42 protein-coding genes (1 of these 42 running past the window's edge) are annotated in these 57,671 nt (G+C 42.2%); 21 read left to right on the plus strand and 21 right to left on the minus strand.

Annotated features, from left to right (window positions below; genetic code table 11):
- Window positions 1-181 precede the first annotated feature (181 nt).
- A complete protein-coding gene (locus CDG79_RS42430) occupies window positions 182-349 on the minus strand; it encodes a hypothetical protein (RefSeq protein WP_012412073.1) in 168 nt (55 codons plus the stop codon).
- Window positions 350-745: 396 nt separating this feature from the next.
- Complete coding sequence (locus CDG79_RS16855; protein ID WP_094343141.1) at window positions 746-1,237, minus strand: PEP-CTERM sorting domain-containing protein; 492 nt, start codon at window positions 1,235-1,237, stop codon at window positions 746-748.
- 425 nt (window positions 1,238-1,662) lie between these two features.
- Here CDG79_RS16855 and CDG79_RS16860 point away from each other — a divergent pair, with 425 nt between their 5' ends.
- Window positions 1,663-2,157 carry an NUDIX hydrolase gene (locus tag CDG79_RS16860; RefSeq protein WP_094343142.1) on the plus strand — a complete coding sequence of 165 codons (495 nt, stop codon included), beginning with the start codon at window positions 1,663-1,665 and terminating at the stop codon, window positions 2,155-2,157.
- Window positions 2,158-2,448: 291 nt separating this feature from the next.
- Window positions 2,449-3,267, plus strand: coding sequence for an alpha/beta fold hydrolase (locus tag CDG79_RS16865; protein WP_094343143.1), 819 nt, complete (start codon window positions 2,449-2,451; stop codon window positions 3,265-3,267).
- 79 nt (window positions 3,268-3,346) lie between these two features.
- On the opposite strand, the gene CDG79_RS16870 is transcribed toward CDG79_RS16865, so the two are convergent.
- Window positions 3,347-4,162 carry a pantothenate kinase gene (locus tag CDG79_RS16870; protein ID WP_094343144.1) on the minus strand — a complete coding sequence of 272 codons (816 nt, stop codon included), beginning with the start codon at window positions 4,160-4,162 and terminating at the stop codon, window positions 3,347-3,349.
- 109 nt (window positions 4,163-4,271) lie between these two features.
- Between CDG79_RS16870 and CDG79_RS16875 the strand changes: the two genes are divergently transcribed.
- From CDG79_RS16875 to CDG79_RS16885, 3 genes are all read left to right on the plus strand, one after another.
- A complete protein-coding gene (locus CDG79_RS16875; protein WP_094343145.1) occupies window positions 4,272-5,996 on the plus strand; it encodes a diflavin flavoprotein in 1,725 nt (574 codons plus the stop codon).
- A 135-nt stretch (window positions 5,997-6,131) separates the two neighbouring features.
- On the plus strand, window positions 6,132-7,844 hold the full coding sequence (locus CDG79_RS16880) for a diflavin flavoprotein (protein ID WP_094343146.1): 1,713 nt from the start codon (window positions 6,132-6,134) through the stop codon (window positions 7,842-7,844).
- A gap of 211 nt (window positions 7,845-8,055) precedes the next feature.
- Window positions 8,056-8,349, plus strand: a complete 294-nt coding sequence (locus CDG79_RS16885) for a nuclear transport factor 2 family protein (protein ID WP_094343147.1) — start codon at window positions 8,056-8,058, stop codon at window positions 8,347-8,349.
- Between the two features lie 90 nt (window positions 8,350-8,439).
- Here CDG79_RS16885 and tnpA read toward each other — a convergent pair whose 3' ends face one another.
- Window positions 8,440-8,850 (minus strand): IS200/IS605 family transposase, encoded by a 411-nt coding sequence (gene tnpA / locus CDG79_RS16890; protein ID WP_094343148.1) that lies wholly within the window; start codon window positions 8,848-8,850, stop codon window positions 8,440-8,442.
- A gap of 67 nt (window positions 8,851-8,917) precedes the next feature.
- Between tnpA and CDG79_RS16895 the strand changes: the two genes are divergently transcribed.
- Entirely contained in the window at window positions 8,918-10,318 is a 1,401-nt protein-coding gene (locus CDG79_RS16895) for an RNA-guided endonuclease InsQ/TnpB family protein (RefSeq protein WP_094343177.1), read from the plus strand.
- Window positions 10,319-10,546: 228 nt separating this feature from the next.
- Here CDG79_RS16895 and CDG79_RS16900 read toward each other — a convergent pair whose 3' ends face one another.
- The gene (locus CDG79_RS16900; RefSeq protein WP_094343149.1) at window positions 10,547-10,885 is read right to left on the minus strand and encodes an RNA recognition motif domain-containing protein; all 339 of its coding nucleotides are present in this window, start codon (window positions 10,883-10,885) and stop codon (window positions 10,547-10,549) included.
- A gap of 267 nt (window positions 10,886-11,152) precedes the next feature.
- On the minus strand, window positions 11,153-11,695 hold the full coding sequence (locus CDG79_RS16905; protein ID WP_094343150.1) for a phycobiliprotein lyase: 543 nt from the start codon (window positions 11,693-11,695) through the stop codon (window positions 11,153-11,155).
- Window positions 11,696-12,265: 570 nt separating this feature from the next.
- Here CDG79_RS16905 and CDG79_RS16910 point away from each other — a divergent pair.
- The 3 genes from CDG79_RS16910 to CDG79_RS16920 all read left to right on the plus strand — a co-directional run bounded on the left by CDG79_RS16910 (window position 12,266) and on the right by CDG79_RS16920 (window position 18,154).
- Window positions 12,266-13,777 carry an efflux RND transporter periplasmic adaptor subunit gene (locus CDG79_RS16910; protein WP_223278187.1) on the plus strand — a complete coding sequence of 504 codons (1,512 nt, stop codon included), beginning with the start codon at window positions 12,266-12,268 and terminating at the stop codon, window positions 13,775-13,777.
- A 75-nt stretch (window positions 13,778-13,852) separates the two neighbouring features.
- A complete protein-coding gene (locus tag CDG79_RS16915) occupies window positions 13,853-17,119 on the plus strand; it encodes an efflux RND transporter permease subunit (RefSeq protein WP_094343151.1) in 3,267 nt (1,088 codons plus the stop codon).
- Between the two features lie 369 nt (window positions 17,120-17,488).
- Window positions 17,489-18,154, plus strand: a complete 666-nt coding sequence (locus tag CDG79_RS16920; RefSeq protein WP_094343152.1) for a hypothetical protein — start codon at window positions 17,489-17,491, stop codon at window positions 18,152-18,154.
- A 78-nt stretch (window positions 18,155-18,232) separates the two neighbouring features.
- On the opposite strand, the gene CDG79_RS16925 is transcribed toward CDG79_RS16920, so the two are convergent.
- Window positions 18,233-19,291, minus strand: coding sequence for a glycosyltransferase family 4 protein (locus CDG79_RS16925; protein ID WP_094343153.1), 1,059 nt, complete (start codon window positions 19,289-19,291; stop codon window positions 18,233-18,235).
- A gap of 640 nt (window positions 19,292-19,931) precedes the next feature.
- Between CDG79_RS16925 and CDG79_RS16930 the strand changes: the two genes are divergently transcribed.
- The 11 genes from CDG79_RS16930 (at window position 19,932) to CDG79_RS16980 (ending at window position 32,083) form a co-directional block, all read left to right on the plus strand.
- On the plus strand, window positions 19,932-20,786 hold the full coding sequence (locus tag CDG79_RS16930) for an FAD-binding domain-containing protein (RefSeq protein ID WP_094343154.1): 855 nt from the start codon (window positions 19,932-19,934) through the stop codon (window positions 20,784-20,786).
- On the plus strand, window positions 20,783-21,199 hold the full coding sequence (locus CDG79_RS16935) for a hypothetical protein (protein WP_094343155.1): 417 nt from the start codon (window positions 20,783-20,785) through the stop codon (window positions 21,197-21,199). Before CDG79_RS16930 ends, CDG79_RS16935 begins: the two co-directional genes overlap by 4 nt.
- Window positions 21,200-21,440: 241 nt before the next feature.
- The gene (gene dps / locus CDG79_RS16940) at window positions 21,441-22,019 is read left to right on the plus strand and encodes a DNA starvation/stationary phase protection protein Dps (RefSeq protein ID WP_094343156.1); all 579 of its coding nucleotides are present in this window, start codon (window positions 21,441-21,443) and stop codon (window positions 22,017-22,019) included.
- Between the two features lie 474 nt (window positions 22,020-22,493).
- A complete protein-coding gene (locus tag CDG79_RS16945; protein WP_094343157.1) occupies window positions 22,494-23,210 on the plus strand; it encodes a pirin family protein in 717 nt (238 codons plus the stop codon).
- A gap of 363 nt (window positions 23,211-23,573) precedes the next feature.
- The gene (locus CDG79_RS16950) at window positions 23,574-24,278 is read left to right on the plus strand and encodes a mobilization protein (RefSeq protein ID WP_094343158.1); all 705 of its coding nucleotides are present in this window, start codon (window positions 23,574-23,576) and stop codon (window positions 24,276-24,278) included.
- Window positions 24,279-24,500: 222 nt separating this feature from the next.
- Window positions 24,501-25,916: a nicotinate phosphoribosyltransferase gene (locus tag CDG79_RS16955; protein WP_094343159.1), complete on the plus strand. Its 1,416-nt coding sequence runs from the start codon at window positions 24,501-24,503 to the stop codon at window positions 25,914-25,916.
- A gap of 65 nt (window positions 25,917-25,981) precedes the next feature.
- Window positions 25,982-26,581 carry a nicotinate-nucleotide adenylyltransferase gene (locus CDG79_RS16960; protein WP_094343160.1) on the plus strand — a complete coding sequence of 200 codons (600 nt, stop codon included), beginning with the start codon at window positions 25,982-25,984 and terminating at the stop codon, window positions 26,579-26,581.
- Window positions 26,542-27,288 carry an NUDIX hydrolase gene (locus CDG79_RS16965; protein ID WP_094332339.1) on the plus strand — a complete coding sequence of 249 codons (747 nt, stop codon included), beginning with the start codon at window positions 26,542-26,544 and terminating at the stop codon, window positions 27,286-27,288. Before CDG79_RS16960 ends, CDG79_RS16965 begins: the two co-directional genes overlap by 40 nt.
- Window positions 27,289-27,516: 228 nt before the next feature.
- Entirely contained in the window at window positions 27,517-29,235 is a 1,719-nt protein-coding gene (locus tag CDG79_RS16970) for an NAD+ synthase (protein ID WP_094343161.1), read from the plus strand.
- Between the two features lie 410 nt (window positions 29,236-29,645).
- Window positions 29,646-30,389, plus strand: coding sequence for a toll/interleukin-1 receptor domain-containing protein (locus tag CDG79_RS16975; RefSeq protein WP_094343162.1), 744 nt, complete (start codon window positions 29,646-29,648; stop codon window positions 30,387-30,389).
- Between the two features lie 38 nt (window positions 30,390-30,427).
- A complete protein-coding gene (locus CDG79_RS16980) occupies window positions 30,428-32,083 on the plus strand; it encodes a tetratricopeptide repeat protein (RefSeq protein WP_094343163.1) in 1,656 nt (551 codons plus the stop codon).
- Between the two features lie 209 nt (window positions 32,084-32,292).
- On the opposite strand, the gene CDG79_RS16985 is transcribed toward CDG79_RS16980, so the two are convergent.
- Together CDG79_RS16985 and CDG79_RS16990 are read right to left on the minus strand one after the other, a co-directional pair.
- Window positions 32,293-32,565 (minus strand): hypothetical protein, encoded by a 273-nt coding sequence (locus CDG79_RS16985; protein ID WP_094343164.1) that lies wholly within the window; start codon window positions 32,563-32,565, stop codon window positions 32,293-32,295.
- A 116-nt stretch (window positions 32,566-32,681) separates the two neighbouring features.
- Window positions 32,682-35,753: a leucine-rich repeat domain-containing protein gene (locus tag CDG79_RS16990; protein ID WP_094343165.1), complete on the minus strand. Its 3,072-nt coding sequence runs from the start codon at window positions 35,751-35,753 to the stop codon at window positions 32,682-32,684.
- 378 nt (window positions 35,754-36,131) lie between these two features.
- On the opposite strand from CDG79_RS16990, the gene CDG79_RS16995 reads away from it, so the two are divergent.
- The gene (locus CDG79_RS16995; protein ID WP_094343166.1) at window positions 36,132-37,040 is read left to right on the plus strand and encodes a peptidoglycan-binding protein; all 909 of its coding nucleotides are present in this window, start codon (window positions 36,132-36,134) and stop codon (window positions 37,038-37,040) included.
- Between the two features lie 55 nt (window positions 37,041-37,095).
- Here the strand turns inward: CDG79_RS16995 and CDG79_RS17000 are convergent, their stop codons facing one another.
- From CDG79_RS17000 to CDG79_RS17050, 12 genes are all read right to left on the minus strand, one after another.
- On the minus strand, window positions 37,096-38,010 hold the full coding sequence (locus CDG79_RS17000; protein WP_094343167.1) for a TauD/TfdA dioxygenase family protein: 915 nt from the start codon (window positions 38,008-38,010) through the stop codon (window positions 37,096-37,098).
- A gap of 75 nt (window positions 38,011-38,085) precedes the next feature.
- On the minus strand, window positions 38,086-38,886 hold the full coding sequence (locus CDG79_RS17005) for an SDR family oxidoreductase (RefSeq protein ID WP_094343168.1): 801 nt from the start codon (window positions 38,884-38,886) through the stop codon (window positions 38,086-38,088).
- Between the two features lie 26 nt (window positions 38,887-38,912).
- On the minus strand, window positions 38,913-39,266 hold the full coding sequence (locus CDG79_RS17010; RefSeq protein ID WP_223278188.1) for a hypothetical protein: 354 nt from the start codon (window positions 39,264-39,266) through the stop codon (window positions 38,913-38,915).
- Between the two features lie 101 nt (window positions 39,267-39,367).
- Window positions 39,368-40,315, minus strand: a complete 948-nt coding sequence (locus tag CDG79_RS17015; protein WP_094343169.1) for a zinc-binding dehydrogenase — start codon at window positions 40,313-40,315, stop codon at window positions 39,368-39,370.
- Window positions 40,316-40,685: 370 nt separating this feature from the next.
- Window positions 40,686-40,838 (minus strand): pentapeptide repeat-containing protein, encoded by a 153-nt coding sequence (locus CDG79_RS45500; RefSeq protein WP_143855502.1) that lies wholly within the window; start codon window positions 40,836-40,838, stop codon window positions 40,686-40,688.
- Complete coding sequence (locus CDG79_RS17020; RefSeq protein ID WP_094343170.1) at window positions 40,816-42,096, minus strand: dihydroorotase; 1,281 nt, start codon at window positions 42,094-42,096, stop codon at window positions 40,816-40,818. The genes CDG79_RS45500 and CDG79_RS17020 overlap by 23 nt, the downstream gene beginning before the upstream one ends.
- Window positions 42,097-42,268: 172 nt before the next feature.
- Window positions 42,269-43,621: a histidine phosphatase family protein gene (locus CDG79_RS17025; protein WP_094343171.1), complete on the minus strand. Its 1,353-nt coding sequence runs from the start codon at window positions 43,619-43,621 to the stop codon at window positions 42,269-42,271.
- 246 nt (window positions 43,622-43,867) lie between these two features.
- Window positions 43,868-45,877 (minus strand): ABC transporter ATP-binding protein/permease, encoded by a 2,010-nt coding sequence (locus CDG79_RS17030; protein WP_094343172.1) that lies wholly within the window; start codon window positions 45,875-45,877, stop codon window positions 43,868-43,870.
- Between the two features lie 101 nt (window positions 45,878-45,978).
- Window positions 45,979-46,800: a pyrroline-5-carboxylate reductase gene (proC, locus tag CDG79_RS17035; protein ID WP_094343173.1), complete on the minus strand. Its 822-nt coding sequence runs from the start codon at window positions 46,798-46,800 to the stop codon at window positions 45,979-45,981.
- 42 nt (window positions 46,801-46,842) lie between these two features.
- Entirely contained in the window at window positions 46,843-47,949 is a 1,107-nt protein-coding gene (locus CDG79_RS17040) for a zinc-binding dehydrogenase (protein ID WP_094343174.1), read from the minus strand.
- Window positions 47,950-48,004: 55 nt separating this feature from the next.
- The gene (locus CDG79_RS17045) at window positions 48,005-48,802 is read right to left on the minus strand and encodes a 2OG-Fe(II)-dependent halogenase WelO5 family protein (protein WP_094343175.1); all 798 of its coding nucleotides are present in this window, start codon (window positions 48,800-48,802) and stop codon (window positions 48,005-48,007) included.
- Window positions 48,803-48,915: 113 nt separating this feature from the next.
- On the minus strand, window positions 48,916-57,671 hold the 3' portion of the coding sequence (locus tag CDG79_RS17050; protein WP_094343176.1) for a non-ribosomal peptide synthetase. Its footprint extends 1,678 nt past the window's final position; 8,756 of the gene's 10,434 nt are visible here — the last part of the coding sequence; the start codon falls outside the window, past its right edge; its stop codon occupies window positions 48,916-48,918.

Raw genomic sequence — 57,671 nt, forward strand, 5'->3', positions numbered from 1 at the left:
ATGGAGAATGGGGAATGGGGAATGGGGAAGAAGCAAGGGAGCAGGGAAATTAGTTTTCCCCTCCGCCTCTTTTCAATTCCCAATTCCCAATTCCCAATAATAAATAATAAATAAGGGCGCACATTTATTTGTACGCCCTAAAAGATAAATAATCTAAATAAAAAGGCTTTAAGCAGAGAGCTTAGTCAGTGTCAGCTGCTGTTGCTGCGCCTTCTTCTTCTTCACTCTTCGGTGGTCTTTGTTGGAACCTTCTCTGCATTCTTCCTGTCGTAGTTCGTTTACGAAACTTTCTGGCATACGCCTGGTTCCGTAGCGCCTTTTCTTTTTTCGGGTTACGGCGCTTGGCCATGTTCACCTCATTAAATAAACAACAAAAGAGTAGCAACTAGGCATCACGTAGGCAATATTAGCTACCAATATTATTGATATACTTGTAGCCTAGTGCAGCAATCAATACACTTTAAACAGTGTACTAGTCTACCGCATTCTACCTTACTTTGTCAATAAAAATTTTAAATAGTCCCCACCAGCTAGACGAAAAAACCTTTTTTTAGATTCAAATATGTTAAAGATATCTAAATTAGCTAACTAGTTATTGTTCCTAGAACAAACCAATAATTCGTCAAACGGTTTGAAATTTTGTCCTTGCTACTTTATTCGCTATAGGACTAGTATTTGATTTTTGAAATCCACGTAGGGTGCGTTAGCGTAGCGTAACGCACCATCAGCTAGGGATAGAGGTGTGTTAAGGGGTGATTATGGTTGCAGAAAAACTAATAGGTAACTCACTATCTTCGGTGCCAAAATTTTCAGAACCTGGTGTCAGTGGTGGCGCAGAAAAAACTTCTAAATAACTTGGTGTTGGTAAGAAACTAGCGAAAAGCGGACTAGAATAGTTTCCCCCCGATGTAGAATACCCAAAACCATCACGCGTTAACTGCTGAGTATTAAGACTAATTAAATTGTCAACGTCAAAAGGTTCGTTTCCTGGGATTGGAGTCTCTACAGGTTGGAGACCAGTAATTGTTTCACCATTTCGTGTACCAGTAATTTCCAAAATCTGATAAAAACCCAAATCGTTAGGAGTGTTATTAGTGGTAAAAGTACCAATTGCCTCTATACTAGTACCAGAATAATTCCACTTCCAAGTTAAAGCAGAGGCCGCTTCCATTGTACCGAAAACCAATCCAGATGTGATGGTGAGGACTATGGCAGATAGTAGAGCTAGATTTTTCATAGAGATTGTTTGGGCGATCGCAGTTTTTGTAAAGGATTTTCGTATATTAAACTTAATTATCAAGAATTTGGTGGCAATCTCAAGTGCGGCTTAATTACCTCTTCAGAATTCAGAATTTAGACTTAACTTATTCAGATTAATTTTTTGAAAGTTTGCTGAAAAAATATTAATTATAGCTGGTTTTAGCAAGGCTAATGTTATTTATAAACTGAAAAGTTTTTTGACTCAACAAATATCATGTATATATAAATACAGTGCTTCTATTGAAACTTGATGTTAAGATTAATAATATTCTACGTAAATCGTCAGAATAAAATCTCAACCCACAAACATTTTTGTATAAAACAAAACTCAACGAAAATTTTATGAGTTGAGTTGATGTAAGTGGTAGAGAAATATAGAATACAACATATAAATTTTGAAGATTGAACGTTATTGCTTTTTTTCCGGCAGCAGTCCAGTCCACACGTAGCTTATGGCGTATTGGACAAACAGTATTGGGTATTATATTTCGTCATCCCATTACTAGCACTAGTATCATCCCAATTTTACCCGATGGTCGAATAGTACTGATCCGACGGCGTGATGATGGTTTTTGGGCATTGCCTGGAGGCATAGTGGATTGGGGAGAAGATATTCCCAACACAGTCCGCCGGGAATTGGTGGAGGAAACCGGGCTAGAATTGCTGAAAATAAACCGTTTGGTAGGAGTTTACTCCGCACCAGACCGCGATCCCAGAATCCACTCAATTTGTATTGTGGTTGAAGCCGAGGTACATGGGACAATGGAAATTCAGGATACTTTAGAAGTCATGGAAATCCAAGCTTTCTCTCCCAATTTGTTACCTTCAGGACAGATGTCTCATGACCATACTCGGCAGTTGCAAGACTACTTGAATGGCTTGACAACATTGGCATAATAATATTTTGTCATTAGTTATTTGTCATTTGTCATTTGTCATTTGCCGCCAAAGTTCCGATCTAAGGAAGCCTCTCTTCTCTACGAGAGGCTGCGCCAACAAGACGTTACGCGAATGACTCAGACTTCTCTGTTTATAATTTGTCCAAAACTAATGACTAATGACCAATGACCAATGACAAATGACAAATGACTAATGACTAATGACCAATGACCAATGACCAATGACCAATGACAAATGACAAATGACAAATGACCAATAACCAATGACCAATGACTAATCTAAATTAAAATGGATACACTATTCCGTAACTCCCGGATAAAGCTCTCTCAAGGGCTAATATTCTGGCGTGAAGTCGGTGAAAAAACTCCTATAATTTTTCTACATGGTGCTTGGAATGAGAGCAGTCAATGGTTGTCTGTGATGGAGTCCCTTGCACAAGATTTTCATTGCTTCGCACCTGATTTGTTAGGGTTTGGTGAGTCTGAGAATCCAAATATCCATCATTCGATAGATTTACAAGTGGAGTGTTTGGCAGAATTTTTGCAAGCGGTCAAGCTAGAAAAAGTATATTTAGTAGGGCATTCTCTTGGGGGTTGGATTGCTGCTAGCTATGCTTTAAAGTATCCAGAGAGAGTTGCTGGTTTGGTGCTGGTTGCACCAGAGGGTGTAGAGATAGCTGGACTTGAAGAGTATTGCCGAAAGATGCGGCGACTATTGAATTATCCACCACTAATAGTTAAATTGTTGCGATCGCTAATTCCTTTAACTAAAATGCTGGGTTGGCATGAAAAAATTGCCCAAGACTTGCAATTACGTCAGGAATTGTTGCGTTACCCCATAGCTTGCCAGTTACTTTTCAAACGCCGACAAGTAGAAATTGATGCAGAATTAGTGCAAAAGCGGCTTTACATGATAGATGTGCCAGTTTTTATTCTACAAGGTGGCCAAGATACACCAGATGCTTTAGCCAAGAGCCGTGTTTATGCTCAACTGATGCCAAAAGTGGAATTGAAAATGATTTCCCATGCCGGAAATGATTTACCAGAATCTTGTGCTGGGGTTGTAGCGGTTGAGATTGGGGAGTTTATTAAAGGAAATTGGGCATAGCTTATTTAGGGGTAAACTTCTCTTTTAATTTTATGCTATCTGAGCTTTGGCTTGTCTCTTGTCCGTAAAATTCGGATTCCTATTTTTTATTCTCCATTACTATTTCCCGCATTCCCCAAAAAATTAAATTTTGTTCCACAATTAAATGTGCTGCAATTTCAGGATATAAGGCTTGTAAATAGTTTAGTAATAAAGTGCGATCGCCCCCTTTAATCGCAATTTTGCCATCAGGAAATAAATGCCACCACGCCTCAATAAAATCTTTGATTCCAGCTATTAAAGTGTAAATCACTCCACTTTGAATTGCGTCTGTAGTATTAAGTGCAAAACGTGGTGGTAAGAACGGAAAATTTTCTATTTTTACTAATGGTAATTGTCCTGTTTGTTGACCCAAACTTGCAAATTGCAAACCTAATCCCGGCAAAATTGCCCCTCCAACTAGACACTCATTAGCATCCGCAGCTGTAAAAGTTAGCGCTGTCCCCGCATCAATTACCAACATGGGAAAACCCCACATTTTGCCTGCACCCCACAAAGCTAAAGCGCGGTCAATTCCTAGTGTGGGATAAACACCTTTTAGTGATACTTGGTCTAATGTAATAACATGAGTATTTGGGTAAGTTTGCCAAATAGCAGTTTGGCTGGGAACTACGGAGGCGACGAAGAGACGGCAAAGGGGCAGAGTGTTTGTGAAAAATTCACCTTGTGGAAAAATTTTTTTTAGTAAATCATTCAGGGTTTGAGATTCAGCCAACTGTTGTATAACAGATTCAGGAAGATAGTCAGTATCCCAAGCTGAGTAAAGCGTCTCACCAACAAACAACGCCCAATGCAGTCGGGAATTACCAATTTCCAACCCTAGCCAAATTTCCTCTATGTCCCTCTGCGGTTTCACACTTTTAACTTTTTTAAGTCAGCTATAGGTTTTTTAATAAAAATTAACATTCAAGCCGTGTAACAATAAAAGAAGAGGAAGAAATACTCATTGTGTCAAGGAGGGAGTTATGGTAGCGCTCACCGAAAAAACTGAAAAACGGCTCACCATACAGACTGTAGAAATCGGTCAAGAGACGACGGCTATTCGCTCTTTGGACTGGGATCGCGATCGCTTCGATATTGAGTTTGGGTTGCAAAACGGTACTACTTATAACTCGTTTCTCATCCGTGGAGAGCAGACTGCCTTAGTTGATACCTCTCACGAAAAGTTTCGTCAACTATATTTTGATACGCTCACTGGACTAATCAAGCCAACAGATATTGATTATTTAATTATCAGCCATACCGAGCCTGACCATAGCGGTTTAGTTAAAGATTTGCTGCAAATAGCTCCAGAAATTACCGTTGTCGGCTCTAAGGTGGCGATTCAGTTTCTTGAGGATTTCGTACATCAACCATTTAAGCGGCGGATTGTGAAAAATGGCGATCGCTTAGATTTGGGCAATGGTCATGAATTTGAATTTGTGATTGCCCCAAATTTACATTGGCCGGATACCATTTTCAGCTTCGACCACAAAACTAAAACTCTCTACACCTGCGACGCTTTTGGGTTGCACTATTGCTCAGATAGCACCTTTGATGAAGACTTAGCAGCGATCGAAGAAGATTTCCATTACTACTACGATTGCTTGATGGGGCCAAATGCCCGATCGGTTTTGTCTGCCCTTAAACGCATGGCGGAACTGAAAACCATCAGTATGATTGCCACAGGACACGGCCCATTATTGTCTCACAATGTTGAGGAATTAGTTGGACGTTACCGCAGTTGGAGCCAAACCCAAACCAAACCAGAGACAGTGATTGGCATCTTTTACGTTTCCGAATACGGATATAGCGATCGCCTCGCGCAAGCAATTGCTAATGGTATCGGTAAAACCGGTGTCGCTGTGGAAATTGTCGATTTGGGATCGGAAGTCGATTTACAAGAACTACGGGAACTAGTAAGCCGATGTGCAGGGCTAATTGTTGGCTTACCTCCGGCTTCTGGGGCTGCGAGCATCCAATCTGCACTCAGCACAGTTTTAGGATCTGCCAGAGAAAAGCAAGCTATCGGCGTGTTTGAAAGTGGTGGTGGCGATGATGAGCCGATAGATCCTTTGGTGAGTAAATTCCGTAATTTGGGTTTGACAACAGTTTTTCCAGCGATTCGGATTAAACAAACGCCTACAGAAAATACCTACAAGCTGTGTGAAGAAGCAGGTACAGATTTAGCTCAATGGGTAACACGCGATCGCAGCATCAAAGCGATGAAATCCCTTGGTGCTGACTTAGATAAAGCCCTTGGTAGACTTAGCGGCGGACTCTATATTATTACTGCCAAAAAAGGTGATGTATCCAGTGCCATGCTAGCCTCGTGGGTTGCTCAATCCAGCTTCAAACCCTTGGGATTTTCCATTGCAGTCGCCAAAGATCGGGCAATTGAATCACTCATGCAAGTAGGCGATCGCTTTGTTCTTAACATCTTAGAAGAAGGCAATTTCCAACCACTCATGAAGCACTTTCTGAAACGATTCGCCCCTGGTGCCGATCGCTTTGAAGGAGTGAGAACTCAGCCAGCCGAAAATGGTGCGCCTATCCTCAACGATGCCCTCGCGTACATGGAGTGCGAAGTCGTCAGTAGAATGGATTGCGGCGACCATTGGGCAGTATATAGCACCGTCTACGCCGGACGAGTTTCTAAACCCGATGCTTTAACTGCTGTGCATCACCGCAAAGTTGGAAATCACTATTAGGGATTGGGGACTGGGGACTAGGGACTGGGGACTAGGGACTAGGTACTAGGGACTAGGAACTGGGGAAGAGTTTTCTAAATACCCAATCCCCAATCCCCAATCCCCAATCACCAGTACCCAATCCCCAATAAAGCTATGTCAACAAATAAACCCCGTGATGTTCAAGTTTATCCAATAGCTACAGATACAAGAATATTGCGATCGCGCAGTTGGTCAAGGCTCAGATTTGAAATTGAATATGCTCTTGCTAAGGGTACAACAGCTAATTCTTATTTAATCGAAAGCGATAAAACTGCCATCATTGACCCTCCAGGGGAAACGTTTACGGAAATTTATTTAGAAGCCTTGCAGCAGCGTTTCCATCTGGAAGACTTAGATTATGTAATTTTGGGACACGTAAATCCTAACCGCGCTACAACTTTAAAAGCTTTATTAGAAATTGCTCCGCAAATCACCTTTGTCTGTTCTAATCCAGGGGCGATAAATTTACGTAGTGCGCTGGAAAATCCAGATTTGCAAATTCTTGTCATGCGGGGTGAAGAAACCCTAGATTTGGGCAATGGGCATAATTTACAATTTATTCCCACCCCTAATCCCCGTTATGCAGATCAACTTTGCACCTACGATCCGCAAACAGAAATTCTGTACACAGATAAGTTATTTGGGGCCCACCTTTGTGGAGATCAGGTATTTGATGAAGGCTGGGAAGTATATAACGAAGATCGGCGCTATTATTTTGATTGCCTCATGGCTCCCCACGCCCGTCAAGTAGAAACAGCATTGGATAAACTAGCCGATTTTCCCGTGCGAATGTATGCCACTGGACACGGGCCTTTGGTGCGCTATGGCTTAATTGAATTGACCAAGGCTTATCGAGAATGGAGTCAACAGCAAACATCTGCTGACTTGACAGTGGCGCTAATTTATGCATCAGCTTATGGAAATACAGCCACATTAGCCCAAGCGATCGCTCGTGGGATGACCAAAGCTGGCGTTGCTGTAGAATCCATTAACTGCGAATTTACCGAACCAGAAGAAATCCGGGCGGCTGTGGAAAAAGCCGGTGGTTTCATCATGGGTTCTCCAACCCTCGGCGGTCATGCACCTACACCGGTGCAAACAGCTTTAGGAATTGTGTTATCCACCGCAACGAACAATAAACTTGCTGGTGTTTTTGGTTCCTTTGGCTGGAGTGGGGAAGCGGTTGATTTAATTGAAGGTAAATTAAAAGATGCTGGCTATCGGTTTGGTTTTGACACCATCCGCGTAAAATTTAAACCCGATGATGCCACCTTACAATTGTGTGAAGAAGCTGGAACTGACTTTGCCCAAGCATTGAAAAAAGCTAGAAAAGTGCGATCGCCAAGTCTTCCTGCTACTACTGTAGAACAAGCAGTTGGTCGGATTGTCGGTTCTTTGTGCGTTCTGACAGCCAAAGAAGGCGATCGCTCCAGTGCTATGTTAGCCTCTTGGGTGGCTCAAGCTAGCTTTAATCCGCCTGGTTTAACCATAGCTGTCGCTAAAGACCGAGCAGTAGAAACATTGACACACTCAGGAAACAAATTTGTCCTCAACATTCTCAAAGAAGGCAATCATTTGGGATTGATGAAGCACTTCCTCAAACCCTTCGGCCCAGGACAAGATAGATTTGCCGATGTCGCCGCAGAAGTTGCTGAAAACGGTTCTCCCATACTTACTGATGCCTTAGCATATCTGGAATGTTCCGTACAAAACCGGATGGAATCTGGCGACCATTGGCTGGTTTATGCAACTGTTGAGAATGGCAAAGTGCTAAATCAAGATGGTGTTACAGCTGTGCATCATCGTAAGTCGGCAACTCATTATTAATTGGAAATGGGAAATGGGGAATGGGGCATTGGGCATTGGGTATGCTTATTCTCCTTCATTCCCCTTTAAAATGATTATCATTATTGTTTATGGAATAGTTTATTTTCTGGAAGTCCCAATAAACCAAGCAAAACGATATAGCTAAAATCATCTCTTTTACCTGAAAGTCTTGTTTAGCAAGGATTATTGTTTTTCTATCTGGAGTCAGTAGATGAAAGCAGACTATTTAGAGGAATCGCTTCTCCGTGAGTTGGAGGAGCGTTTGCTTCAAGCGGATGTACGAAAGTCAGCTAAGGATGTTATGGACTTACTTGCTGACGAGTTCATTGAGTTCGGAAGCTCAGGGCGTGTTTTTAATAAACAGCAAATTATCGATAGCTTGCAAAATGAACCCATCGAACCCGTGACTCAAAGATCGATAACAGAATTCAAAACCTTAGTTTTGGCAACAAGGGTTATTTTAGCTCAAACAGCAGAAGCCTCACACCCACTCTTAGGGGTGTGAGATGAATGCGCGGGAGTGGGGAGAAATGGTGATTAATGTATTCTGGCGCAGCCAGAACAATTAATTGCCATATCGAGCCATGACCTATATTCATTCTGGACTATTTTGACTTTCAATATATTCTTTGAGTTTTGAAATTGTAACTCCACCACAACTTGCAACGAAATAAGATCCGTTCCAAAACGCATCTTTCCAGAAGAACTTTTCTAGATGCTCGGCATATTCTTGGCGTAATCTGCGCGAGGTAACAGATTTAATGTTATTTACAAGTTTACTAAGCTGCAAGTCTGGATGGTACTGAAACAGCAGGTGTACATGATCTTCTTCTCCATTGAATTCCACTAACTTGCAATCCCACTTTTGGAGCAAGTCAACTAAAATATCCTCCAGTCTTTTCAACATTTCTAAAGTAAAGGCTTTGCGCCTATATTTGGTGGTCAGAACTAAGTGAGCTTTTAAATCACTCACTGACCGACCTTTGGCTACAAAATCATTTTTCATTAAAAATAAAGAACATTATGGTATTATTGGTGTAGCTTTAAATCATAACACCCATTCAGCCAATAGGATGAAAGTAACCTACCAGTACCGACTAGAGCCTAAATCAAATCAAAAACTAATTCTTAACAAATGGCTTAGAATTTGTCGGTACTGGTATAACCGCCAATTGGGTGAACGCTTCTCTTGGTGGGAAAATAACCGCCATGCTATAAATAGTTGTCCAATCTTTGTAACCAGGCTCCCACAGCTACTAGACCGACCTAACTATTTTACACAGAAGCTCCAGTTACCAGTCATCAAAAAAGACTTGAACATTGTTCAATGGTCAGGTGAATTACTTGATTTTAAAAATGTAGATTCAACTGTTCTACAGGATGTTTGCAAGCGAGTTGATAAAGCTTTTGAGCGTTTTGTGATTGGGGATTCTCAGGGTTTTCGTTCTGGAAAACCACGCTTCAAAACTGAAGCTAGCTTCAAAACCATGACGTTTGCAACAGCTAATAATGAATGGATAAAGTTAAAACGGATAAACTGGCTATATATTCGTTTGCCGCATCTTGGGATGTTTAAGGTTCGGATGCACCGACCTATAACTGACGGATTTACTCTTAAACAAACTAGCGTTACTAGAAAGGCTGATGGCTGGTACATCCAGATGGTACTGGAAGATGTAACCATTCCAAGCCAAACCATCGATTTTATCCCTAACTGGGACAACTCAATGGGCATTGATGCTGTGTTGCAAGGTAATGACTATCTTGCAACATCAGTTGGTGAAAAGCTTCCATCTTTAAAACCGCTACGGAAGAATCAAGCCAAGCTAGATCGTATTTCTGTTAAACGAAACAAACGCAAGCGTGGGTCTAAATCTCGTCGTAAGTTGGCAAAACGTGAAGCTAAACAGCATCAAAAAATTGCCAGAAGTCGAAAAGATTTTCAGTACAAAACGGCTCATAAACTTGTCAGAAGTGGAAAGAAGTTTTTCTTCTACGAAGACCTAAACCTCAAAGGGCTAACCCGACGTAATAAAGCTAAACAGGATGAGAATGGAAGGTATCTTCCCAATGGGCAATCTGCTAAGTCAGGACTGAATAAGTCATGGGCTGATGGTGCTTTTGGACAATTTTTTGAGATATTACAGCGTATAGCCGAAAAAGCTGGCGCTGTAGTAGTTTCACAGAACCCACAATATACTTCAATGATTCTCAGTTACCGCAATGAAATTATTTTTACGGATTGCAGTATCAGAGAATATTGGGATGAGAAAAATACTTTGATGGTTGACCGCGATATTAACAGCGCAGTCAACTTAAAAAGACTAGGGTTGGGCATTTTCCCTAGTATAAAACGCCGTAGCGGGAAACTGGACATAGTTGGAACTATGGACGATAGTACCACGAAGGAAATCCTTCATACCCTTCATTGGGCTGTTGGAAGCCTACACTGTAACCGTCTCGGTTCAGTGTAGGAGATGTCACTAACCTATCATATAGTCAGATATCTATCTGGCGAACAGCCTGTTAATTCACTGCGAAGTTCCATCTGGAAATTTAACAACGATCGATGGAAAATAATTTTTCATCAGGGGACTCTGGTTAGAGAATCATAGTGTAGTGCAGGTTTTGGATAAAAAAGGCTCAAGCATTTCTGCCTGAGCCTTTTCTAGATTCAACTAAATGATTTTCGCTTATTTAGCTTAGTAGCGGCCACCACCGCCACCACCACCACGGTTGTAGCCGCCGCCGCCACCGCCGCGATTACCACCACCACCACCAAAGGAACCACCTCTGTCTTCTCTGGGCTTGGCCTTATTCACTTTAAGGTCACGACCCAGCCATTCAGCACCATCAAGGGCTTCAATAGCTTTGGTTTCTTCATCTTCTGAACTCATTTCCACGAAAGCAAAGCCGCGTAAACGACCTGTTTCACGGTCAGTAGGTAGCTGAACGCGCTTTACAGAACCATATTCTGCAAAAACAGTACTCAGCGCATCTTGTGTAACATCATAGGAGAGGTTACCAACGTAAATTGACATTAAATGTCTCCAAAATCATAAGTTTGTAGAGATTTAGATTTCGGAGAGAAGTCTGTAATACCAAAAGGGAAAAGCCTGTCAATACTAAAAACAAACACTGTCGCCGAATTAATTCTCATTTCACCTTCCATGATTGCATAGCAATTCACTTTCAGGGAGGAAGTTTGATAAAATGTTATAAAAAGTTATATTGCCATTTAAGAGCTAGGTACTGTGTAGTTCTAAAATGGGTGAAGCTATAGCCGCCAGCCACAGCCACCCAATAAACTAACTCTCCACTCTCTTTTCTAAATATTGACCAATCATCAACTGCTCGCCAGCACGAGAGATAATAGTTTGTCTGGTGCGGTATTTGCTGCCAATTAGCTTTAACTCTTCCTCAAATACTGAACCGTTGTATTCAGTTCGCAAACACAGTGTTTTCGGGTTGGAGAAATAATAATGGGCGGTGACTGGTTTAGATATGGCAAAACCGCGATCGCGATACAAGGTATTTCCCATCACCCCAAATATTGTTGAACCTTGCGATTCTTTCTTTGTCTTCAGCACGTCCGTACTTTCCCAGACAATTGCCGCACCACAAATTAAACTCCCTACATCAGATAAATCGTGCATCTGAGCTAGCTTTTGCAATTCATCACAGCCCTGCTCTAGAAAATTGATCGTAACTATACTCTCTATCTCCTTAGTTTCTCCTTCCGGTAGCGTGTAGTAGCGTCGTTGCGATCGCCACTTACCTGCTGATTCATGGAAAAATTCGGAAATCTGAGATTCATCAGTGGTTTGTGCAATTTTGAACAGAGATGTCACGCCTTACCTTCCTCACCTAATGCAAATATATTTCTGGCAAAAAAGTTCATTCTTACCTGTTGTTATGTACTTATCGCCCTGTTTCTTGCCATATTACGCAAGGAGGGTAAGAAAAAATAGTGTTTTCCACTACATTATAGACATAAAAAAGCAATAAATCTTTAATATTCGTAATAAGCCAAAATATCTGTAACTATCAGTAGTTGTAGTAATATCGAATAAATATGTAGAAATAATAATATTTATTGTAATATCGCTAATGTTATGGCATATAAAATTTTTATATCTTGAGAAAAAACCAGGTTTCTCCTATAGGTAGATTCCAGAAAACAGACAAATATTTATACTAAGTTTATAATTTATTAATTGCAAGAAGATTATCTACCTCTGCGTAAGAAGTAGAACGGTGAGAAATTTTGGACTTTTGTGGGAAAACAGTAGTTTTTAATCAAAAAAATTACTGTCAGACAGCTGATGAATTCTCGCCGTTTTTGTTAATGATATCTCTCAAAATTACTTAGTAAAACACGGCTGTTTAACCCCAAAAGCTCCCCAATAGGAGAAAAACAAATGATTTTGGACATAAATAAGCCGCAGAAACAGGTGAAAAGGAAAGATCCCGTAGTCGCTAACCAACTAATAAATATCCAGTTAAATTCAGTTGTAAAGACTGGGGTGGCGATGCCTGGGTTGAGCTGCGCCTATGCAGATTTAAAGAGTAGACTTCTTGCAAACAATACTTGTGGAACTGGTAGAAAAGCGAAAGGGAAAAATTACTTCCTTACCTCCGCTTCTGTAAGAAGTTTATTAATTTCCTGTTTGTTAGGTATAGGATTGCTGACGGCGAGTTGCGGTTCGTCGCCCAAAGAATCAGCAGATGCACAATCTCAGAGTCCTGGAAGTAGCGAACGGAGTGGCGGAACACCTGTAGATGTGGCGATCGCTCGAACTGACTTGCTACAAAAACAACCAGAATATACAGGTAATACAATACCCTTCCGCATCGTATCGCTGCGATCGCAGGTAGAAGGCCGCTTGTTGGCTTTGAACTTAGATGTGGGCGATACAGTAAAGCTTGGGCAAAACGTCGGGCAGTTAGATGATGCCATCCTTTCGACCGAATTAAAGCAAGCAGAAGCCGAACTAGCAGCCCTGAAATCAGAAGTAGCTAGGGCAAATAATCAGGTAAGTAATGCCCGTGCTGACGTTGAAAAGGCACGGTTAGAGGTTCTACAAGCTCAGGCAGATTCAGAACGGCAACAGAAGTTATTTAAAGCTGGAGCGATCGCAGAACAAACTGCCCAGCAATCACGTACCCAGGCAAAAACAGCAGCCCAGGCACTGCGGGCAGCCCAAGAGCAAGTCCGTACAGAACAGCAAGCCGTCGCCGCCGCCCAAGGTAGGGTACTTGCCCAGCAGGCATTGGTTGCCCAAGCCAAAGAACGTAGGTCTTACACTCGGCTGACATCTCCGATCGCTGGCATAGTTACAGAAAAGGTGACAGAACCGGGCAATCTTCTACAAGCAGGGAATGAAGTCGTCAAAATTGGCGATTTTAACCGTGTAAAAGTTGTTGTGCAAGTTTCCGAATTAGAACTAGCACAAATTCAGGTTGGACAGTCTGTACAAGTTCGCTTAGATGCCTTTCCCGATCGAGGATTAATTGGGAGAGTTACCCGCATTTCTCCAGCTGCCGATGCCACCGCTCGATTAATACCTGTAGAGGTTGTAATTCCCAACGCTCAAGGCAAAATTGGCAGTGGACTGCTAGCGCGAGTCAACTTTGAAAACCAGACTCAACAGCGCGTAATCGTGCCACAAACAGCTATTCAAAAACAAGCAGGAGCAGCAAAGGGAGCAGGAAAAGAGCAAGAAAACACATCAGGGACGCTATTTGTGGTGAAAGACACAGATGGTAAAACGAAAGTAGCGACGCGTGCTGTCACCTTAGGACAAAAGGCTGATGGCAAAGTAGAAATTCTATCTGGCTTACAAGCGGGAGAGCGCTATGTTGTTCGTAGTGGTAAGCCGTTAAAAGAAGGTGACACTGTAAGTCTTTCAATTCTTTCAGAAAAGCAATAGTAGGGTGGGTAATAACCACCGTATTAATGAAAAAAGTACTCAGTAGTCAGCACTTAGCACTTATCACTTAGTATCATGCAACAGGCAAACAATAATAATGGCAATGGTGGATTTAGCCTTAGTGCGATCGCTATCCGCCAACACATTGGCACACTCATGCTCACCGTGGCAGTAATTGTCATTGGGGTATTTTTTCTCACAACGATCCAAGTCGATCTCTTACCATCAATTACCTATCCACGAATTGGCGTTCGGCTAGAAGCCCCTGGGATTTCCCCAGAAGTAGCAGTAGATGAAATCACCAGACCCTTAGAAGAAGCTTTAGCTGCAACCGAAAATGTAGTGCAAGTTTTCTCCCGTACCCGTGAAGGACAGGTAAGCCTCGATTTATACTTCCAACCGGGAGGCGATATTGACCAAGCCCTAAACGATGCTACTGCTGCTTTTAATCGGGGTCGAGGGCAACTGCCAGATACGATAGAGGAGCCGCGATTATTTAAAGTCGATCCCTCTCAATTGCCGGTTTATGAATTAGCGCTAACATCTGCTTCTTTGCCTGGCAAAGACTTACGTGTATTTGCTGATGAAGAATTAAACCGCGAACTTAGTGTCGTGCCAGGAGTTGCCTCAGTTGATGTATCTGGTGGTGCAGAAGAAGAAGTACGCGTGCTTGTTGATTTAAACCGATTGCAAGCTTTGGGTGTAGGGTTAAATGATGTCTTAGATGAATTAACAGCCCGGAATCAAGATACTTCTGGTGGTCGGATTCTAGGGCAAAATTCCGAGCCATTGACTCGAACTGTCGGACGCTTCCAAAATGCCAAGGAAATTGAAAACCTTTCCTTGGAAGTTTCCTCCCCTACCTCCTCTACCTCCCCTACCTCCTCTGCCTCCCCTACTCCTTCCCGCCGCGTCTACTTGCGAGATTTTGCTGAGGTAATTGACGATACAGAAGAGCAGCGAGTATTTGTTTACCTCAATCGTCAGCCTGCGGTGAAATTTTCAATTCAAAAGCAGCCTGAAGCCAACACGATCGCAGTTGTAGATGCTGTTAAACGGCGAATTGAACAATTACGGCAATCGGGTTTAATTCCAGCAGACATGACTTTGAGTCCTACCACAGATGAATCTGTCTTTATTCGCAATTCTTTAAATGATGTCATCTTTTCGGGGATTTCTGGGGCATTGTTAGCAGCAGCAGCCGTGTTGTTATTTTTGGGATCGTTTAGGCAAACATTGATTATCAGTTTGACGATTCCACTGTGTACTTTGGCAGCGATCGCTTTAATGAAAATCTTTGGCTTGACTTTGAATGTGTTTAGTTTGGCAGGTTTGACATTAGGAGTCGGTCAAGCAATTGACACATCGGTTGTGATCTTAGAGAACATTTCCGAAAAAGCAGGCATGACTCCCAATCAGAAAGAGATGGAGGCAGAGGGACAGAAGAAAAATTCAAAATTCTTTATTGACAGTGCGATCGCAGCTTCCCAAGAAGTAGAATCTGCTTTAGTTGCTGCTACAGGTGCAAACTTAGTTTCTGTAGTGCCATTCCTCTTAATTGGCGGCTTTATTGCACTGCTATTTAATGAACTAATTTTGACAATTAGCTTCGCAGTCGCAGCATCCCTTGTCGTCGCTATTACAGTAGTGCCGATGCTATCTTCTCGACTTTTGGGAATTCCCTGGTCTAGTCGGATTAGTGAATTTTGGCTGCTTAGACAGTTTAACCACCGATTTGAAGATGCTACGCGGGGATACGGTAACTTCCTAACCAGGGTTTTACGCTATAGGGTTCTTGTAGTAACTGCTGCTTTGCTAATTTTAGGCGGTAGTAGCTTCTTGATGTTTGGTCAAATTCCCCAAGAAATTTTACCCCGCATCAGTACTGGTCAAGCTAACTTGAGAGCGCAGTTTCCCCCCGGTACACCTTTAGCAACTTCTGAAAAAGTTATGCAAATTGTCGATGACATTTTGCTCAAACAACCAGAAACCGAGTCTGCTTTCACAACTGTGGGTGGTAATCTATTTGGCAGCAATACTACAGAAAATCCTTTACGTGCCAGCAGCACCATCAATCTTAAACCAGGCACAGATGTCGAAGCCTTCGTCAAAAAAGTAACTCAGGAATTTAACAAACTTAACTTAGCAGGAATTCTGCTGCGCCTCAATCCCGGTCAAGTGCGGGGTTTAATCTTGAGTAATTCTCCAGTGCAAGGGTCAGATGTTGACGTGATTTTGCAAGGTGAGAATGAAGAAAACTTAACGCAAGCAGGGGCGCAAGTGTTGCAAGCATTGCAAGAAAGGGCAAAATTAGCGACATTCCGACCAGATGCCGACCCCCGACAACCGGAAATCCAAATTCGCCCTGACTGGGAAAGGGTTTCGGCTTTAGGGTTGAGCGCCAGGCAAATTGGTGCAACAGTTCAAACAGCAATTGAAGGTTCAGTTCCTACACAAATTCAACGCGGTAATCGTTTAGTTGATGTGCGGGTACAGCTAAATAAAGAAGCAATTCAGCGTCCTTCCCAGCTAAAGCAATTACCGCTATTTACAGAAAATAATCAACTAATCCGGCTTTCAGATGTTGCAAACATTCAAGAAGGTCAAGCGCCTGGTGAAGTGCAACGGATTAATCAGCGTCAAGCTTTTATTGTCGCAGGAAATCTCAGTGAGGGAGCTAGTCTTGGTGAGGCGATCGCAGAAGTCAACGAGGTACTCAAGGATGTAGACTTACCTGATGGTGTTTCAATTGTGCCTAGTTCTGCCCAAGAAACTAATCAGCAACTTCAAGATGCTTTAAAAACTTTGGGAGCGTTGGCAACGTTCTTAATCTTTGTAGTTATGGCGGTGCAATACAATTCGCTGATTGACCCATTGGTAATTATGTTCACCGTACCACTGGCTTTAGCTGGGGGAATTTTTGGACTTTACATTACCCAAACTGCAATTGGCGCAACTGTAATTGTTGGTGTTGTGCTGCTGGTGGGAATTGTGGTGAACGCAGGGATTTTAATGGTAGAACTGGCAAACCAAATTCGGGATGAGGAAGGTTGTAGTCGCCAAATTGCGATCGTGAAAGCTGCTCCTCAACGCTTGCGCCCGATTATCATGACCACAGTGACCACCATTTTGGGACTGTTCCCCTTAGCATTAGGCATTGGCGAAGGTTCTGAGTTTTTGCAGCCTTTAGGGATTGTAGTTTTCTTTGGGATGGCGATCGCAACAATGCTGACACTATTTATCATCCCCTGTTTTTATATCCTGCTGCACGATTTGCTAGGTGGAAATTGGGCGAAGCCAGTGTTAATCCGGTTGCGTGGATTTACGAAAAAATTTATTTGAGTTCCTGAGAGGGATTAAATTTTTCAACACGTTGCACACTTAAATTTAAATTAACGCGATCTACCAACAAGTTTTTTGTTGGTAGATTGCGTTAACTAAGCTTTTTTCACACATTGTCTAATATGTCAACACATAAGTTCTGACTTAGATTTTTTATAAAGATTGCGTAAAATTACTAGTTATTGTGATAAGGCATTACCAGAATTGCTTTATAAATCAACATACGAGTATATGTAAACTCACTGAGCAGGCACACATTAACCGCTATTTATCTAGCAAGTATATAGCAGTTCAAAAGTGAGGTTTTGCTGTTTGATTTAACCCACCCGGCATAGCATTTTCTCAATCAATATCGAAGAGGACAGAAATATGACAATAGTAACCAAAATAGCCTTGTCTCTTCTAGGAGCAGCAGGAATTAGTTTTTTGTCTTTGACACCAGCGAGAGCCGTTATCTTGGTAGAACCCATTGTGACGACTCAAAATCAAGACATCCTCAAGTTAAAAAACCCAAGAATCCTTACAGATTATCAACCAGGGCAAGTAATAGAATATGGTGTGCCAGATGTAGCTAATAACTTTCAAAATGATACTGGATACGATATACAAAGCTTGGTCTTTGATTTAAAAACGCTCTCCTACTCCTATAGTAATCCTGAATCTACTCCAGCGTATAATAACGAGCCTGTGGAGTGGGGAGATGTTAATGGAGATGGGAAGATCGGTTCCTCTACTAACCCCGATCTAAATAATATTTTTAAAGACATTACCATCAGTGGCAGTACTATTACTTTTAGTGGTGGCGTAATCCCAAACGGAACCCTATTTTACAATCCCTTTGCTACACTACCGAATCTAGCACCCGGTGGTGGAATCGTTCCACCAATACCAGCAGAGCAAACAGATAAAGATGGGCCGATCAGAGTGGCAGCTTATTACACCGCCGTTCCTGAATCAACTAACGTTTTGGGTGTATTAGTCCTTGGTGCTTTAGGTGTAGCTTTAAAATTAAAGCGATCGCTACATGGTTATTAGGGACAAGGGACTGGGGACTAGGGAAAAGGAGAATAAATAATCCATACCCAATTCCCAATTCCCAGTCCCCAATCCCCTTTAATCTGTAATTAACTCACGATACACTGCCAATGTTTCCTGATGAACGCGGGCAACACTCAACCATTGGAGGTTTTGATTTGCCCGATTTTTCCACTCATGCAGCATATCGGCATTACTCAGTAATTGCACTAAAACCCCAGCCAAAGCCTTACTATCTTTTGCTGGCACTAAAAGACCTGCTTGCCCATTGTCCAAAGCTTCAGGAATCCCATCTACTTGAGTGCCAACGATCGCAATTCCAGCTTCTCTAGCTTCGGAAAGTACCAGAGGGCAAGGATCGCGATGGGAAGCTAACACAAATATGTCACAAGATATAAGGTAGCGTTGAGGTTCTGGCTGGAAGCCTTCAAAATGAATCCGTTCTTTTACAGAAGTTGCTTGTGCTTGTGCCTCAAATAGCTGTTTATCCGGGCCATTTCCTACCAAATAAAGGTGCGCTTGGGGAAAATCAGGGGCAATTTTTTCAAAGGCAGCGATTAACTCAGCGATACCTTTGCGTTGATACATACCGGCTACAGTTGCGATCGCTGGACGTTGTAACCCTAAAGGTTGATAATCTTGTATTTGCCTGGTACGGGGACTGCCCAAAGTTCCATTGCATACTACCCGCAACTTGTTTTCTGGGATACCCCGCTTTGCCATAGAATCTCGTACCGCCTTGCTAACGGCAATTACCCTGTCAGCTAAACCCATCAGCAAACTGGAACGCTGAAATTCGTTGTGGACTGTGGAAACTAAAGTATATTTATTTCCTTTAAAAATGCGGGCTAGAATTACCCCCGTCATCATGTGAGCATGAACAATATCCGGCTGAAATTCTGCTGCGATCGCTCGGTAACGCACAGCCGCTTTGATAATACTTATCGGTTTCCTCGTTTGGTCTAGTTGGTAGTGTTTGACACCACATACATTTAGTAATTTTTCATATTCACCACCAGCAGAAATAACCGCTACCTCATAACCAGATTTTGCCTGTAAACAAGCCAAGTCCACAGCCACATTTACAATACCGTTACCGATCTCTTGAACGTGGTTTAAAATATGTATGATTCGCATAATGTTTTAGAGATGTATAAAAATTTAAGACAAGTAACTGAGTATCAATCAACATAATTATTGAGGTATTCAGCGACAGCTAAAAAGTAGTCAATAGTCGGTAAAATTCACCACTCACTACTGACTAATAGCGCTGATAACGAGTTACTTAGCTTAAAGACTTATTCAGTAACGGCTCGATAAATCGGGGTAAAACTCCAAAACTTTAAAGACCGAATCTGCTATTTCAGTCGCTAGAGACTTATTTTCTATTTCCAATGGCTACACCAGCATCAGCAGCGATCCGATTTGATTCCTGAAATTATCTGCGTAGGTAGGGAACAGGGAATAGAAAAGAAGGGTATAGATGTGTACTGAATCTTGTTCAAAAATCAAATATAGGACTCATATTTGATTTTTGAAATACACGTAGGGTGTGTTATGCCGTAGGCTTAACGCACCACCCTTTATGTTTTGGTGCGTTACAGAAGCCGTAACACACCCTACACATACTTAGATTTTTTCAGAAATCAAATACTAGTCCTATATAAGTCCTATACTTTAGCAAGCTGATAGTCATGAAAGTTGGAATTGAAGCTTTGAAAGGTCGCTTAAGATTAAGATTTACTAAAGTAGCGATCGTCAAGAGTCAAAATTAGTAATGTCTAAAGATATGCAACGCGAATTTACCAACCGCGATGAGTTGGTAGCTTACCTCCGCGAACAATTCCCAGGTGCAGCAGAACGCGATCGCTACATCAGCGAAACTCTAGGGGGACGCAAAGCCGCACAAAAAATGCTGCAACAAATCAACCCAGTAAGCTACGCGCAAACACGTAATTTTTTCACGGGTGCGGTCACGCGACTTTCGCCTTACATCCGCTATGGCGTTTTGAGTTTGCGAGAAATTCGAGATTATGTCCTTGAACGGGTACAGCACCAAAACGATGCGACGAAACTAATTAACGAGTTAGCTTGGCGCGACTACTGGCAACGGTTGTATGTAAAGTTAGGGGATGGAATCTGGAAAGACCAGGAAGAGTATAAAACTGGTTACACTGTGGCTGAATATGCATCGGAATTGCCGCAAGATATCAAACAAGGAACCACAGGCAGAGTCTGCATTGACAATTTTAGTCGTGATTTAAAAGAAACTGGCTATTTACATAACCACGCCCGGATGTGGCTAGCCGCTTATATTGTTCATTGGCGGCGGATTCATTGGCAAGCAGGAGCGAAGTGGTTTCTCGAACACCTTTTAGATGGAGATCCTGCTAGCAATAATATGTCATGGCAGTGGGTTGCTAGCACCTTTAGTCATAAACCGTATTTTTTCAACCGTGAAAATTTGGAACGCTACACCAAAAGTATTTATTGCCAGAAATGTCCCCTTTACGGCCATTGTGATTTTGAAGACAGCTATGAAGAATTAGAACAGCGACTTTTTCCTAAAGGGGAATTTAGCAAACAAGCCAATAGCCAAAGTTGGCAGCGTGGAAAGAGAGGTAAAAAATGAATAAATCAATTGTTTGGGTACATGGAGACTGCCTCAGTCCATACAACCCAGGATTGCAAAAATACCCAAATGCGCCAGCTATTTGGGTTTGGGATGAGGCTTTGATAGATGAATGGCAATTGAGTCTTAAACGCCTCACGTTTATTTACGAATGCTTGCTAGAGTTACCCGTTGTTATCCGTCGTGGTGATGTGGTACAAGAAATTTTAGCTTTTGCGAAAGAACATGATGCGAATTTAGTTGTCACAGCCAACAGTCCCAGTCCCCGATTTAATGACATCTGCAATCAAATAGAGGGTTCTATAGCAGTGGAAGTGGTAGAGGTAGAACCATTTTTTGATTATGATGGCTATATTGACCTGAAGCGGTTCTCACGCTACTGGAAAGTGGCTCAAGATTATGTTTTTGAATAGCCCAATTGTAATATTGTAATAAGCGATCGCCTTTTCGGTGGTACATTTAATACCATAGAAAACCATCGCATCTAATGTCATTTGTCATTTGACCCTTTTGCCGAAAAATTCTCAATTAAAAATTGTATAAGCTATATACAGTAACACATCCAGCCATTAATATAATCCATCGTCAGAGAGTTTCGCACAACCAACTAGTATCTGTAAAGTTAGATTTAAAAGGCATTAACAACGTAAAATCATGAGCGACAACAGCATTACATCACGTTTGTACCCCACCCGCATTGACATTCCCGCCGAAGCGCGAGTGCAAATCGTAGTACTTCTTAACCAAACCTTAGCAGCTACTTCGGATCTTAAAACCCAAGCAAAGCAAGCGCACTGGAATGTTAAAGGAACTGACTTCTATCAGCTACACTTATTATTTGATGAACTTGCTGGGGAATTGGAACAGTACATCGATATGGTAGCTGAACGGATTACAGCTTTAGGCGGATACGCTTTTGGAACAGCCCGCGCCGCAGCTAGTAATTCAATTCTGCCAGAATATGCCTTAGATATTTTGGATGGTAAAGACCATGTAACAGCCTTAGCAGATCGTTATGCCCTCTATGCTAAACATCTTAGAGACGCGATCGCTAAAACTGATGAATTAGACGATCTCGATACCGCCGATCTTTACACCGAAATCTCCCGCACCATTGACAAACGCCTCTGGTTCTTAGAAGCTCATCTGCAAGTAGCAGAAATTAAGGCAGAGAATGGCAATGGCAAAGCAGGTACTACTAAAACTCAAAAGATCCCTGCTACCGTAAAATAAGCACTTTTGAGAAAAGTAGTCTTTCTTAAATCTAATAGTATCTTTTTGGTAAGTACGTCACTTTTAAGTGCGTACTTTTCATTTATATGTATATACCTTACTATTGAAATAGTTCAAAACGAAGTCAAGAAATTCCAAATATCTTCAACAAGTTCTCCATCAAAATCAATACTTAAGTAGGCAGGCACAAATAAATATAACTATGTAACGAAAAGTAAAAGCGGTGAAAACCTTGTGATTGCTTCACTCCACTTCGTTGCGTTCGCAATGACATAGTTATAAATTTTCTCACCCACCTACTTAAACTTGAAGAAGTTATTAGGTTGGTGAAAAGGTATGCTAATTCCATTTTGATTTCAAACTCTGCCAATTTTAGATTTTTCCTGTAATCCAAAAGACACTCCGCTATCTAAAATCTAAAATCCAAAATTGAGCGCTTCCTAACTAAATACTCATTAACAAAGAGGTAAATTTATGTCTCAAAATACAATTACCCACTTAATTCACGATCGCAATGCCCGTGGTCACGCTAAAATGGGCTGGCTCGATAGTTATCATACATTTTCCTTCGGTAGTTTTTACGATCCCAACCGGATGGGATTTCGCTCTCTGCGTGTGATTAACGACGATCGCATCGCTCCCGGTGCTGGATTCCCTACCCATAGTCATCGTGACATGGAAATCCTCACTTATGTCTTAGAAGGGGCTGTAGAGCATAAAGACAGCTTGGGTACAGGCTCAGTAATTCGCCCCGGTGATGCCCAAATTATGAGCGCTGGAACTGGAATCAGCCACAGTGAATTTAATCCTTCACCAACTGAACCACTACACTTGCTACAAATCTGGATTCTTCCCGATGAAGAAGGATTGACACCAAGATACGAACAAAAAGCTTTTCCTCTAGAAGAAAAGCGCGGCAAATTACGCTTAATTGCTGCTAAAGATGGGCGTGATGGTGCTGTAATAATTCACCAAGATGTGGATTTATACACATCTGTTTTAGAAGATGGTGATGTTGTTAATTATCAAGTCAAAAGCGATCGCTATGCCTGGTTACAAGTAGCCCAAGGTATAGTTAACCTGAATGGTGAAGAACTCAGAGCAGGTGATGGCGTGCAAATCAACGGCGAAGAACAGCTAGAAATTAGCACCAACATCGGCGGCAAAATCTTGCTTTTCGATTTGGGCTAATCTTAAGTCTGTTTGCTGAAAAGCTAGCTTATAGGGTGGGCATTGAATGCCCACCCTATTATGCTTTGTGAGAGGAAATATTTCTCGATTGGGTGCGGATTTACGTAGGACTAGCCCTCCACAGGCATGGCATTACGAATCCTTAAGCGACTCTAACTTCCCTAGACAAGCTAGAAGAGAAGGACAAAAAAGAACTATCACCACCAGAAAGCGTTTACTTTCTACGAAATTGACCTTCAATCGGCTCTGAAGAAAGGTTATACTTTCTCACAAAACTACCAAAACAATTAGGCGGCGATCGCCAAAAAGTTCTTAGCCTGGGAAAGATGTATCAGACTTTAATAAATATTAGAGGTCGCTGTAATGCCAACGATTCATTTTGTAGATGGTGAAAAAGGCGGGGTAGGAAAATCTCTCTTTGCCAGGACAATGATTCAGTATTGTCTAGATAAGAGAATCCCGTTTGTACCAGTGGAGACAGATAGATCGAATCCAGATGTCGCAGGGGTATATAAGGAAATATGTAAGTATGCTGTGTTTAGTGAGAATGAACGACAGGCAAATAAGGCAGATAGAATATTTGAGTGGGCGGTAGAGAAGCCAGTAATTGTGAATTTATCTGCACAATCCCATAGAGCAGTACAAGGGTGGATTGAATCTAATCAATTACTTGAACTAGGAAGTTCGCAAGGAGTGATGTTTTGCAAATGGTTTGTATCGACAGGAGGATACGACAGCATCAACCTGTTTAATCAGTCAGTGAATACTTACGGTGAGAAAATCCCTCATATTCTGGTGAGGAATTTGGGGCTATGTGATGATTGGGAGCATCTAGAGTCAGACTCCAACTTTCAGAACATAGTAAATAAATATCCGATAAAAATTATAGATTTTCCGAAGTTAGCATACAGAGAAAGAAACATAATTGACCAAAATCGCCTAACGTTTGCAGAGGCTAGAGAGTATAAAGAATTTGGGATAATTGGGAAACAGAGAGTAGTGAATTTTCTCAAGCTTGCTTATGGTGCTTTTGAGAAAGTAGGTATCTGGTATGAAAAAGTTGAATAGCGGTCATTAGTCATTAGTCATTAGACCTCTTACAAGAGGTCTGATAAACATTATTACTAGCTTTTACTATTAAAAAATATTAAGTATTTTATAAAGCTAGTATAAATTTGCCCATAAACCTACTTTATAGAGCAATCTCTAAAATATCCTTAACGGTAGTTGACATTATTTATGGTGAATATTACCATAAATAAGAGAAGCATCTTGTAAGGAATCTCTTGCATGACAACTTTGCCAGATTTGGACTATGTATATAAACAGCAAAGCCAGCAGAACCAGGAACTAAACCTCTCTGTGGAAGACTACAGCTTGCTGACGGATCTTTACCAATTGACGATGGCAGCTTGTTACACAGGCGAAGGTATCGAACAACGACGGGCCAGCTTTGAGTTGTCTGTCAGACGATTGCCAGAGGGTTTTGGTTATTTAATTGCAATGGGGCTAACACAGGCATTGGAATATTTAACCAAATTCCGCTTTAGTCCATCGCAAATTGCAGCATTACAGGCGACGGGAATTTTTGCTCATGCAGGCGATCGCTTTTGGTCACTTTTAGCTGAGGGTAAATTTACGGGTGATGTTTGGGCAGTACCAGAAGGGACAGCTGTATTTGCCAATCAACCACTGTTGCGGGTGGAAGCACCGCTTTGGCAAGCGCAACTAGTGGAAACTTACCTCTTAAATACGATTAATTACCAGACTTTGATTGCCACAAAAGCAGCAAGGTTGCGGGATGTAGCAGGCGAATCAGCAACACTTTTAGAATTTGGTACAAGACGCGCATTTAGTCCCCAAGGGTCTTTGTGGGCGGCGCGGGCTGCCTTGGCGGGTGGGTTAGATTCCACCTCCAATGTGTTAGCAGCGCTACAACTGGGCCAACAGCCAAGTGGTACGATGGCGCACGCCCTGGTGATGGCGTTGTCAGCAATAGAAGGCACTGAAGAACAAGCTTTTAGTGCATTTCATCGATATTTTCCGGGTGCGCCGTTGCTGATTGATACTTACGATACCGTTGCTGCTGCCCAACGCTTGGCCCAAAAAGTAAACTCCGGGGAAATGCAATTAACAGGAGTGCGATTGGACTCAGGAGATTTAGTTACCTTATCGAAACAGGTGCGATCGCTCCTTCCCGGTGTACCAATTTTTGCCAGTGGCGATTTGGATGAGTGGGAAATTGCCAGGTTAAAAGCTGCTGGGGCGCAAATTGATGGTTACGGACTGGGAACCCGATTAGTTACAGGTTCGCCTGTAAATGGAGTCTATAAACTCGTAGACATTGATGGTATCCCAGTCATGAAGCAGTCAAGTGGTAAGGTTACTTATCCAGGACGCAAGCAGATTTTTCGCTCGTTTACAGGAGGTAAGGTAAAAGCAGACAGATTGGGACTCTTAGGTGAAATTCCTCAAGAAGAAGAACCTTTGTTGCAGTTAGTAGTGCAAGAAGGTGAACGGATACAGCCATTGGAATCGTTGGCAACAATTCGTCAGCGGACTGCTGTCTCAGTTGCTAGTTTGCCACAAGAAACACGGTGTTTGGATCGTCCTGTGGGGGTGCAAGTGGAGATTTCTGCCGCACTGCAACAGTTGACAGAGGAAACTAAGAAACGAACCACAGAGGCGCACAGTTCACAGAGGTAATAATTACTCTTTCGGTATGTCTTAATTACGAACTACGAATTACGAATTACGAATTACGAATTATTATGAGAGTTGCTTTGTTTGGTACTAGTGCCGATCCACCAACTGCGGGACATGAAAAAATTCTGAGTTGGTTGTCTGAGCGTTATGATTGGGTAGCGGTTTGGGCAGCAGATAATCCATTTAAGTCTCATCAAACACCCCTAGAACATCGGGCGGCAATGTTGCGACTGTTGATTGCGGATATAGACACGCCAAGGCACAATATTGCTTTGGAACAAGAATTAAGTAGCTTCCAAACACTGGAAACAGTTGAGAAAGCGAAGATTACTTGGGGTGAAGACGCTGAATTGACGTTGATTATTGGTTCAGATTTACTGAGTCAGCTACCACGTTGGTATCGCATTGAAGATTTGTTACAGCAAGTGCAACTACTGATTGTACCGCGACCCGGATATGCAATAGATGAGTCTAGTTCAGAGGTAGTGCAAAAGCTGGGAGGGAAAATTGCGATCGCTAGTCTGACCGGTCTAGATATTTCCTCAACAGCATACCGCGAACATGGAGATTCTCAAGCCCTCACAGCCCCTGTAGTTGCCTATATTAATCAAGAGCATTTGTACGAATGCCAGGACGTTCACAAAAAAATATACCAACTCCGTTAAACCAACAACCTTTGGCCGATTTCAAGGTTGGTGTTGATAATGTAATTTTTTCTGTAGATACTGTACAAAATCGGCTGTTAGTTCTACTTGTAATGCGACAGCAAGAACCATTTTTAAATCATTGGAGTCTTCCCGGTACTTTAGTGCGTCCCGGAGAGTCTTTAGAAGATGCCGCCTATCGCATTATGGCAGAGAAAATTAAGGTCAACAATCTCTACTTAGAACAACTCTATACATTTGGCGGGCCAAATCGCGATCCACGGGAAGCAACTGATAGTTATGGTGTGCGTTATCTATCAGTTAGTTACTTTGCCCTAGTGCGATTTGAGGAAGCCGAATTGATTGCCGATCGCATGACTGGCATAGCTTGGTATCCGGTAAAACAAGTACCGCAATTAGCTTTTGACCATAATGAAATTCTGGCTTATGGCCACAGGCGGTTGCGTAATAAATTAGAGTATAGCCCGGTAGCTTTTGAAGTCTTGCCAGAAATGTTTACCTTAAACGATTTATATCAGTTATACGCCACAGTTTTAGGTGATAACTTTTCCGATTATTCTAATTTTCGGGCGCGTCTACTCAAATTAGGTTTTTTATGCGATACCGGAATTAAGGTATCACGGGGTGCTGGCCGTCCTGCTAGTTTGTATAAGTTTGATGCGGAAGCTTTTGCTCCCTTAAAAGATAAACCTTTGGTGTTTATTTAACCAATCACTTTACAGAGTCCAAATTCCTGCAATCCCTTTCGGTTAAGATCCCCCCGCCTGCGGCGACCCCCTTAAAAAGGGGGTAGAAGAGGGTTATAAGCCTCTCTTTTTAAGGGGGTTGGGGGGATCTTCAAAATATTAAAACGTTAACCGAACCGGATTGCAAAGTCAAAAGTCATAAGTGACTCTTGACAAATGACAAATGACCAATGACTAATGACAAATAATATGAAAATTGCGATCGCTCAAATTAATCCGACAATTGGTGATTTGCTTTTAAATGCCCAAAAAATTCTTGAGGCGGCACAACGCGCAGCATCTAGCGGTGCGCGTTTATTACTAACACCAGAACTTTCTTTATGTGGCTATCCACCACGAGATTTATTACTAAATCCTAGTTTTGTGGAAGCGATGGGCATCACTTTACAAAACCTAGCTCAAGATTTACCGCCAAATTTGGCCGTGTTGGTAGGAACTGTTGAACCGAATATCCAAGCACATATTAGTGGCGGTAAAACCTTATTTAACAGCATAGTTTTGTTAGAGAATGGCAAGATTAAGCAAGCTTTTCACAAGCGACTTTTGCCTACTTACGATGTATTTGACGAACGTCGCTATTTTGAAGCAGGGTTACAAGCTAATTATTTCACTTTAGATGATATCCATATTGGCGTAACTATTTGCGAAGATTTATGGAACGATGAGGAATTCTGGGGCAAACGGACTTATGCAGTAAATCCGATTGCTGATTTAGCAATTTTGGGTGTAGATTTGATTGTGAATTTATCTGCTTCGCCCTACACAGTCGGTAAGCAGCAGCTTCGAGAAACAATGCTCAAGCATAGTGCAGTCCGTTTTCAACAACCGATTATTTATGCTAATCAGGTTGGCGGAAATGATGACCTAATTTTTGATGGGCGTAGTTTTGCCTTAAATCGTCAAGGTGAAGTTATGTGTCGCGCCTGTGGTTTTGACACCGATTTATTAGTAGTTGAATTTGATGAAACACAACGCGATTTACAGTTGAGTTCTGTAGAACCGATATATGAATCGGAAGATGAAGAAATTTGGCAAGCTTTGGTTTTGGGAGTGCGAGATTATGCTCGTAAGTGTCGGTTTTCTAAAGTAGTGTTGGGTTTAAGTGGTGGGATTGACTCGGCAATCGTAGCTGCGATCGCAACTGCTGCACTTGGTAAAGAAAATGTCCTCGGTGTTCTCATGCCTTCCCCTTACAGTTCGGAGCATTCCATTAGTGATGCTGTGGCGTTAGCCGAAAATTTGGGGATTAAGACTAATCTTTTACCAATTGGCGAGTTAATGCAAGGCTTCGATCGAACTTTAGGTGATTTGTTTGCAGGTACTGAGTTTGGACTAGCTGAAGAGAATATCCAGTCTCGGATTCGCGGTAATTTATTAATGGCGATCGCTAATAAATTTGGCTACCTGCTTTTATCTACTGGTAACAAGTCAGAAATGGCTGTGGGTTACTGTACTCTCTACGGCGATATGAATGGCGGGTTAGCGGTGATTGCAGATGTACCTAAAACCCGTGTTTATTCACTTTGCCAATGGTTAAATCGCAATAATGAAATCATCCCGCAAAATGTCTTGACTAAAGCACCCAGCGCCGAACTCAAACCAGGTCAAGTCGATCGAGACTCTCTACCGCCTTACGAAATTTTGGACGATATTTTGCAACGCCTGGTTCACAATCACCAATCAGCAGCGCAAATTGTTGCAGCCGGTCACGATTCGGTAATTGTAGATAGAGTAATTCAAATGGTAGCGCGGGCTGAATTTAAACGGCGACAAGCACCCCCCGGATTAAAAATCACCGATCGCGCCTTCGGAACTGGTTGGAGAATGCCAATTGCTAGTAACTGGGTTGGTGTCAAAAAGGCTTACCAGGCTAAAACCACAGCTACACCTAATCTTAGTTTGTTGTGATGGACAAAATGCTCATCCGCAAATTAAGTAATTAGTTATCAAACCTCTCCCTACCTTGAACTTTTATTAAAATCTGTCCTTCTTCGATGCAAAGAGGGACAGATTTTGCATAGTAAAATCTTTTTTATTAGGCTGATTAGACTGACACTACATAACCCGTCGAACTCACATTAAATAAATATTCTCCGTTTGGGTTTTTATTCTGGGAAAATTAACTTATATATAGGAATCCGGTTTGATTTCTGAAAATATCCGTAGGATGTGTTAGCGACAGCGTAACGCATCAAACCCTTGATAATAGTGCGTTACGAACTCCGTTCTAACACACTCTACAATACCTAATTTCGTTCAAAAATCAAATAGTAATCCTATACTCATATACAGCTATTTAATGAAGTAGATTTAAGAATATGTCTAATGCGGTTAAAGTATTTTTTTCCTACTCCCACAAAGATGAAGTGTTGCGAGACGAACTGGCAACTCATCTTAGCATGATGAAACGTCAAGGAGTTATTGAAGCTTGGCACGATCGCGAAATCACTGCTGGGAGTGAATGGGCAAATGCGATCGATGACAATCTGGAAGTTGCAGATATCATTCTGCTGCTGGTGAGTGCTAACTTTTTGGCTTCAGATTACTGTTATGACAAAGAAATGACACGAGCAATGGAGCGACACGAAACGCGGGAAACTCGTGTAATTCCGGTTATTCTTAAGCCGACAGATTGGAATGGTGCGCCTTTTGGTAAACTGCAAGCACTCCCTAAAAATGCTAAACCTGTGACAACCTGGCCAGACCAAGATGAGGCTTTTTTAAATGTCGCTCAAGGGATTCGCAGAGTAGTTGAAGATATTGCCAAATCAAAAACCTCCTCCTCAACTGCTTCTGGAACTACTACAACTGCGACTTCCAGCCCTTTGGCAACGAATGGGGGATTAACTGAGCGCCAGCGTCGGAGATTGGAGCAAGAACGGGATTCACTGCAACAACAGTATGACCTGGCTAGCACAAAATTAGGTCGGTTGCGCCAAGCTTACTCCATTGAAACCGATGTATCTACAAAACTGAAGCTAGAGGTGCAAATTCAGGAAAGCCAAACAGAACAGAGTAGATTAGATCGGCAGCTTGAGGAAATCGAGCAAAAGCTTTTGTAGTTTTCTTTTAAACCAGTCAGCGTCTTGCCATATTTCCTATGAAGTCTATTGAAGTTTTTATTTCTTATCACCAAAAAGATGAAGAACTGCGCGAAGAGTTAGAGAAGCATCTAGCGACTTTGGTGCGGGAACAAACTATTACCAGTTGGCACAATGGCAAAACGGTTGCTGGGCAAGAGTCTCAAAATGAAATTAATAAGTATCTCAAACGGGCTGGATTAATCCTACTGTTGGTAAGTCCAGATTTCATTGCTTCAGACTCTCACTGGACACTTGAAGTTACACGAGCCTTAGAACAAAATGCCGCAGGTAAGGCTCGTGTGATTCCGGTATTGTTACGCCCTACAGATTGGGACAATCCTCCCATTGATAAATTGTCACCCCTGCCTAGTAATCGCAAACCGATAACAAAGTGGGATGACCGAGATGAAGCATTCTTAGAAGTTGTCAAGGGAATTCGGCAAGAGGTGGAGCGATTAGTTGCTAGCTCGAATTACTTACCTCCCAAAGACAGTTCAGCAAACCAAAAGCCTCTTGCTCTCAAACCCGTAACAGATAATGCTCCATCTCAACCTGGCAATCAAGTTGAAACTGATCTGACGCTAGAACTCCCTCTGAGTATTGCTGAATTGACCTACGGTACAGAAAAGAAAATTGCACTGGATGATGGCTCAATTACTGTGACTGTTCCATCTGGTTTTAGTCCTGGTAAGAAACTGCGGATTCGAGGTAAAGGTAAACTTAACCCGATAACCAATCAACGGGGAGATTTGTATCTAAAGGTTGTCAGTGTTCAAAAGGTAGAGGTATCACTGGAGGACTATCAGCAAAAGTTGCGACAATACGAACAAAAATTAATCGAAATCCTGCAATGGGAGTATCCACTTAGTAATCATAGCCGTGAAGGACTAAAGAATTATCAGCAGATGCTAAAACTCAGGGATGAGGATGTAACTCAGCTTGAGGAGCAAGTCACTGCACAAGAGCAAGAAAAGCGCCAAGATAAAGTCACAAGCCTGATTAATGAAGCAGATCGTTTGCGCGAAGCTAAAAAGTTCGAGGAAGCAGCCATCAAGTACAAAGCAGCCCTCCGTCTTGACCCGAACTCTATAATCGCTCACAATAACCTGGGTATAGCACTAAAAGGTCAAGGGAAGTTGGAAGAAGCGATCGCCGCCTACCAAAGAGCTTTGCAAATCGACCCAAACTATGCAATCGCTCACTCTAACCTGGGTTTAGCACTGTCCGCTCAAGGGAAGTTGGAAGAAGCGATCGCCGCCTACCAAAGAGCTTTGCAAATCGACCCAAACTTTGCAAACGCTCACTCTAACCTGGGTATAGCACTGCACTCTCAAGGGAAGTTGGAACAAGCGATCGCCGCCTACCAAAGAGCTTTGCAAATCGACCCAAACATTGCAATCGCTCACTCTAACCTGGGTTTAGCACTGTACGATCAAGGGAAGTTGGAACAAGCGATCGCCGCCTACCAAAGAGCTTTGCAAATCGACCAAAACATTGCAAACGCTCACAATAACCTGGGTATAGCACTAAAAGGTCAAGGGAAGTTGGAACAAGCGATCGCCGAACTGGAAATAGCTGTTCGCCTCGATCCTAGTAGCACTCTTTTTCGTAAGAACTTAGAGATTTATAGGAATGAGAAGAAGGGTTTTTGGGGGCGTTTGTTTGGTGAGTAGAATATTCTCAGTTTTATTCATCTCACAAATGTGCGAATGCCTGTTGTTTACGATGCGTTCACGAAGTGTGCCGAAGGTATCGCTCAACCTCAAAGCTTCATCTTTCTAGTCTGGAACACCAATTGTCGAGCAAAAAGGGCGATCACTCCACCTCAAAACCTCATCATTCTACCTCTGAACACGAAGCTTTCACTTTGGAACAAGAATTGTCAAGCAAAAAAGGCGTAGGCGTAGCCCGTCGTAGACATCGCTTGACCTTTTATCCTCGAAGTTGCGGCTTTTATCCTGGAAGTTGCACCTTTTATCATCGAAATTGCGGCTTTAACCCTCACAATTCGAGTTCTGAACTCGGAAGTTGCACCTTTTATCCTCGAAGTTGAGCCTTTAACCCTCAAAGTTGAGCCTTTTATCCTCGCAGTTGCACCTTTTGTCCTCGAAGTTGCGTCTTTTATCCTCGAAGTTGCGCTTTTAACCCTCATCATTCTACTTCTAAACTTAAAGCTTGCACCTCAGAACACAAATTGTCGAGTTAAAAGGGCGTAGGGTCTAGCCCATCGGAGACATTGCTCAACCTCTGAGCTTAATCAATAGGCTATTTTTACTCATCTAAACGGTGTGCGATCGCATTCAGCAATTCCTCAAAGTCTGATTCGCTGTGAATATCAGAAGTCAGCGTGTTCATATCTTTTAGCAGGTTAGTCAGTTCCGCGATCGTGTTGCGAATCTCGGTGTATTGGTCAATTTCTTCACGAAATCCCTGTAAATTAGCTGCACCAACTTCTCTCATCCCTTCGTCCAATTCTCTAATTTCGTCTTCCCAATGCTTAATATATTTAAGTCTTGCAACAGCCTTATAAATTTGGGCATCCGATAACACAATCGGGAAAATTCGATGATAAAATTCACCATTTTTAGCAATTTGCACTAGCTCAAACATGCAATTGGGAGATTTTAAATATTTGTCACTAATAACTGCGATCGCACATTTACCGCGTCCAATCCGTTCCATAAAGGCTTTAATCAGTCCTTTGTAGCCCAAATCGCGTTTATCGCGGATGATTTTGATTCCTTTTGCCTGCAAAGTCTCATCTAATTGATTGACAAATTGCTCACTTTCTCCACCCCAAGCATAAGAGATGAAAATTTCCTTCTCGAACTCCATTACAGACTGACTATTCATGATGGGTTTTTCTTCTTGATTGCTATCTCGTAACCGATGGGTCAATGATTCATCTCGCTTTCGTTCCAGTTCTTTTTGCAACTGTACAACCTGGGGGTTGAGTTCCTTATCTGGTCTATCGGGTTGGAACATGACATCATCAATTAACCTGCGGACATCTACCATTTGACGGCTTTTCCTGCATTGAATGAGGTAAGCACCATCATCTATGAACTCACGCAGTTCGTTCAGAGGATAACTATAAAGAGTTTGGCTTCCTTCACATTTTTCGCAGTTACAAGGAACTAGGGTTTGATATTGCAAACGTTCATAAGAGTTGTGGATTTTTTCGAGTTCATGGGTGATGACAGCCATCAATTCTTTTTTGCGGTTTCCGGCTACACGGATTTTAATTTCCCGTTGATTGTAGTTTTCAATGATTTCAGCACGAGTTTGGTCTTTGTTGAGAACAACACCGTTTTTCCAAACGATTTCTTGCTGTTCAATCCAAGGGTGTGTTTCGACAATAAAGCGGGTGAGGATGCCTTTGGGCATGAATGTATAGCCGTAGCGCAGGATTAGGTTGTTGCGATCGTCCCAGGTATAATTAGCTTTTTCAATGGAAAGCAATTGCGGTGCAATATAAATGTTAGGGCGGCCAGGAATTTCGTAGCAAAGCTTGAACCGCATCATTAATTGCAGGAGTTCATCTCGCATATCTGCATATTCGCCGTCTTGCCAAATATCTTTGAGGTTTTCTTTGGTAAAACAACCTAGCTCTTGCTTGACAGTTTGACTGTCCAAAACTTTGTAAACGGCAGTTGTCGCCCATTCAGGTTTGAGGATGACGTAATGTTTTAGTGTAGAATCGTCTTGAAAGTGCAGGCAAACGCCAAGGTCATGTAAATAGCTACTCAAGCGCAGCATGTCTTTCTTGTCAGTTAAATTATTGACTCGGCAAAGGGTAAAGTATTCTTCAACGCTGATGTAATTTCGGGAATTGTTCTCTAGAGCGTTTCTGACTCTTACCCAGAGTTTTGGTAAAGGTGTAGCAACGTGGTCAAGATTACTGATGTAAAGCTGAATAGCTTTTTTAATCTCTGCTAAACCGCGATTAGTATCTAAATTGGTTGGCAGAATTTCTTTGAGATTGTCAAATTCTCCTTGTAACTGCCCCCTATCGACTTCGCACTGACGGTCTTGTCTTTCGTTTTTGATGATAAAAACTGGACTTTTGTCGCTCAAGAGTTCAACAACCTTCAACCACCAGTAAAAACCAGTGTTTTCTTTGCGAGTATCGGCAACTAAGGCATAGAGAGAACGCTTGCTGAGGAAAAACTGATGGGTTTGGTGGTAGATTTCCTGACCGCCAAAATCCCAGATGTTGACGCGAAAATCTTTGCCATTGGGCTGTGTGAAGTGCCACCGGATGACTTCAATGCCTTGGGTTGATTTCTCTTCTGGCTGGAGTTCGTAGGTTTCATCCTTGATTTTTTTGGCTAAAGAGGTTTTACCAGCTCCCCCTTCGCCAACAATCAAGAATTTTGCTTCGTAGAAGGGTTCGGTTTCCGTTGGATCTTGCACTCGGAAATAAAAATCGAGAATTTCATTCACATCACCCGGAGCTTTAGTTAAATCCTTCGATCCCAAAATCTCAGGTGGAATGGGGACTGGGTTCCTACGAAGATCCAGCTTTTTCAAGTTTGGTAGTTGCCTGATTTCCCTTGGCAGACTGCTGAGTTGATTACTGCTGAGGTAGAGGAATTGCAGGTTGGTGAGTTGCCCAATTTCCGCTGGCAGACTGCTCAGTTGATTACTGCGGAGGTTGAGAGATTGCAAGTTGGTGAGTTGTCCAATTTCCGCTGGCAGACTGCTCAGTTGATTACTGCTGAGGTCGAGGGATTGCAAGTTGGTGAGTTGTCCAATTTCCGCTGGCAGACTGCTCAGTTGATTACTGCTGAGGTCGAAGGATTGCAGGTTGGTGAGTTGTCCAATTTCCGCTGGCAGACTGCTCAGTTGATTACCGCGGAGGTAGAGAGATTGCAGGTTGGTGAGTTGTCCAATTTCCGCTGGCAGACTGCTCAGTTGATTACCGTCGAGGTAGAGAGATTGCAGGTTGGTGAGTTGTCCAATTTCCGCTGGCAGACTGCTCAGTTTATTGTTGTAGAGGTAGAGTGATCGCAGGTTGGTGAGTTGTCCAATTTCTGCTGGCAGACTGCTTAGTTGATCGCTGCGGAGGTCAAGGGATTGCAGGTTGGTGAGTTGTCCAATTTCCGCTGGCAGACTGCTCAGTTGATTGTTGTCAAGGTCAAGGGATTGCAGGTTGGTGAGTTGTCCAATTTCCGGTGGCAGACTGCTCAGTTGATTGTCGCTGAGGTCGAGGGTTTGCAGGTTGGTGAGTTGTCCAATTTCCGGTGGCAAAGTTGTTAAGCTTCTGCCAGAAAGGTTTAATTTTGTCACATTGTCTCTGACAGCTTGTTCAATAATTTGCAGCAGTTCTTCGTTAGTCATTTCGGGTTTTACAGAGGCGAAGCCTGACGACGATTTGCTGCTTGGACGCGCAGCAGAGAAATTGAGCTAATTAATAATGTAGCCTGTATCAAGGATTTCATTGAGGCAATGTCCAATAATTGCAGACTCCTGTGCCCCTACGAAATCGTTCACCATTCAACCTCTGAACTCGAACCATATTACCGAAAAAAATTTAATATATATTGCCAATAAATAGTTTTTTCTTCAGTGTAATATCTGTGAATTTTTGTGTGCAGAATCATAAATTAATAGTAAAAATTGTGATGTCGTGTTCTAGCCAAGAGTATAGTTTCAAACAACATCAAATTTTAAAATGACGTTTATACTTAGAAGTAAGTAAATGAAAGCAGGTGCATAATGAAACTACAAGATTTCTTGGGAAAAGATGAGAAATGGTCATTTGATGCGATCGCACAAGATGCAGACTTGACTCGTCAGATTCAGATATTGTTAATCGGCTTAGGTTTGCTAGAACCTCCAGCCGATGGGATATTTGGCCCTGTTTCTGTAATATCTCTCAAAAAATTTCAAGAATTAGCAAAGACTGAAGAGAGTGGCTTTTTAGGAGCAATCACAGCCAAGAAACTGATTGAAATTAAAATAGACGATCTTCCTCAACCTCCCTTAAAACTTGGTAATGACATTGCTAGTAGGATTGTGAAATACTTGCTATCCAAAAATTATCAAGTATTCACCAATCCAAAAGAATATAACATTGTTTATATTGAAGGTATAAATGCAGACTGGAATCTCAACAATGATGCACCCAATGAATTTAACGATCGCCGGATTGTCATTGAAGTAGTAAATGGCGTTCCCAAAATCGTAGATCACTGGGAAGCTACTACAGAACCAGGGAAGTACTACACTTATAATCCGATGAATCCCAAAGGAGCAGCAAGAATTCAGTTTGGGCAATATAAAGCTTGGTCTGTTGGCATCCACGGCACAGCAGAACCTCACGAAGCATTAGTGCAAGTTGGAGATATAACTGTTTGTAGAGATTTCAACCAAGATTTTAAACGGACTGGCGACAAGCTTGATACAGGTGATAATTTTTATGTGAATCAACACTACGGCTTTGATTTCCCCAGGAATGATATTCGCCTTGCTAGTGCGGGTTGTTTAGTAGGACGGACTCGTGACGGACATAGAGAGTTTATGAGGATTATTAAACAAGACCGCCGTTATGTCGCTAATCGCAAATACACTTTTTACACTAGCGTGATTCCTGGGGATGATTTTCTCAAAACTTTTCCAGGTTAAAATATCCTCTTAGGGGCAGCATTCTGCCCCATGCGGAATGCTCAATACCCAAATATTACGCAGTCACCGCCTCGCGTCGGTTGTATTCAGAAGCGTCTCCCTTGATAGCCTCACTTTGTTTACCATCAATGCCAACTGGGAGATCGCCGACAATTGTCACTCGTTGAACGCGGCGGGGCTGGTTTTCGTAATCTGCGATCGCATAATGTTGAGTAGCCCGATTATCCCAAAAGGCTACATCACCAACTTGCCAACGCCAACGAACTGTGTTCTCAGGACGTGTTATGTATGCTTGCAACAGCCGGAGAATATCATCCGATTCAGTCGTTGATAAGCCACGGAACTGGCGCACAAATCCACCGATAAATAGTCCACGCTCCCCAGATTCAGGATGGATGCGTACAACTGGGTGCAGAGTCTCGTATATAGTCGAGGTGAAGACAGCCCGTTGAGCTTTGACATCTTCAGGTAGGTCGAATCCAGTTGCATAGTCGTAAGCGTTGCTGTGTACCGCCCAAAGTTGATCGGCGAGATTACGCAGATGGGTAGGTAAGTCTTGGTATGCAGTCACAGAGTTTGCCCAGATTGTATCGCCACCGGTCGGAGGAATTTCAAGCGCTCGTAAGATAGAGCCGAGAGGAGGACTGTCTACAAATGTCACATCGGTATGCCAGTTATTGGCGCGGGAAGTGGTGCGCCCATAATTCAGGTCTAAAACTTCTGGATTTTCAGGCAGCGATGGTACAGTGGGATGGGCTGTTGTGAGTTTACCGAAACGACGAGCGAAGGCAACTTGTCCATCAGCATCAAGTTGTTGCTGACCTCGGAAAAAGATCGCTTTGTGTTTGACTAAAGTCTTGCGAATATCGCTGATAATGTCATCGCTAAGGTGAGAACTCAGGTTAACACCAATAATTTCAGCACCGATCCGTCCTGCAACTGGTTTGATATCAAAGTATTGAGAACCCATGTTTTTATCTCCAATAAGTTTATGTTTTTACAAATGTAGAGACGCGATGAATCGCGTCTGAATTCATTGCGTCAGCTAAATACCAGGAGTAGAACCGCCATCAACGATAATCTCTGTTCCTGTAATCGATGCCGCTAGATCGGACACCAAAAATAACGCTAATGCGGCAATTTCTTCTGGCTGGGCGATTCTTTTTAAAGGAATACTTTGGATGCTTTGTGCCTTCACTTCCTCTACGGTAATCCCTTGCGCTTGGGCGTTTTGCCGAGCTAAAGTTTCGGCACGCTCAGTAGCTGTAGCACCGGGCGATATGGCATTAATACGAATCTTATACTCAGCTAACTCTTTAGAAATGCCTTTTGTGAAGTTGAGCAGAGCCGCATTGCTTGTACCACCGGCTAGAAAGTTAGGGCGAGGTGTACGTCCTGCACCACCAACTATATTAACAATCCGTCCATCACCCCGGCTTTTTTGATGGGGAACGACGGCTCTGACTAGGCGGATGTAGCCCAATAATTTTAAGTTCCAAGCATCCAAAAATAAATCATCAGTGGATTCAAGGAAAGATCCAGCACGGGCTGAACCAGCGTTATTAATCAAGATATCAATCTGATTAAACTGGGCTAAGGTAGTTGAAACAACTTTCTCAATATCCTCTGCTTTTGTTAAATCAGCACTGATGGCAATAACTTTTGCCCCTGGGGTAGGTAGAGATTGGATGGCAGCTACTGCATTGTCTAGTCTTTCTTGATTGCGGGCTGCGATCGCAACATTTACACCTTCGCTATAAAGGGCTTTGGCAGTAGCTAAACCAATTCCCGCACTTCCTCCTGTGACGATCGCAGTTTTACCTGATAGTTTTAGTTCTAAACTCATACAAATTTACACTCATAAATGCTAATTTATTTGCGAACCAATAATATTGCCGATTGAGAGCCTGTATTATGGATATCTAAAATGGCTTGTCTTTCCTCAGATGTACAACCCAGAAGTATCTTGATTTCTGTATCCCGCTTTTCTAAATCAATACTACAAATAACGGCAGTTACTGTTTGATTCAACAAGCTATCTATCCAGACATCAATATTATTTCCATCTCCAGATTGAGTATCTTGTAAATATCCATAATCCAGTTGATAAACGAAAGATGGATAACGTGGATGTGATGTTCCTTTTGGGCGATCTATCTTGAGATTACTAGCTGCTACAAGTCGATCTAGCTTGAACCAGAAGTCAGCATAATTCGTATTTATCACCCCACTAATAAATCTGCTTGATTGCAATAAGCAAGAAAATTAGTCTTTCTCCATAAATGAGTGTATGAAAAGAGAATTAATTACGAATTATTCCGTAATACTCAACTTGAAATGTGCAACACAGCCTTACCAGGAAAACGCCTGTCAAGTAGTTGTTGCGCTACATCAGCTATTTGTGTCCAAGAAGCTTCTAAATCAATGTGAGGATGCAACTGACCGGCTTCTACTAGACTCAAAAGCCGTTTTAGACCGACTGCGGCTGATTCAAATCTCAATTCATCAAACAGACGTAAACCATACAGGCTCACGCTACCAGTACCAAAAAATTGGGCAGCGTTGAATGTCACCTCTGCTCCCCCAGATACTCCATACAGAACAGTTTTGCCATCCTGTGCCAGTAAGCCAAGGGCTACCCCCAATGTCTTGCCACCCACTGACTCAATAATTAGATGATAAGGGCCATACTCACTGGCAGGTGAAAGGTCTTCGCTAATCACTACTGATTGTGCCCCTGCTTCTCTAACTAGAGTTTCATAGCCAGCTTGACGAATATGTGCCACAACTTGCGCCCCTGACAGTCGCGCCAATTGGATAGCGAAGTAACCAACCCCTCCTGATGCACCTGTAACTAAAACTGGACGACCTAAAAGTGAACCACCTTTTAAAACTGCATGGTATGCAGTTAGACCCGCTACAGGCAGTGTGGCAGCTTGAGCAAAAGATACCGATGGCGGCAGTTCTGCTAAGGCGTTAGTAGGAACAGATACAAGTTCCGCCCAAGCACCGCCGCGGCGTAAGCCAACTACACGCGCCTCTTGGGGAGGTCCTGACCCATCAGCCGCAGGGATTTCCACTACACCTGCCAAGTCCCAACCAGGCTGCCAACCAGCCTCAGCAGTGGTTGAACGTTTTATTTCTCCCCGATTCAGAGAAATCGCCGCTACCCTGACTAGAGCTTCATCTGGAGCAGGCTTTGGTGTATTCACTTCACTCAGTGCCAAACGCCCTGGCACATTGGGGTCAACAATCACAGCACGTATTTTGCTCATAAGGTTGCCCTGGCTTAAAGATTAATTTCTAGTTCGTTGGTTCGCAATGTACTGCGTGCAATAGATAAACTCGATTCCAAATCCTTGTAACTAGGTTAACGAAATTTCATAAAATACGGCAACTCTATTGTGTTACCGTATTTAAATATAAGACGAAACTATCACAGACAGCCAGAATAATCAAGCACCTTGCAAAAAAATTTGTTTCACCAATGGATGTAACCATTGCTGTGTTGTAAGCTACTCGCTGTCAACCTCCTACCTGGCTGTATGACTAGCTGCTTTCCAAGTTTCTCTAGATTTTGCTAGGCAGTATGGGAAAATTCAAAATTAAGAACTTTTATATCTTTGGTGTGATGAAATTCAAGCGTTATTTCTGGATAACTATTTTAACCATCACTGCAAATCGGACAACTGGAGGACATATTTTAGCTCTGTCGAGATTTACTCCCGTTAAATTTGCCTTTCCTAAGTCTGCATTGGTTAAATTATTGCATTTTTCAACACCAGGTTTGCACAACATGACCCTTCATTTGTTGTCCCAACCAAGGTGTATTTTGTGAAAGTGTATAAAGACTTTTTCGTTCGACTTTCCAGATTTGCTGGGGATCAAATAAAGTAAGTTCTGCTGGTTGATGAGGTAGAATCGCACTGACTTTTTGCCCCAAACACTCTGCTGGACTAACACTCAATGCCCGCCATAATTGTAAAGCTGTAAATTCTTCCGTTTCAACCAGATATTGCCACAGCAAAGGTAATGCTAACTCTAAACCAATTGCTCCTGGAGGCGCTTCGGCAAAGGCTTGGACTTTTTCTTCGTAGCTGTAGGGTGTGTGATCGATCGCGATCGCATCTATAACCCCTGTACGTACCCCCGCACGCAACGCCGCCACATCACTAGGATTGCCTAAAGGCGGGTCTAAATGCAAGCTAGTGTGATAACTCTTAACTGCTTTTGTATCAAGTAAAAGGTGCATCCAGGTGGTGCTGGCGGTGATGGGTAAACCAGCAGCTTTGGCTGAGGCGATTAATTCCACGCTGCGAGATGTGGAGACGCGCATGATATGGACTGGTGTACCGATGGCTGCAACCAATTCAAGCATAGCTGCGATCGCAGTGGTTTCTGCACTGGCGGGTATTGGTGGTAAACCGAAACGGAGAGCATCTACCCCTTCTCTCATTACACCATTTGCTGTTAACTGGCGATCGCTAGGCCAAAATGCGACTGGTTTACCCAACGGTTGGAGATACTCTAACACTCGCCGCACCAGCGCCAAATTTTCAAAGGGCTTACCATCGGTAAAACCAACAACTCCAGCAGACGCTAAATCTGCTAATTCCGTCATTTGCTTCCCAGCAACATCTAGGGTAATAGCACCCCAGATATGAAGCAGGGGAGCAGGGGAGCAGGGGAGCAGGGGAGATAAATTATCCTCTGCCCTTTTCTGCTGCAACTGTGCCACAAGTGCAGGATTATCAATAGCTGGGGATGTATCGGGTAGAATGCTAACTCTGGTAAAGCCGCCAGCAGCAGCAGATTTTAAAAGAGACAAGAGGGTTTCCCGTTCTTCAAATCCTGGTTCACCGGAGTGGCTGTACAAATCAACTAACCCAGGCCCGAGAACTAATCCCTGACAATCTCTAATTTGAGTATCGGGATGAATATCAGCAATGTGCGAAGCTACTTCTTTAATAAAACCATCAGCAATCAGCACATCAAAGAGTTCATCGATTTCAGAAACTGGGTCAATTACTCGTACTTTTTGCAGCAGTTCAGTCATAAAGCTTTTTAGTTAGGAGTTAAGAATAAAATTAGGAGTTAGGAGTTATAAGTTATGAGTTAGGAGTTATCAATTATTTATTCCTTGCTCATCATTTTTAACTTTATTCATCACTCATAATTTTTCACTCCTAACTTTATTTCTAAATCCTCACTCCTAACTACTAACTTTTTTACAATGCCCCTGCTGCTGTTTTATCTAGTACGCCACCACCAAAATGAGTGGTGATGTTCATAGCTTGTAATACTGGTAAACCATCGATTCCAGAAGGGTAATCGATAACGCTGACTGCGCCATTACCCTGACGGAAATTCCAGAAATTTTCCAGCGATAAACCTAAAATGTGACAAAGTAAGGTTTTATTAGTTGCGTCGTGAGCTACTACTAATACAGTTTTGAACTGATTAGTTGATGCGGCTTCTACTATTGATTGCCAAGCTGCAACGCTTCGTTCCCACACCTCTTGCAAATTTTCCCCTTCAGGCATTTGCACTTGGGCTGGTACTAACCGCCACCGTTGCAACTCTCCGGGAAATTCTTGCTCTATCTCTGTTTCTAATTTTCCTTCCCAGAGTCCGTGGCTGATTTCTCTTAAACCATCTTGCAAGTCTAACTTTACATTAGGATGCTGTTTTAAAATAATCTCTGCTGTTTCTTTAGGGCGCAGCATGGTGCTACTGCAAGCATTATCAATCGCAACCTCTTGAAGAAATTCGCCTGCTTTTTGCGATTGTTGTCTCCCGTTGTCATTGAGGGGAACATCAATTTGCCCTTGAAACCTAGTTTGGCGATTCCAGTCGGTTTCACCATGACGCACTAGCAACAACCGTATTCCTTGATGATCCGGTCGCAATGAAGGTAAAGCCTCTCCAGTGTGTTGCGTCTGATTTAAAGATTCTAGCTGGACTGGTTCACCCAATCCCCCAGCAAAATTAAGTACGCTGATGCCACAGTTAGATTGCTGGATTGAATGATAGCGACTTGCAGAGATTCCCAAAGCTGTGCTAATCAGGGCGCGATTAATGCCGTTATGTCCCACTATCAGAATAGTTTCGCCTTGATGTTGAGACAAAGTTTCTTGCCAAAACTGCCGTGCTTGTTCGTATAAAGCAAGAACAGGAAAATGTTCTCTTGTCCCTTGTGCATCATTTAGCAGCATCCGCAGTTCGTTGGGGCGTTGGTGCCAAGTGCGGTAGTCTTCGGCAAATTTTTGCTTAACTTCAGAAGTTAGCAGTGCTTCCCATAAAGGCAGGTCAATTTCTAACAGTAAATTAGAAACTTGGATTACAGCAGATTGTTCGGGATGAGTAGCTAACTCACTATGGATAATATCTGCTGTGTGTTTCGCTCGTTGTAAGGGACTGCTATAAATAGCATTAAATACAATATTGCTGAGGGCTTTGCCAGCTTTACTGGCATCGTTACGACCTTTTTCGGTTAATGTTGACGCATCAGTGCGTCCCTGAATACGCCGCTCGGTATTATAACCGCTTTGACCGTGGCGCACAATGATGACACGAGTCATCTTAAAGCCCTCCTGTATCTAGACGATTAATTCTACTGCAAAATGATTGCAGAATTACCGACCCAGAAAGGCAGATTTAGTTAAAAGGGCAGTTAGGAACCGTAACTACACAGGCAAAATCCATCTCTGTGGATTTAAAACCCTCAATTTTTCCTTAGAGAGCGTTTATTATGTTCAGGACTTCTTTGTTTTGTTGTCTACTAATCTGTGCTTATACAATACCTAAATTAGCTGTGTAAGTGCGGGCTAAACTCTAACCCATTTCGATCCCTTTGGGTCTTTGTCATAGCGGTAGATAAAGCCGTCCGTAGTAGCGATCGACTCTCCTTTACTTGCCTTGCTTCTAATAGTGCTAAGAGAATAGGGCGTTAAGGCATTCATTTCTTTATGTGAAAGCCCCCCACTTGTGCTAATTTCTAACTTATTTGGAGATTTTTCTTTAGAAGAATCATCTATTTTAATTTGAGTATTTGCAGAGGGTTTAGTAATGCTTGCTTTTTTATTTCGATAATCCTGCACAGTCAAAAGTTGCCAACTAGAATCTTGTGAAAGTTCCAAAACCCATTGGTGATAATCAAATAGACTTTCCCTATGTCCAACACTAATAAACGTTGTTTTTGTCTCTTGTAACTGCTGATATAAACTTCCTTCATTTTTCAAATCCAACGCACTGGTTGCTTCATCTAATATAGTGAATCTAGGATGAGTAACTAACAGACGTGCAAATGCCAGACGTTGTTGTTCTCCTAGCGATAATATGTTCTCCCAAGGAACTTCTGTATCAAAACCATCGACTCGACTTACTAAGTTTTGCAAATTAACTTGTTGCAAAACTTCTTTGAGTTCTGTATCGCTCATTTGACGATTAGTTTTAGGATAAAGTAACTGTTCGCGCAAAGTTCCTAAGATTATATAAGGACGTTGGGGTAAGAATAAGACTTCTTCTAAGGGAGGTCGCACCAGACGACCAGTCCCCGCATTCCACAAACCAGCGATCGCTCTCAACAGAGAACTTTTACCTCGACCACTAGGCCCGACAATTAATAAACCTTCTCCAGGCTGAACAGCGAGAGACAAATCTTCGACAATTACCTGCTCATAGTTTGGCGTTTGTAAGGTGACATGTTCAAAAGCGAAATGATTATCTTCTATTGTTTTAATGGTACTTACATTCTCTAGTTCTTTAGTTACACCTTCTAACCCATCTGAGAACTCAGATAAACGTTCAACATAACTGGAAAATCTTCCAGAAACACCAAATTCACCTATTAATTCTTCCACAGCACCAGCAAAAAAATAGCAAGCTGTAGTAGCTTGTCCAATTTCTCCAAAATCAATATCACCTCTAATAAATAAAGGCGCGAGTACTAAAAGCGTAAAAAATTCGATAGCAGCCCGATATCCTCTATTAAAAATTGCCTGATTTCTCTCCCAATTAACCTTATGTTTAGCATTTTTTATGAGATTAATAAAACGCCGTTGAACTATATTTCGTTCCTGTCCTTCTCCTTGAAAAAATGCTATCGACTCAGCGTGATTGCGGACATGAGTTAGAGAATAACTATAATCAGCTTTAGATTCAAGTTCCGCTTGATTAATTTTAATCAACTCTTGATTTAAATAAACAGCAATCAAGTTGCCTATAATTGTATAGACAAGTAGAGCAAGAGCTACTTGTTGAGAAATTGACCAGACAATTATTAAAAAAGTCGTCATTTCCAGTACTTTTTCTAGGAAAAGCGCTGAAAAACTGAGGGCGCTACTGGTAATTGGTTCAATTTCTTGAGATAAACGTTGATCTGGGTTATCAATATCGGCTTTAAAATTAATTTTATAATAAGCACGTTTGTGCAAATATTTATTTAAAATATGATTATTCAGCCATTGATACCAATCAAGAGCGATTTGTTTTCTAATAAATTTAGTAAATCCTACTAAAAGTGTTATCAATACAAGTCCAACAGCATAAATTGATATAGTAGAAGTGAATTTAGAATAATCTTTTTCTTGAATAATGACATCAATTAAATAGCGATGAATAAAAGTATTAAAAGTATTTGCACTTACAAGGAGGATTATTAGCAATATGAGGAGAATCAGCATTCCCCAGGCGCGAATAACATCTGAAAAGGCTCTTTCCCCTGGCTTTGTGGGATACCAGTAAGGGCCGGCGATCGCTGTTACATCTTTCCAGAATTGAATAAAATCTGAAAAAGCATTTCTTGAGGGTTGAGCTTGAACAAATTGGGTTGGCATATTTTAAAAATAAACTGAAATCTTTTGAAATTAAATTTAATACTTTTTAGCGTAGATTAGTAATAATGACCGAATAAATAACCTCACTCAGCACTAATTTTTCAACTCACATTACCTAATTGTTGAGTGCGGCTCAAAGCAGCAAGCACTGCATTAGAAATCACAGTTCGCATACCACCTTTTTCTAACTCGTAAAGACCAGCAGCAGTCACTCCCCCAGGACTAGTTACCTTGTTTCGTAAGACGGCTGGATGTTCATGAGTCTGCAACATAAGTTCTACACTACCGGCAATCGTATGCAATGTGAGTTCTTGAGCTTGTGTGCGATTTAAACCCATCTGAACCCCAGCATCAATCATTGCTTCGATGTACAGAAACACAAATCCAGTCCCCGCACTACTCAACGCCGTTGCCATATCAAGGTCATGTTCATTTTGGGTAGCAAATTCCTTACCTAATGCTTGTAAAATTACTTGGGTATGCGATCGCTGTATCTCTGTCACACTTGATGATGCACTCCACACCGTAGTTCCCTGACCAACTTGGACTGCAATATTTGGCATTGTCCGAACAACAGCAGGATGATTCAACCCTTGGCATAGAGATGTAACACTGGCTCCTGCCACAATACTAATTACTAAAGCTTCCGGTGAAATTTTACCCTTCAGCATAGCCGCAACAGAGGCCAAAACCTGCGGCTTCACCGCCAATATCACAATCGATGCACCTTGCACGGCTTCTATATTGCAGGTTGTAGTACGTACTCCATACTCACTTTCCAAATGAAGGCATCGCGCAGCAAGTGGCTCGCTAACAACAATTAGATCGGGTTTCTGAACAGTTTTTGTTGATAGCAATCTACTAATTATAATTTCGCCCATCGTGCCACCGCCGATAAAGGCAATTTCTAAATCTGTGAGCATATCTTCTCTCTATTATTCAAGTCATTTGATATGTAGTTGGCATCAAGATAAATTCGGCTGAATCACAGCTTTTAATACAGAGCCATGTTCTACATCTGCCAGTGCTTGATTAATTTCCTGTAGTGTGTATGAACGACTAATGAGATTTTCCCAAGCAACATTTTTGTTGGGATTGCTATGACGTTTTAGTAATTCAATCATTCTGTAAAAATGGCTGAAATCAATTCCCCAAGTCCCGCGAATATCTATATGTTTGAGATTAATCTCTAAGTGGGGATTGATGAGAATTTCACCCGTGTTTGTGTAATGGCCGACAATAACATAGCGACCTCCATTTCTGGTCATATTCAAGCCCTCTTTGACTGCGATCGGAATGCCTGTGGCTTCAATAGTGACATCAGCACCGTGTCCGTTTGTTAATTCCAAAACCCGCTCAATATGTTGTCGTGGATTGTCAGCCTGAATTATCAGGGTTTCATCTACACCGAAGGATTTGGCAACTAATAATCGGCTCTCAAATTTATCGATGACAATTACTTTACCCGCACCTGATAGTAAAGCTAGAATTGCCACACTCAAACCTACAGGCCCAGAACCCTGCACCACGACAACATCGCCAATTTGAATCTGCGCTCGATCGATAGCGTGTAGTGCAGTTGGTAAAGCACATCCCCCAGCAATGAATTGCTTTGGTGAGACTTCTTCGGGTAAAGTGAGAACTTTCACTCCTGGTTTGAGGTAAATTAGTTGAGACCAACCACCGAGTAACCCATCTTTGGCTGAGTAGGTGACACCATAAACTTTGCGTTGGGGACAGCGAGTGGATGCTTTGGCTACTAGACAATACCAGCAGTTGTAACAGGTTTCGTGGACATCGAGAAAGGTGGCGATCGCTCCACGCTCAATTAAGTTACCATTGACATCAATAACCCGTCCACCTGTTTCCATCACACGACCAACTGAGAAGTGGCCGGGGATGATGGGATACGGTACTCCCTCTAAACGTCCATGTAGTAAATGTACATCAGTTCCACAAACCTCAGAATATAAGGTTTCAAGAATGATGCCACCCTTTTCCAGAATCGGGTCTGGTAATTGTTGCACTACAACTGGTTGATTAGGTGCAGTCATCACAGCTGCTAAGGGCATAAATTACTTCCTCACTATATTTACCAAATTGCTTCCTGCTTCCTACTTATCAGCTTCAAGACCACAAAATAATTTCACCGTTAGGAAGTAATCCGATCGCAGAAGTGAAAGTCACACGTTGTCCATCCATCGGCTCAACGATGTGAAAATTGCGTGTATTGAAAATGAACACATCTCCTACATAAGGTTGGAAGGCGATCGTATCTGCATTTGCAATTACTGTATCACTATAGCCGTAGGAGTCGAGTTTATATTGGTCATCTCCTGGTTGCCACTGGCGATCGTAAATACGTGTTTTACCATGATTATTAGCAGAAAATTTTAAGTACAAATTCCAGGAAAGCTGATAAATAACTGTACCAACTTCCCATCCAGATTGTTCTAACGGGGCATAATCAAGATGAAGTTGAGTACCCTGCTCTATTTTTCTAATCAGTCCCGTGTAGTAACTACCATAGAATGGTTCTGAAGCAATTCGCACAGTCGCGCCTGTACATTCTCGGATTTTCACCATTAAGCGTTCTAATGGATTAAAAGAGGCTGTCATAATGCAGTCTCTTAATTTAGTTGTGCGTTCTACTGCTTGAAAATAAGCTGCTTTACTAATGCGATTATATTCAAACACTGTGATCCCAATTCGCTCAATCTTGGGATTCACATCTTGATAGCAGTCAAAGTTGAACAATTCAGCTTGATCGACTAACGTTTCACACTCTTGGGGTGTAGCAAATTCTTTTAGCCGAATTAAAGGAATTCGGTTTTCCAAGAGCATTCTTAAAGACTCTGTAGTTAAGGGATACTCTTGCTTATTGTCCCAAACCTTGGATTTTATCTGGTTAGAAGTAGTAGTCATAATACAGTTCCTTCCATTTCAATATCGTACCTATTGATAGGAGTGTTACTCCCAATTCCGGGTGTTTACAGACAACGTAAAGACGCAAATTTAGCGTCTTTACATAGTTTTTATTAGATGTCTATTGATTGGTCTCTTGCTTGTTCAATAAACTTTTCTAGTTCTTGAACTAGGGTCTGGACATGAGGTGGTAACACCATATTTAGATGATTACCAGGAACTACAACAGTTTCTATATGTTCAACTAGTTCATTCCAGTGATATTCAAGATCGGCATCAGTCTCACTGGCTTTAAATAGAACAATTGAGCCTGAGTAATATTCACCTTTGTAATTTTGTACGGCTTCAGCGTTGATCTGGAAAATTTTCAGAAGATGGGGAGCTTGCTCGAAGTCAAAACCTTGTATAACTACATTTTTCTGTTTAGCTTGTTCCTCAACATAAATTATCTGCTCCTCTGGTTCTAATTGTCGCAGTTCCTCTAAACAGAGGTCTAAACGATCTTTGAATAACTCTACTAATAGAAAAGCATAGTCTACTGGTTCTTTATAACTTAGATAAGGAGGATTAGTATCTATTAGAGCTAACAGAGCTATCTGTTCACCTTGATGAGAAAGTTGTTGAGCCATCTCAAAAGCTACTAAGCCACCAAAAGACCAGCCAGAGATAAAATAAGGGCCATGAGGTTGAACAGTTTGCAACTCTTGGATATAGTGAGTTGCCATTTTTTCAATACTAGTATGAGGTTGATTTTCGGGATTTAAACCAACACATTCTAGTCCATAGAATGGTCGTTCTGAACTCAGATAATAAGCAAGATGGTGATAGCAAAGAACATTTCCTCCTCCAGGGTGAACACAGAATAGAGGTGGTTGATCGCCATTCTTTTTGATAGGAACTAGGGCAGACCAAGGTAAAGAATCTGTTGAAGAATCCAGAAAATGTGCTAGTTGTTCGATGGTGGGATATTGGAACAAAATACCTAAAGGTAAATTTATCTGGAAATGTTTTTGAATCTGGGACATGAGACGGACAGCTAGAAGGGAATGACCTCCAAGTTCAAAGAAGTTATCTTGTATGCTGAGAGGATGAATGTCTAGAATGTCTTCCCAAATTTGTACCAGTTGAAATTCCCTGAGATTTTGGGGTGCATCAAAGCCTTTTCGCTGTTCCTTTTGAACAAGTTTTTGAGGCGGTCTAACTGGCGGAATTTGCTCTGCCAAAATCCTTTCTATCAGTGTTCCCAGGTGCTGCTCTGGAAGATCAACAATGCTGTTCAATAAAGTCTGAAAATGCTCCAAAATCTGGGTTATGGCCGGATTGTCATAACGGTATCGGTTGTAGATGACACGAAACTCTAGCTCTGAACTTGGACTAACTAGAATGGTGAGGGTATATTTCGTTTGTGCGCCTATAGAACGAGTCTGAGGTTGATTCTTGTCATCGTTCACCGACTGTTTTACTGATGAACCGACTGGATGGTTTTGGAAAACCAGAAGACTTTCGTAAAGAGGTAACGATCCGGGTACTTCACTCCATTCGTGAATTTGTCCTTCAGAGCAATATTCATAATCGCCTTGCGTGAAGCTTTGATTTTGGATATCTCTAAGCCAAGACCAAAGTGATGCTTGGGGAGAAACCAAAAGCCGCATCGGTAAAGTATTAATGAATAGACCTAACATGGATTCAGCCCCTACCAATTCTGAGGGACGACCAGAGACAGTCGCGCCGAATACCACATCTTCCAGACCGCTATAGCGACTCAAGAGCAAGCCCCAAACGCCTTGAACTAGAATATTTAAGGTCAAGTGATGTTGCCGCACCAAAGACTGTAAAGCTGCTGTGGCCGCAGCTGTTAAGCAGCTTTTTTGTTCACCATAACGCTCTTCCTGGGCAGAAAAATTAACAGGTTCAGCTTCTATTCCTAATGGGGTTGGACTTTTGAAACCTTGAAGTTTGTTCCGCCAGAATGCCTCTGCCTGTGACAAATCCTGCTGTTTTAGCCAGGTAATATAATTTCTGTAGGGATGACTGGGTTCTAGCAATAAATCTTGACCTTTGCTGAATGCCTCGTAGAATGCGAAAACCTCCTTGAAGATGAGAGGCACGCACCAGCCATCTGTAAGTATGTGATGAGAAGTCCAGATGAATTGATAGGCATTTGAATCTACTTGAAAAAGCGCCAAACGCATTAGCGGTGGTTTAGTCATCTCCAAACCACGCAGTCGGTCTGCACTGAGATAGGTTTCTAATTTTTCTTGCTGTTGGGACAGAGAAAGTCCGCGCCAATCTTGCTGCTCTAGTGAAACTTCTACTCCCTTCAGCACAACTTGAAGTGGCTCATTTTGAGCTTCCCAAATAAAGGCTGTTCTGAGGATCGAGTGCCGCTCGATAAGACGCTGCCAAGCTCTTTCAAAAGCTAACGAGTCTAGGTCTTCTTGCAAGTTTAAAATGCACTGCTCAAGATGTATCCCTGACTCAGAAGCAGATAGAGTCTCAAAGAGCATTCCCTGTTGTGAAGAAGAAAGTGGATAAATTGATTCAATTTTTTTAGTTTGGAACCGAGTTAATAATTCATCCAGTTCTAATTGATTCAACTGTGTATCTGGAAAATCGCTCGGTGTATATCCTCTATTTTCTTTTAACTGGCAATGTTCTATTATTGACCTGATTGATTGAATATAGCTCTGTGCTAATTTCTCCACTGTGGAACGAGTGTGAATATGACTATCGTAAGTCCAATCAATTCCTAGTTTACCTTCTACGATCAGAGCATTAATATCAAATAGATGGTCGCGAGTTTGCTTTAAACTTTGGGTAGCGCCAGCAGATTCAGGCGCAAATTTCCAACCAGTTTCTGATTGTACTTGGTCAAATTGTCCCAGGTAGTTAAAACTAATTTCTGAAGCGGGAATTGTCTCGATTTGTTCATTAATAGTCGGATATTTACACAAGTAACGCAATATCCCGTAGCCAGTTCCCCGATTAGGAATCGCTCGTAATTGTTCTTTGATTGATTTGATTATTTCTCCTGGTTGGTTTAATGAAGGTAGTTGCAATAATACGGGGAACAAACTAGTAAACCAACCTACAGTTCGTGATAAGTCTATATCTGGAAATAGTTCTTCTCTGCCATGTCCCTCTAAGTCAATTAGTACTGTTGAATTTCCCGTCCACTCTGCTATTGAAAGTACTAATGCACTTAGCAGTATATCGTTAATTTGTGTGTTGTAAGCTTCGTTTACTGACAGGAGGAGAGTCTGGGTTTCTTCTTGAGTTAATTTCACTGACACACAAGCAGCACTACCTACTGTATTTTCTGGTTGAATGTCAGCATCATCTGATGGTAGTGGTGTTATCTTCGACCAAGGTTGGTTCACCCAATAATCTAACTCCAATTTTATAATTTCTGACTGTGCATAATTGTTTAATTTCTCTGCCCAATCAATAAATGCTGTTGTTTTCGCACTTAGATAAATCGGTTTCTGAGTAATTAATTGTTGATAAATTATTTGTAGGTCTGATAATAAAATTCGCCAACTTACACCATCTACTGCTAGGTGATGAATAATAATTAGCAACCTGGCATCACTTTCATCACCCAAGTTAAACATCACCACTTGGATTATCGGCCCTGTTGACAAGTTTAAACTTGCTTGATATTCTGTGGCGATTTTTTCTAGAGCTAGTGGTTGTTCGCTTTTAGATGTTGATGATAAATCTACTACGGCGAATGGTACGTTATCATCTAACCCTTGGTTTATTTGTTTGTGTTCAGATGCAACTGATGTGAATTTTAAACGCAAAGCATCGTGATGCTCTAGCAATTTTTTCAAGGCTATTGCAATTAATTCACTTTGCAGATGATTAGGAATCTGCAATAAAACTGATTGGTTATAATGGTGTTGCTCTTGTCTATTTTGTTCAAAGAACCTTTGTTGAATCGGTGTTAGGGATGCAACTCCAGTCACTATCCCTTGTTTAGACTCAACACTCACTGTTGTATTGGCAACCCTGGCAAGTTCGGAAATGGTTTGGTTTTGGAATATTTGTTTGGGAGTGATTTGTATTCCTGAGTTTTTGGCACGAGAAACTATTTGAATACTCAGGATGGAGTCGCCACCAATTTCAAAGAAGTTGTCGTGGATGCTGACTTTTTCTTTGAGCAGCAGTTCTTGCCAGATATTAGTTAATATTTGTTCTATGGCTGTACGTGGTGCTACGTACTCATGTTCCCGGCTAATTTCCCCATCAGGTGTTGGTAGTGCTTTGCGGTCTAGTTTGCCGTTGGGTGTTAACGGTAGTTTGTCTAAGGTGACAAAGCCACTGGGAATCATGTATTCTGGTAGCTGTTGCTTGAGGAATTGACGTAGTTGGTTGGTGGTGAGCGATTCATCACTCTTGACTACATAAGCAACTAAGCGTTTGTTACCTGGAATATCCTCTGTGACAATAGCTACAGCTTGTTGGATTTGGGGATGGGTGTTGAGGGCTGCTTCGATTTCTCCAAGTTCGATGCGGAAGCCGCGAATCTTCACCTGGTTATCGATGCGACCAAGGTATTCAATTGTGCCATCCGGTAAATAACGTGCTGAATCACTAGTTTTATAAAGGCGGGAATGTGGTTCATCGCTAAAAGGGTTAGGGATGAATTTTTCTTTTGTCAACTCAGGACGGTTGAGGTAGCCTCTTGCTAATCCAGCACCGGCAATGTGCAGTTCTCCTGGCACACCAATCGGAACTGGTTGCAGATATTCATCTAAAATATAAACCTGCGTGTTAGCGATCGCACGACCGATAGGGACAACTTGTCGTTTAATTTCTTCTTTGCAAGTCCAGAAGGTTGCATCAATACAAGCTTCCGTCGGCCCATAGAGATTGTGCAAGTTCACATTGAGATTACTTAACACCCGATCTTGCAAAGCAACTGGTAAGGCTTCACCTCCGCAGAAGATTTGTTTGAGGGACTGACAAGTTTCGAGTCCTCCTTGTTCTATGAGTATTTGTAACAATGATGGGACAAATTGAACAGTAGTAACCTGCTCTTGGGCAATTAACTCTAACAGGTAAGCAGTGTCAGCATGACCTCCTGGTTGAGCTAATAGCAATTGTCCGCCTACTAATAAAGGAGCGTAAAATTCCCAAACTGAGGCATCAAAGCTAAAGGGAGTTTTCTGTAGCACTTTGTCTGCTTCAGTCAGGGGGAATGTTGCTTGCATCCAGAACATGTGGTTGCAAAGGTTGCGGTGAGAAAGCATCACTCCTTTAGGCTTTCCGGTAGAACCAGAGGTATAAATCACATAAGCCAAGTTAGTTGCTTGCACAGGAGCGATACCTACGGTAAGCTGCGCTAACGCATTATCCTGGCTTGACTGAGAAATAAATTGCCAGTCAGTATCTAAACAAACAACCTGCCCTTGATGTTGAGGTAACTTTTCCAGGAGTTGCTGTTGTGTCAGCAGAACTGGAACTTGAGCATCTTCCAGCATAAAGCTCAAGCGTTCTTGAGGATAGTCTGGATCGAGTGGCAGATATGCTCCACCAGCCTTGAGAATACCCAGTAGCCCTACTATCATTTCTAAAGAACGCTCTACACACAACCCCACTAGCACATCTGGTTTGACACCCAAGGACTGCAAGTAATGTGCCAACTGGTTAGCACGACAATTCAATTGGTGGTAAGTCAGTTGTTGATTTTCATACACCACCGCCACAGCATCCGGGGTGCGCCCAACCTGTTCTTCAAACAACTGATGGATACACTTATTTAGTGGATAATCAACCTGAGTATCGTTCCACTCTACTAACAGTTGATGTTGCTCAACTTCTGTCAGCAGGGACAATTGGGAAATTTGCTGCTGCGGATTAGTAACAATGCTTTCTAGCAATGTCACAAAATGACCAGTCATTCGCTCGATAGTGGTGGCATCAAATAAGTCAGTGTTGTACTCCCACGCACCCACCAGCCCCGTAGCAGTGTTCTGCATTGATAAAGTCAAATCAAACTTTGCCGTTGTCCCTTCACTGATCAATGGAGTAACAGTTAACCCAGTCAACTCTACTTGAGACATGGGCGTATTTTGCAGAACAAACATTACCTGGAACAGAGGTGTATGGCTGAGATCCCGTTCTGGCTGCAATGCTTCCACCAGCATTTCAAAAGGTAAGTCCTGATGAGCGTAAGCTCCTAAAGCTACTTCTCGAACACGAGTGAGTAATTCACTAAAGCTCGGATTACCTGCCAAGTTGGTACGTATAACTAAATTGTTGACAAAAAAGCCAATTAACCCTTCAGTCTCCAAGCGATCGCGGTTAGCAATTGGCGAACCCACCAAAATGTCTGTTTGTCCGGTGTAGCGGTAAAGCAGAGTATCATAAGCTGCTAACAGCGTCATGAACAACGTCACTCCTTGCTGCTGGCTCAGTTTTGTCAACCTATCAGTTAACTCAACTGACAGTGCAAACTTTTCATACGCCCCCACAAAAGTCTGCACAGCAGGTCTTGGTCGGTCTGTAGGCAGCGACAATAAAGCTGGTGCATCTTTTAGTTGTTGTTGCCAGTAACTTAGTTGAGTTTGCAGTACATCACCTTGCAACCAGTCTCTTTGCCAGATGGTAAAATCTGCGTACTGAATCGGCAGTAGTGTTAAAGGTGACAGATGACCTTGAGAATAAGCATTGTACAGTGCTGCTAGTTCTTGGATAAACACACCCATTGACCAACCATCAGAGACAATGTGGTGCATACACACTAACAAAACGTGTTCTGTCTGCGATAGCACTACTAATGTCGCCCGGAATAATGCTTCATTATCCAAGTCAAACGGTTGAATAGCTTGTTGTTGCGCTAATTGCTGTGTAATTATTTCTTGTTCGCCTAGTGGCAGATATTCGCATTCAACAACTGAAACTGTCCAATTCGTTTGTGTTTGAATGATTTGAGAAGGTTGTCCATTAACGGTGACGAAATTGGTACGTAAGGCTTCGTGGCGATGAATAATTTCTTGTAAGCTTTGCTGTAGCGCTGCAACATTAAGAGTTCCGACTAGACGCAAAGCCACAGGAATGTTGTAAGAGGGGCTGTTCGGCTCAAACTGGTCTAAAAACCACAAACGCTGTTGAGCATAAGACAGTGGTAAGTCTGTATTCTTGGTTCTTGGTAAAATGGGTGGTGCAGACAGTTGTAAGTTCTGTTGCTGTAGCTGCTCAATAAAGAGTGCTAATTCGGCTACTGTTGCTCTTGCAAACAACTCACGCAATGGTAGTTCCACTTTAAAAATGTTGCGGATACGTGAAACCAATTGCGTTGCTAGTAGCGAGTGTCCCCCAAGTTCAAAGAAGTTATCATATATACCTACAAGCTCTAGTTTCAGCACTTGCACCCAAATTTGTGCCAACAGTTCTTCGATTGGAGTCCGTGGAGCTACATATTTGTCTGTGCAATCGCTATATAAATCTGGTACAGGCAAAGCGCGGCGATCTAGCTTGCCGCTAGGAGTTAGTGGCAAAGACTCCAAGATGACAAAAACATTTGGAACCATATACTCTGGCAGCTTTGCTTTCAGGAATTGCCGGAGTTCACTTATTGTCGGTGTAGGGTTCTGATGTGCTACCACATAAGCGACTAGGCGTTTATCACCAGGGGTATCTTCGCGGGCGATGACACAAGATGCTTGCACATCACTATGTTGGCTTAGGACTGCTTCAACCTCGCCCAATTCAATGCGGAAACCACGTATTTTTACTTGATTGTCAATACGTCCCAAGTATTCAATATTGCCATCTGGTAAATAACGTGCTAAATCCCCCGTCTTATATAGTTTTGAATTGTTAAACGGATTAGAGATAAATTTTTCTTGTGTCAATTCGGGACGGTTGAAGTAGCCTTTTGTTAATCCAACACCACCAATGTGCAATTCTCCAGGCACACCAATAGGTACAGGCTGTAAATATTTATCTAAGATATATATCTGTGTATTGGCAATTGGTTGCCCAATCGGAGGCAGTAGCGGCCATATCTCTACTGAATTAGTCAGGGTAAAACTGGTGGCTACATGGCTTTCTGATGGCCCATAATGGTTGTGCAAAGTACAATCAGTCAATTTGTACAACCATTGAGAAATTGCGGGAGTAATTTGCAACTGTTCGCCAGCAGTGATGATTTCCCGTAGGTGAGTAGTAACTAATTCACTATCAACAGCTACTTCAGCTAGTTGCTGCAAAGCAACAAAGGGAACAAACAGTCTTTCAACAGCTTTTTCTTGAATAAAACCTAATAAAGCCACTGCATCACGACGCAATTCCTCTGTAATTAACAGCAATGTGCCTCCAGAACACCAGGTAGAGAATATTTCTTGGAAGGAGACATCAAAGCTGATGGGAGCAAATTGCAACGTTTTTGCTCTACGAGAAATTTTCAGGTTTTCCCGATGCCATAAAATCATATTGCCAAGGGCAAGCTGATTCATGGCTATACCTTTAGGTTTACCTGTAGAACCAGAAGTATAAATTATATAAGCTAAGTTATTGGCTTGTACGCCAGAGATGAGATTGTCCTGACTGCACTCGGAAATCAGTTGAGCGTCAGTATCTAAGCAGACAAGTTTTGCTTGATGCTGGGGTAATCGGTCAATGAGTGACTGCTGAATCAACAACACTGAAACTTGAGCATCTTCTAACATGAAACTCAGGCGTTCAGTTGGATACTCTGGGTCAAGTGGCAGGTATACCCCACCTGCTTTAAGAATCCCTAATAGTCCCACGACCATTTCTAAGGAACGTTCGACACACAACCCAACCAATACATCGGCTTTCACTCCTAAAGACTTGAGGTAGTGCGCCAACTGGTTAGCGCGGCAGTTTAATTGGT

It is taken from the genome of Nostoc sp. 'Peltigera membranacea cyanobiont' 232 (assembly GCF_002245985.1).
Lineage (GTDB): Bacteria > Cyanobacteriota > Cyanobacteriia > Cyanobacteriales > Nostocaceae > Nostoc.

Excerpts from the sequence above, each read along its gene's own strand:
- tnpA (WP_094343148.1), bottom strand. The coding sequence starts at position 8,850 with ATGAAAAATGATTTTGTAGCCAAAGGTCGGTCAGTGAGTGATTTAAAA.
- CDG79_RS16895 (WP_094343177.1), top strand. The coding sequence starts at position 8,918 with ATGAAAGTAACCTACCAGTACCGACTAGAGCCTAAATCAAATCAAAAA.
- CDG79_RS16970 (WP_094343161.1), top strand. The coding sequence starts at position 27,517 with ATGAAAATTGCGATCGCTCAAATTAATCCGACAATTGGTGATTTGCTT.
- dps (WP_094343156.1), top strand. The coding sequence starts at position 21,441 with ATGAGCGACAACAGCATTACATCACGTTTGTACCCCACCCGCATTGAC.
- CDG79_RS45500 (WP_143855502.1), bottom strand. The coding sequence starts at position 40,838 with ATGTTGTGCAAACCTGGTGTTGAAAAATGCAATAATTTAACCAATGCA.
- CDG79_RS17040 (WP_094343174.1), bottom strand. The coding sequence starts at position 47,949 with ATGCCCTTAGCAGCTGTGATGACTGCACCTAATCAACCAGTTGTAGTG.
- CDG79_RS16910 (WP_223278187.1), top strand. The coding sequence starts at position 12,266 with ATGATTTTGGACATAAATAAGCCGCAGAAACAGGTGAAAAGGAAAGAT.
- CDG79_RS17045 (WP_094343175.1), bottom strand. The coding sequence starts at position 48,802 with ATGACTACTACTTCTAACCAGATAAAATCCAAGGTTTGGGACAATAAG.
- CDG79_RS16880 (WP_094343146.1), top strand. The coding sequence starts at position 6,132 with ATGTCAACAAATAAACCCCGTGATGTTCAAGTTTATCCAATAGCTACA.
- CDG79_RS16945 (WP_094343157.1), top strand. The coding sequence starts at position 22,494 with ATGTCTCAAAATACAATTACCCACTTAATTCACGATCGCAATGCCCGT.
- CDG79_RS17005 (WP_094343168.1), bottom strand. The coding sequence starts at position 38,886 with ATGAGTTTAGAACTAAAACTATCAGGTAAAACTGCGATCGTCACAGGA.
- CDG79_RS16925 (WP_094343153.1), bottom strand. The coding sequence starts at position 19,291 with ATGCGAATCATACATATTTTAAACCACGTTCAAGAGATCGGTAACGGT.
- CDG79_RS16915 (WP_094343151.1), top strand. The coding sequence starts at position 13,853 with ATGCAACAGGCAAACAATAATAATGGCAATGGTGGATTTAGCCTTAGT.
- CDG79_RS16955 (WP_094343159.1), top strand. The coding sequence starts at position 24,501 with ATGACAACTTTGCCAGATTTGGACTATGTATATAAACAGCAAAGCCAG.
- CDG79_RS16900 (WP_094343149.1), bottom strand. The coding sequence starts at position 10,885 with ATGTCAATTTACGTTGGTAACCTCTCCTATGATGTTACACAAGATGCG.
- CDG79_RS16985 (WP_094343164.1), bottom strand. The coding sequence starts at position 32,565 with ATGATGAGGGTTAAAAGCGCAACTTCGAGGATAAAAGACGCAACTTCG.
- CDG79_RS16960 (WP_094343160.1), top strand. The coding sequence starts at position 25,982 with ATGAGAGTTGCTTTGTTTGGTACTAGTGCCGATCCACCAACTGCGGGA.
- CDG79_RS16885 (WP_094343147.1), top strand. The coding sequence starts at position 8,056 with ATGAAAGCAGACTATTTAGAGGAATCGCTTCTCCGTGAGTTGGAGGAG.
- CDG79_RS16920 (WP_094343152.1), top strand. The coding sequence starts at position 17,489 with ATGACAATAGTAACCAAAATAGCCTTGTCTCTTCTAGGAGCAGCAGGA.
- CDG79_RS16855 (WP_094343141.1), bottom strand. The coding sequence starts at position 1,237 with ATGAAAAATCTAGCTCTACTATCTGCCATAGTCCTCACCATCACATCT.
- CDG79_RS16990 (WP_094343165.1), bottom strand. The coding sequence starts at position 35,753 with ATGACTAACGAAGAACTGCTGCAAATTATTGAACAAGCTGTCAGAGAC.
- CDG79_RS16965 (WP_094332339.1), top strand. The coding sequence starts at position 26,542 with ATGCCAGGACGTTCACAAAAAAATATACCAACTCCGTTAAACCAACAA.
- CDG79_RS16935 (WP_094343155.1), top strand. The coding sequence starts at position 20,783 with ATGAATAAATCAATTGTTTGGGTACATGGAGACTGCCTCAGTCCATAC.
- CDG79_RS16995 (WP_094343166.1), top strand. The coding sequence starts at position 36,132 with ATGAAACTACAAGATTTCTTGGGAAAAGATGAGAAATGGTCATTTGAT.
- CDG79_RS17025 (WP_094343171.1), bottom strand. The coding sequence starts at position 43,621 with ATGACTCGTGTCATCATTGTGCGCCACGGTCAAAGCGGTTATAATACC.
- CDG79_RS16980 (WP_094343163.1), top strand. The coding sequence starts at position 30,428 with ATGAAGTCTATTGAAGTTTTTATTTCTTATCACCAAAAAGATGAAGAA.
- CDG79_RS16930 (WP_094343154.1), top strand. The coding sequence starts at position 19,932 with ATGTCTAAAGATATGCAACGCGAATTTACCAACCGCGATGAGTTGGTA.
- CDG79_RS16950 (WP_094343158.1), top strand. The coding sequence starts at position 23,574 with ATGCCAACGATTCATTTTGTAGATGGTGAAAAAGGCGGGGTAGGAAAA.
- CDG79_RS16975 (WP_094343162.1), top strand. The coding sequence starts at position 29,646 with ATGTCTAATGCGGTTAAAGTATTTTTTTCCTACTCCCACAAAGATGAA.
- CDG79_RS17030 (WP_094343172.1), bottom strand. The coding sequence starts at position 45,877 with ATGCCAACCCAATTTGTTCAAGCTCAACCCTCAAGAAATGCTTTTTCA.
- CDG79_RS16875 (WP_094343145.1), top strand. The coding sequence starts at position 4,272 with ATGGTAGCGCTCACCGAAAAAACTGAAAAACGGCTCACCATACAGACT.
- CDG79_RS17020 (WP_094343170.1), bottom strand. The coding sequence starts at position 42,096 with ATGACTGAACTGCTGCAAAAAGTACGAGTAATTGACCCAGTTTCTGAA.
- CDG79_RS16865 (WP_094343143.1), top strand. The coding sequence starts at position 2,449 with ATGGATACACTATTCCGTAACTCCCGGATAAAGCTCTCTCAAGGGCTA.
- CDG79_RS17015 (WP_094343169.1), bottom strand. The coding sequence starts at position 40,315 with ATGAGCAAAATACGTGCTGTGATTGTTGACCCCAATGTGCCAGGGCGT.
- proC (WP_094343173.1), bottom strand. The coding sequence starts at position 46,800 with ATGCTCACAGATTTAGAAATTGCCTTTATCGGCGGTGGCACGATGGGC.
- CDG79_RS17000 (WP_094343167.1), bottom strand. The coding sequence starts at position 38,010 with ATGGGTTCTCAATACTTTGATATCAAACCAGTTGCAGGACGGATCGGT.
- CDG79_RS42430 (WP_012412073.1), bottom strand. The coding sequence starts at position 349 with ATGGCCAAGCGCCGTAACCCGAAAAAAGAAAAGGCGCTACGGAACCAG.